The following is a 54,523-nucleotide window of genomic DNA, read 5'->3' on the forward strand; positions in this document are numbered from 1 at the left end:
AACTCCGAATGGTCACCACTGGTGTATCGGTTGTCCGAAAGGGCACGTACCGAGCAGCCACGTGACACGGGGTAAGAGCTGAACGCATCTAAGCTCGAAACCCACCTGAAAAAGAGGTACCACTGAGGTCACCCGTAGAAGACGGGTTCGATAGACTCGGGATGTACGCGCCAAGGCAACGAGGCGTTCAGTCCGCGAGCACTAACAGACCAATGCCACACACTCATCGCACTGTACCCACGAACGGGTCCAGGCGTTACCTGGATTGCACGTACATTACGGTTTCATGCCACCGATATCGGTATACCACCACGGTTCGACTCCGTGGGTCGGCGTTACGGCGGCCATAGCAGTGGGGTTCCACCCGTACCCATCCCGAACACGGTCGTTAAGCCCACTAGCGTTCCGGCGAGTACTGGAGTACGCGAGTCTCTGGGAAATCCGGTTCGCCGCCACCCATTCATACTACCAGCCCGTCCGGCCCTGCCGGATGGGCTTTTTTCATATCGACCGCGAGCGACGGCCACACCGCACGCGGGCGGCATTGCATCATCATTTTAGTACCCGAGAGCGACGCCGTCTTTCCGTGGTTCGGTCGCTCCCGAGAGCGTCCCCCGGTCGTTCCTGACGATCTGCGCGCCGCCGAACAGCGACGGTTCGAGGATCGACACGTCGTGGCCTTTCCGCGCGAGTTTGGTCGGGACGGTGTCAGTCATCCGTTCCTCGACGGCGAGACTGCCGACCTCGCGGTACCGAAACCGTGGTCGGTCGAGCGCCGCCTGAAGCGGGAGGTCGTAGTCGACGAGGTTTGAGATGATTTGCACGTGCCCCTGCGGTTGCATGAACCCGCCCATGACGCCGAAGGCGGCCCAATCGTCTTCGTCGAACTTCGCGACGGCGGGAACGAGCGTGTGGAACGGTCGCTTCCCGGGTTCGAGGTGATTGGGATGATCGGGATCGAGCGAGAACGACGCGCCGCGATTCTGCAGCGCGATACCGGTGTCTCCCGCGACGAGTCCGCTGCCGAACCCGGCGAACCGGGAGTTGATGAAGGCGACGAGGTTCCCGTCGTCGTCGGCCACAGTGAGCAGTACGGTGTCGGCGTCCTCGGCGTTGGCGTTCGGTACGCCGACGTCGATGTCCGAAAGCGCCGTCTCGCCGACCGCGGTCGCGCGTTCCGCGGCGTACGCCTTGCTGTGTAGGGGCGGAACAATCTCGTACTCCGGGTCGGTAATGTAGCGGTGACCGTCGTGGAAGGCGAGTTTCAGCGCCTCGGTGAAGTAGTGAACGCGGTCCGGGGAGTCGATTGGATGGTCGCCTGCACCGAGTTCCTCGGCGATGTTGAGCGCTTCGAGGGCGATGAGGCCCTGGTTGTTCGGGGGGAGTTCGTACACCTGAGTCCCGCAGTACGTCGTGCTGATGGGGTCGACGAACTCCGGTTCGAACGTGGCGAGGTCCTCCCGCGTGAGGAGGCCGCCGCGTGTCCGGACTTCCTCGACGATAGCGTCGGCGATGTCTCCCTCGTACACCGCATCGGCACCGCGGTCGGCGATGCGCTCCATCGAACGCCCGAGTTGCGGTAGTCGGACGGTGTCTCCCACGGTCGGCGCGTCGCCGTCGAAGAGATAGGCCTCGCGCGCGTTCGCGTGATCAAAAACGTCCTCGGCGGCCGCCCAGTGATGGGCGATCACTACCGTCACCGGATAGCCGTCGAGGGCGTACCGGATCGCCGGACGGAGCGCCTCGGTGAGGGAGATAGTGCCGAGTTCGTCCAGCGTCGCCTCCCACCCGCGGGCGGTTCCGGGGACCGTCACCGTGTGCGGACCGCGTTCCGGCATCGCCGCATCAGCCGGTTCGACGGATTCGGTTTCGGCGACCGCCGACCGAACGGCTTCGATAGTGGCATCGCCGGGCGCGCCGCCGCAGCTGCGCATCGCCCCGACATCGTCGTCCGCCGTGCGGTACAGAGCGAACACGTCGCCGCCGAGGCCAGTGCTCGTGGGTTCGACGACGTTGAAGACGGCTGCGGTCGCCACCGCGGCATCGAAGGCGTTGCCGCCGTCCCGGAGCGTCGCGACACCCGCTTGGGCGGCGAGCGGCTGGCTGGTCGCGACGACGCCGTTGGGCGCGTAGACCGTCGACCGACGGGAGTCGAATCGATCGAGATCCGGTGTGTCCATAGGTATCGTACCTCGCGAACGGTGAAAGGAGCGGCGACGGTCTTAATTGCGCTCGTCCCCCAACGCACTGACATGGCGGAGGGCGACAGGCCGCGGCTGCCGGGCGTCCCCGAGGAGGACGGCAACCGGATCGTCCTCCACGTCGACATGGACTGTTTTTACGCGTCCTGCGAGCGACTGCGCGAGCCCGAACTCCGCGGCGAACCCGTCGTCGTCGGGATGGGGTACGAACCCGGAGACGACGTGGGGGCCGTCGCCACGGCGAGCTACGAGGCCCGAGAGTACGGTGTCGAGAGTGCCCAGGCGATCACGACCGCGCTGGAGCGGCTACCTCGCAGATCCGCCGCCTCCGAGGACTCCGACCTCGACGATGCGGGCTACTACCGCACCGTCGATATGAACTTTTACGAGTCGGTGAGCGCGGACGTAAAGGAGATCCTCCACGAGTGCGCAGATGTCGTCCGTGAGGTCAGTATCGACGAAGCGTACCTGGACGTTACCGACCGCACGGCCTGGGACGTAGCCGACGGCTTCGCACGCCACGTCAAAAACCGCATCGAGCGGGAGGTCGGCGTCGTCGCGAGCGTTGGCGTCGCGCCGAACATGAGCACGGCGAAGGTGGCGAGCGACCGCGACAAGCCGGACGGACTGGTCGTCGTTCATCCGGACGAACTGCGGGAATTTCTGGCACCGCTCGACGTCGAGGAGATCCACGGCGTCGGTCCGGTAACCGCCAGAGAACTGCGAGACATGGACGTACACACTGCGGGCGATATTGCCGAGACGGACCCGCGGACGCTCGAAGCGGCATTCGACAGTCGCGGGCGCGAGCTGTACGACCGCGCCCGCGGCGAGGACGACCGGGAGGTGACGCCGACGGGCGATCCGAAGAGTCTCTCGCGGGAGTCTGCGTTCGCGGAGGCGGTCACCGACGCTGACCGGAAGCGCCAGCAGGTCCGGACCCTCGCCAGCGCCGTGGCGGACCGCGCTCGGCGCAACGGTGCGATGTACCGCACTATCGGGATCAAAGCGGTCACGCCGCCGTACAACGTAAACACCAGGGCGCGGTCGCTGCCCGGTCCCGTCGACGAACCGGAACTCGTCGAGAGGGTGGCACTCGATCTCCTCGGTGAGTTCTCCGATGCACCGGTCCGGAAAGTCGGGGTCCGCGTCTCGAACCTGAGTTTCGCCGCAGGCGACCAGACCAGCCTAGACGGATGGGACGGCGCGAGCGAGCACGCGGCGACGACAGACGGTGTCGCTGGGGACGATACTTCCGAGGCCAGCGGGAGCGACGCCGGCGACGAACCGTCCGGACAGGCGTCACTAACTGATTTTTGACCGACTTTCGGAGAGAATATTTGCAGGGGAAATATAAGATGGGGGTACGTTTCCGACACTGAACACTCTCTATGACGTACGATTTCTATGATCTCCTCGGTGTCCCCGAAGACGCCTCCCAGGAGGACATCAAAGAGGCGTTCCGCAGCAGGGTCCAGGAGGTGCATCCGGACCTGAACGACGACCCCCGCGCCCCCGCCCAATTTACCGCCCTCAAGAAGGGGTACGATACCCTCAACGACCCGGTCGAACGAAAGGCGTACGACCGGTTGGGGCACAAAAATTACGTGGCGAAGCGTCTGGAGGGGTTACCGGACCCGGATCAGTGGAACCCGACGGACTCGGGCAGCGGCGGAACTGAGGTCGCGGCGTCCGGACCGTCGAGTACGGCGTCGGCTGGGGCAGGAAAGTCGACCGGCAGCGCTGGAACCGGCCGCACGACGACCGCGAGGGCCGGGGGGACCGATACTGCGTCCGGAACGAACCCCGGAGCGGCGAGCGGTTCGTCGACGACCGGAACGACCGGTGCCTCCACCGGAACGTCGAACGACGCGTCGACGAGTACACGCACGCGCACGAACACCCGGACGAACACGGGGTCGGCGACGGGAACGACGGGCGCATCGACTCGCACCGGCCGCTCGGCGGCGTCGGAGACGAAAACAGGGTCGGCGACCGGTACAGCGGGCGGAACCGGCGGCGCGACCTCGGCAGACGGGCCCGGCCTGGTCGAGCGCCTCCGCTCTTTCAACTACGGGTGGCCGCTCGTGTTTCTGACGGCGTTCGTGTACGTCGCCGGCATCGGCCTGTACGCTCGCGAACACGTCGACGCACTACGGGAGTTCGCCGCGCAGGTGGGCGCGAGCGGAACGGACGTTTCCGCACTCCGCAGTGCACTGCTCACAGGAGAGTACGGATTTACGTCGGTGTCAGGGTTCGTGCGGTCGAGCGCGCTCGTTGAGGGGCGACCGGGGGCAGGAATCCTGATCGCCGCCGGGGCCGTGCTCATGCCGCTCGTCATCTTCGTCGTCGTCCGCACGACGCGGAAAGCGTTCGCCTGGCAGCCGACGTACCTCTACGTCGTCGCCGTCCTGGCACCGGCCGTCGGCCTCGTAGCGAACCTCGCCGGCGTCGACTCCCCGGTTCTGACGGTCGTCGCGTTCGGCGTCCTGCCGCTCTGTGCGGTCGTCGCGCTGCCGTTCAACGCCTTCGTCACGCCGCGGCTGAAGCGTCTGTTCTGACCGAACTGTTTCGCCTCGCCCTGTGGACGACGCACGCTCCGAGCATTAGCACCATTCCATACTCTATCGGCGTCGAGAGGGTAAGCACCGGCCGAACGACCGCGAACAGCGTCGGCCGAACCATCTCGGGAAGCAGTCGCACCACGTTCTCCGCGTTATTGAGAGTAAAGGAGAAGTTGGCGAGGACGGCTCCGGCGACGAACAGCTTCCGGGCCGGCCCCGTTTCCATGAGATAGAGGAGTGCGACAAGCGGGAAGATCAGATAGACGTAGTAGATAAAATACGACGGGAGCGCGAGCAGCGTCGCCGTAACCGTCCCGTGAACGGCGACGAGGCGGTCGGTTCGGTCGTTCAGGCTCGTGTAGAGATAGAGGACGACGGGCGCGAGCAGGAGAAACGGGACGACGACCAGAACAGTCGGGTCGATATCGGGGAAGGCGACGGAGAGCGGCCGACGGAGCGTGATGTACGCCGCGTTCGGGTCGAGACCGCCGACGAAGGTGTCGGCTCGATTTCGCGGAAGCAGCGCTTCGTCGAAGTAGGTCCGCGTCGTCTCGACGCCGAAGAGGGGGATACCGAGGGCAAGTAGTCCGACGCCGGTCGAAAGCGCCGCGCCGACGGCGCGCCAGGACCGCCGCCGGAGGAACCAGACCCCGAACAGCGCGGGAAACACCTTGATGAACGCGGCGAGTGCGAAGGCGACGCCGGAGACGAGTTCTCGGTCGGCGTCGAGCGCGACGAACCCCACGACAGTTAGCGCCGCTAACTGGACGTTGACGTTCCCGTAGAACACGGATGGCACGGAGTGAATCGAGAGAACGAGAAAGCCGGCGACGAGGCCGTAGTCGAGGCGGGACAGCGACTGTCCGGCGCGCTCGACGTACCGGCATAACAGGACCGCTCCGCCGACGCCCGTCGCCACGGCGATGGCGGTGTGGACGGCGAATCCAGGGACCCAGCTACCCGACAGCGCGAACGGGTAAAACGCCAGGATAGACACCGGCGGGTAGAGGTATTTGTACGCGGGCCACCCCGGCGGAGTCACGTCGTAGAAAGGGTCGCCGGCCATGCTGGCCTCCGCAGCGTAGTAGTACACCTTGTAGTTGAGCGCGAGCCAGTCCGCGCGGCCCTGGCGCATGAGATAGACCGTTCGGACGCCGAAGAGGATCCCAGTCGCGAGAACGACCCAGGCACCGAGTGGGCGACCGCGAACCCGTTTCATACCCAACACTTCGCGGGAGACTATACGTCTTTTGTGGATCCCGCCGGAACGCGCGGTTCGCGTCGCCAGTTCCGAGGCCGAGATATGCTGGCCTGCGGGGGCCGCGGTGGGTGTGGGACGTAGTTACACTGCGACGCGGGGGAGTCTCACCGGACCCGGTACGATTCATCGCCCGGGAGGAACCGACCGAGGTCGCTTTCCTGCCGGTAGTCCGAACTGAGAACGTCTGCAAGGCGAGCGGCGAGGCGGTCGCGGTCGGTGTCGGTCCAGGCCGCAGGGTCCCGCACCGGAACGACGAGATAGCCGCGGCCGTGGACCTCAGTCGCGTGGAGCGTCAGGGGGTCGACGTCTATCTTGTGAGCCTGCGCGGTGTACTGTTCTAGCACGTGGCGGGTCGCACGCTCACCGACGGGGAGGAGGACGTGGGCGTTGATCGCTCGAAACTCCGCGTCGAAAAACCGTTCCAGGCGGCCGTACGACTCCTCGTCGGGTGTGTCGCCCTCGGGAACACAGCACGCGTGGAGGTAACTGCAAAAGAGGTTCTCGACGGACGGTTCGTCGCTGTACGCCGCATCGAGAAACCCGGCCTCGTGGAACACGGACTGGAGGCGACGAGCGCCGTCGGTTTCAGTGAAAGGCACTCCGGTCGACCGACCGCCGTGAACGCCGGGGTGGTCGCCGATGACGTGGAAATCGGCGTTGGCGTCGCCGTACCCGTGGACGGCTTCGGGACCGCCGGCCGAACAGGGCGCGTCACAGGGTGGCGACATGCCGAACGGGTTACGGGTTCGGTCAGTAACGTTCTGCACGCGACCCGGTAGGACGGAAGCGAGTAAAACGTCCGCGGTTTGGGTGAACGTCGTCAGCGGTGACGACTCGTAACCGTCGGGCCGCCACCGTGACGACCGGACGACTGTCGACTCACGATTCGACGACGACTGCGCCTTTCATCCCCTGACTCTGGTGCGGTTCACAGTAGTAGAGATAGGTACCTGATTCCTCGAACGTGTGCGAGAAGGTAGCCCCCTCTTCGTCTGTGAGTTCGCTCTCGAACTCCCTGTCTTCGTGAACAACGTTGTGGACGCTCCCTTCGCCGGTCCACTCCCAGACGACTTCCGTGCCAGGACTGACCTGCACAGCCGCCGGTTCGAACGCGAAGTTGCCGCCGTTGCCCTCCGCGCCGACCAGAACCGTCAGCTCACCGCTGCCCGTCTCGTCGACGACGCCGTCGTAGTTGTCGGTGTCCGAGAGGTACTCGTCGACTTCGGCATCGACGCTGCCGTCGCCATCGCCGTCGCTCTCGTTCCCGTCTTCGGTGTCTTCCATTCCTTCGTCCGTGTTACCCCCGTCGGTTTCTTCTCCGTTACTGTCCCCGTCGTCCCCACTGGGACCTCCGCACCCCGCTAAGAGCGCCGCAGTCGCCGTTGCGCTCGAAACGCGGAGGAACGTTCGCCGGTCGAGCAGTCTCTCAGATCCCATAGTATATCGTTGGGGCTCAGGCGACAAAAATGACGGTACCCACTCGTGAGGTGACAGATGAATTTCCGTCCCCGTCGTCGTATCCGGTCCTCTCTGCCGCGCCTGAACTGCCGTCCGTGTCGCTGCCGTTGCAGGCCGACTACCGCGGAACTACTCACCAGTTGGGGGAACCCACAGAGTGACGTGTGGTCTGTCATCGGCAAGGGTAGCGGTGCGACAGGGAAAGACCAAGCTACTACTACGACGCCGAAACCCGTGAAAACGGCGACCTGAACTGGTTAAAAGCCGTGGTATCGTTATACTCCCGGATGACCTGATTCAGTTAGTTCCCGAGACTATCTCCGAGACAGGCCGTCGCTGACGGACGTGCGTCAGTCCGAACTGGGCCGTCGGACGGGCCCGACCGAGCAGTCGGTTCGTTGCGAACGCTGCCTTCGGGCGTCGTAACTGTGGGGTAGCGTCGTTGTCGAAGAAGATCGGGGGTTACACTGAGGCTTCGTATCCGGCCATCTCTACTTTGGTGACGAGCATCTCGGGATCAGCGTCGCCCTCGATACTGGCGATGTCTTCGTATCGGTCGGCCGTAGCTTCCTCGACGCCGTCGGCCATTTCGAGCGCCTTTTCGACGACTTCTTCGCAACCCTGGCAAGTCATGCCTTCGATGGTCAGTTCTGTCACCATACCAGAAATAGCGCGTCGTCGCCTTAGAATAGTTACGGTATCAGGGTCGAACGAACCGGAACGAAAGAGGACACTGGGGACGCTGACGCTGTAAACGACCGTTTTATCCGGCGCGAACGCCGACCGGAGCGGATTCAATGCCGACTGTATTCAGCACGCAATAAGACAAATCAGCTTCAATTCAACCTGCAACCGAGTGGGCCCCAGGAAGCGGCGAAACGGTGTGCAGGCGCTGGTAGAAACGTTTCAGGCGGACTCCTTCAGCCGCTCGTACCGGTTCTGAAAGTTGCTTCGGCAGGAAGAACAGCAGAAGTGATGTAGTTGACCGTCGATCCGGACCGATTCGCCCTCGTTGTCGACCGTGTTTCCGCATTCGTCACAGTCCGGTGCGAACTCCGCGCCGTCGATATGTGGACTCCATTGAGAGTCAGCGAGTAGACGGACGTCGTAGTCGATAACCTTCTCCATTTCTATCGCGTCTGCGAGCATCGCTTGGACTTCGTCTTGCCGGACAGTCGCTTGGACGACGACGGACGCGTCAGCGGTGGAAAAGACGTGTTCGACCTGTTCGGCTTCCGCAAGACTGTGCTTGATCCCTCTCACGGCACCCGGCTTGAGGTCGATATCGATGAGAACCGAGACGCCGTCGTTCAGTTTTGACTGGTCGATATCGAGCGTGAACCGTTCGATGACGCCGAGTTCTTCGAGCCGTTCGACGCGGTCGGAGACAGTGGGCGGTGAGACGTCGACCTGTTTTGCGATATCGCTGTACGGACGGCGAGCGTCCGCGACGAGAAGTCGCAAGATACCGAGATCCGTTTCGTCGAGTTCTCGCATACGTTGGAGTTGGGCGGACCTCCCTAAACACTTTTCGACATCCGGCGGTTAATTTAATAAATGTGTGAATTGGATCCATGTTTTCGGTGAACCCAGATCGACAGCACTGTAACGGAAATTCACGGGAACAGTTCGCTCCTAGCGAGACGAAATTGTCAACGCCCCATCGTGTGGAACTCCTCGTTCGGCCGCATGTCGGCGAGTTGTGCCATCCTGTTCGAGAGGTTGAAAAACGCCGCGACGCTTCCGACGTCCCAGATAGCGCGGTCGCTGAATCCGGCCTCGCGCATGCGTACGAAATCGGATTCGTCGACGGCGGCCTGGTTCTCGGTGAGTTTCACCGCCAGATCGAGCATTGTCCGGTGGCGGTCACCGATGTCGGCGTTGCGGTAGTTCGATACGAGTTGGTCGGCCAGAAGCGGGGCTTCGGCGTAGATCCGGACCAGCGCACCGTGGGCGACGTTGCAGTAGTAACAGTCGTTGACGCCGCTGACGGCGACGATTATCATCTCTATCTCCTCGCGAGTTAACTCGCTGTTGTCGATCAGGGCGTCGTAATACTGGAAGAACGCCCGGAAGTGCGAGGGCCGATACGCGTACGCGAGAAACACGTTCGGCGTGAACCCGCTTCGCTCCGTCTCCTCCTCGATCCGCTCTCGAAGGTCGTCCGGCAGGTCGTCGACGTCCGGGACTGGGAACCGCGTCATTGCCTCGATGTCGTCCGCCATACCGGAGTCCTCACCGGTAGCGATTATCATGGTTTCGCTCCCGGCGCATCGACAGGTTTGGTATCGTTCGCGAAAAACGATCGAGCGTGTATCAACTCGGCCACTACGGGATCGCGTTGCTGGTGTATGCGCCGGTCGGTGCCGCGCTCGTCGTTCGCGGCAACGCTCTCGCCGCGTATCTCGGCGGAGCGATCATGGTCGGTACGGCGATGCTCCCCGACTGCGACCACCGACTCCCCCTGATACAGCACCGCGGACCGACGCATTCGTTCGTTTTCGCTCTGTTGATCGGGGTAGTATTCGGTTTCGTCGGGTCGGCGCTCGACCCACTGTTCGGTGCGACGGCCGGCCTGGACCTCCGAGCGTTCGGGTTCACGATCGGGACTCTCACCGTCCTGACGCACATGCTCGGTGACGTGCTCACGCCGATGGGGATCCGCCCGTTCTGGCCGCTCTCGCGGCGGCGGTACTCGTTCGACGTGACGCCGGCGAAAAACCCCGTCGCGAACTACGTCCTGTTCGCCCTCGGCGTCTTCACTAGCATCGTGACCCTGATAGGCCTCGGGAAAGCGGCCTGAACGGCCGTGGAGGTTAAGTAGGACGCTTTGCTATCTCCTCACATGGAATCGTTCGTAACCGTGATCCTCTACGTGGGGGTGGTCATGCTCGTCCCGTTGCTGGTCGTGATTCCGCTGCTTCTGCTCGAGTATCTGCGGTCAGACGACACCTCGGAACGACGCCTCGCTGGCCGTTCCACGGACACGGCCCCGCCGGGTCACGTCGGTGATTCGGCCGCGACGACCGGTCGCCAGTCGTCGACTGATGCCGAGACCGTGTCCTGCAGGTCGTGCGGCACGGTCAACGAGTCGATGTACACGTTCTGTTGGGACTGTGCCGATCCGCTCGCCGGTCGGTGATGAACGCCGAGATCGCGTTTCGCCTCCTACTGACCGCGTTCCTGAGTATTCTGCCGACACTACTGTTTCTGGGCCTGTGGCGCGGGTTATCGAAACTCCGCGACGACGCTTTGCTCGACCGCATCGAGACTGTTCACGGCGTTGACCCGCGACCGAACCTCCGAGCGGTGATACCCGGCATCTCGTCAACTGACGGCCCCCACGGTCGCTGTAACCACTGCGGGTCCGTCACCGAACCGTCAGCCAGCGTCTGCAGGCAGTGTAGTTAGCTGACTTCGGCTAGCGGAACTCGTCGGACGTACGCCGCATCGGACGACGAAAGACGGAATCCAGTCCGGACGCCGGATCCGGTTGCAGAGTGTTTGGCTCAAATATCCCGCCAGACCGTCCGTACTATCTCTAATCCGGTGCAACCGGGCGTTTCTTCTCCTTTTGACAACACTTTTTCATTAGCAAAGATTTAAAGGAAAATATATCGTTATGAACATTAAACGATCATGACGGAAGCACATGGGGGGACGCCGTCGGGGAAGGAACGAGGGATCGCGAGGGATAGTGACGACCCCGCCGACGAAAACACGGGACGGCGGAACGGATCACAGGGGCCTACGTTAGAGGACAGAGTTCGTGACACGACGGCAGAGACGCTGTTCAACGAACTCAAGGCGGAAACTGAGGAGGACGACCTCGCAGCGTACGAGGATGCGTCAGCCGACTCGATACTCGACGACGCGGACGGCCACGACCACGGGGAGTACGACGACGGCGGAGAAGCGGTCACGGCGGGATCAGAGATCGAAAGTTTGCTGATCCCCGAGCGGGCCGACGGCGACGAGTTCCGGTGGGTCGAGACGGGAACCGCGGACCCAACCTCCGAAACCGAAGAGTTGACTGACGACAGTGAGGACGACCCGTTTGCCGATACCGGAGACCTGTTCGCGGAGACCGAAGTCATCGTAGACGAAACGGATGCCGGTACTGATGTCGATAATAGCAAAAGCGGGGACGCTGACGGCAACGGTTCGGAGGGTTCCATCGAAGAGGACACGATAGACGCCGGTTCAGACGGTCCGGCCAACGCTGCCGAGGAGAGTTCGGCGGAGAAAAGCGACGGTGAGTCGACTACGTCTGAAGGCGGTATTCTCGCTCGCATTCTCTCGTTTTTCGGCTTCCGGTAATTTACCGATCCCCGTCAACGGCCCATATTCGAAACCTATCGGCTGTAGAAGTGGGAGATTTAACACGAGATTGAGGAGATATAACTATAACCGCAACATGGCTGGAATCCACCCCGATCCCGGTTGAAAGCCGGACGACGACGAATCTGACGACCCGACTACCCACCAAGCGGAGGCCACCGACGAGGAGCTATCGGCCGCCATCGCCGAGGTGGGGCTAAAAGACACCGGACATGCTCCGTCTTACGGCCCGGGAAACCAACCGGGTCGGACCTTCGACCTCGAACCCGAGGACTCGAACCGGAGAGACGAACCGACGAACGGTGACTTTAGTCAGGTTCTCGAACTGGACGGGGTGGCTGACGACTCTCTCTCATGCGATACCTGATGATGTCGGTACCGATGCCGCCACGTCCCCTGGCGGCCTGCGAGCGTTACTGGCTCGGCTTCTGTGATCGAAAGGTGCACTTCCTCCGCGGCCGTACGACCGCTATGTTTGATTACGAAACCGTCTGTCTCGGGCTCGTCCCGCCGGTTTCGCTGGTCCTCGCCGCCGTTTCCATCCGTCTCCCGTTCCCGGTTTCTCATGTCGGGATCGCGCTCCTCATACTCGCCGGTCCTGCCGGCGGCTACGTGGCCGGAACGATGGTCGGCGGTGCCCGCCTCAGTCGCGTCGTTCACGGTCTGCTAAGCGGCAGTCTCAGTGGCCTGCTCCTCGGGTCGACACTCACCTACACGATATACGAGAGCGCCGCTCCGCGGCACACGGTCTACTGGTGGATCCATCACGCGGTCGCCACCAACACGCCGCCGGATATCGTCGTCGCGTACGGGTATTACGTGCTGGCGGGTATCGGCGTCGCGTCGACACTCTGGTTCGCGCTCGGGGCGGCCGTCGCTGCAGCAGCGAGTGGCAACCGGGTTGTCGCGGTCGAAGCCTGACGTACCCCCGATATCCGAATGATCGAGAGAGCCGACCCCCGAACCGGTGGACCCGATAGGATTGACGCGAAAGTCGGATCACTCCACGCGATCTAACACGATACGCTCCTCGAACCCTCCGCGTTCCTCGGCTTTCTCGGCCCGGATAGCTTCCAGTCGCTCCGCCGAGACGCCTTTCAGGTCGCAGAGGGCGTACACGACTTCCAGTACGTCGGCCAACTCTTCGATGCGGCCGTCTTCGTAGAACTCGGCGATTTCCTCGTCGAGTTTTTCCCGGAGTCGGCGTTCGTACTCTGTGCCCTCCGCCGCGTGGATGACCGGCGTCTCGCCGTCCGCCTCGATTATCTCCGGGATCCGGTCCCGGACCAGTTTATCGTATTCGTGAGCCATGGTCGTCGCTCGGCGGCGGACGGATTGAAGCTGTCGACAAAAACGGGAGCGGCGAACCGCCGCTTACAGCAGGTCTTCGATGTGGTCGGCGACTTCCTCGGGCGTGTCGCCGACGGGGACGCCCGCGTCGTTGAGGGCGTTGATCTTGGACTCGGCGGTACCGGTGCCGCTACCGGAGACGATAGCGCCGGCGTGGCCCATGCGCTTGCCCGGCGGGGCCGTGCGGCCGGCGATGAATCCGGCGACGGGCGTGTCCATGTGTTCGGCGATGTACTTCGCGGCCTGCTCCTCGTCCTCGCCGCCTATCTCCCCGCACATGGCGACTGCTTCGGTGTCCTCGTCGGCCTCGAACAGTTCGAGGGCGTCGACGAAGTCCGTGCCGATGATGGGGTCGCCGCCGATGCCGATGGCGGTCGTCTGGCCCAGACCGCGGTCGGTCAGGTTGTCGACGACCTGGTAGGTCAGCGTCCCGGAGCGGGAGACGAGACCGACGTTGCCCGAAGAGAAGATGTTGCCGGGCAGGATGCCGAGTTTCGCCTCGCCCGGCGTGATGATGCCGGGGCAGTTCGGCCCGATCAGACGGGTGTCGACTTCGCCGAGGCGCTTGTTCACCTTGGCCATGTCCTGCGTCGGAATGCCCTCCGTGATCGCGACCGCGAGGTCGATCGGCGCGTCGAGCGCCTCGAACACAGCGTCGCCGGCGAACGCCGGCGGGACGAAGATGACCGACGCGTCGGCGTCCTCCTCGCGCGCGGCCCCTTCGACGGTGTCGTAGACGGGGACGCCGTCGACTTCCTGGCCTCCCTTCCCGGGGACGGCACCGGCCACGACGTTGGTCCCGTACTCGATCATCTGTTCGGCGTGGAACTTGCCCTCGCCGCCGGTGATACCCTGCACGATAACGCGGGTGTCATCATCTACAAGAACGCTCATGCTTCCACCTCCTCTGCGTACTCGACCGCACGCTGTACCGCGTCTTCGAGCGTCTGTTCGACCGTCACGAGGTCCTCGTTGAGGATCTCGAGGCCCTCCTCCCAGTTCGTGCCCGCGAGTCGGACGACGACGGGTTTGGGGATCTCGTCGAACTGCTCCAGTGCCTCGTTGATACCCCGGGCGACCTCGTCGCCGCGGGTGATACCGCCGAAGATGTTGAACACGACGCTGTCTACGTTGTCGTCGGAGAACACCATATCGAGGGCGTTCGCGATGCGTTCCGCCTTCGCGCCGCCGCCGACGTCGAGGAAGTTAGCGGGCGAACCGCCGTAGTGGTCCACGAGGTCGAGCGTCGTCATAACGAGACCGGCACCGTTTCCGATGATGCCGACGTTCCCGTCGAGGCGGACGTAATCGAAGCCGTACTCGTCCGCTTTCTGTTCGAGCGCGTCGCCGCCCGCGGACTCGTCTTCCATCTCGGCGAGTTCGGGCTGACGGAAGAGCGCGTCCTCGTCGATGTTCATGACGGCGTCGGCCGCGATGACCTGGTCGTCGGCCGTCACCATCAGCGGGTTGATCTCGGCGTCGCTACCGTCCCTGCTCTCCCATAGCTGGTAGAGCGTCCGGAGGACGCTCGCGACGTCGTTCGCGACGGCGCGGTCGACGCCGGCCTCGTAGACGGCCTTGCGGGCCTGATACGGGTGCATCCCGAACGCGGGGTCGACGTGTTCGCGGACGATAGCGTCGGGGTCCTCCTCGGCGACCTCCTCGATGTTGACGCCGCCGCGGGTCGACACCATCGCGACGGGTTTGCCCTCGCCGCGGTCCATGGTGACGCCGACGTACAGTTCGTTCGTGAAGTCGACGGCTTCCTCGACGAGCACGCGGTCCACGTGGATGCCTTTGAGGTCCATTCCGAGGATGTCCTCGGCGGCCTCGCGCGCCTCGTCATCGTTCTCGACGAGTTTGATCCCGCCGGCTTTACCCCGTCCGCCAACCTGTACCTGCGCCTTGACGGCTACCGGATACCCGATATCCTCGGCGGCAGCCAGAACCTCGTCGACGCTCTCCGCGAGTTCGGCCGCTGGCGTCGGGATTCCGGCGTCGGCGAAGACCTGCTTCGCCTGGTACTCGTGCAGTTTCATACAGTGAAACCCGTGGTGCCCCGCCGCTTAAATCCCGACGATTCGTGCCGGATACCCGTGGTATCAGTCGCTGTACACGGTGTCGGTTAGCGCTAGTGAGCCCGCTGTCTGTGTCCGCAGCGCTCGCACTCGTACAGTCCGTGTGTCACCGGTGCGCCGTCGTTGATAGCCGTCCACTCGCTTTGATCGCCGATCCAGTCGCTCACCTGTTCACAATGCTCACATTCCATTCTACCCCTCGAAGGCGCATGTTAAATACTGTCACAGGATGCAAGAACGTTTGCCCTCGAATTGTGGGTACTCCCGTCCCAGTCATCGGGGCGTGTCCGTCGTCTTCGCTGTCAGCCGATCGCTGCCGCAGGCGACTTCGGCTTGAGCCCGTACTGTGTGGCGTGATACTCCTCTGTTGCCCACTCGGAGGCGGTCAACGAGAACTTGCGTAACCACGACATCGATCCGGACGACACCACAGCGCGGATCGCGGACGCGGTCGAGGAGTGGCTATCGTGCGTCGAGTGACGGCTACCTGTCCTCCAATATCCGCGCCGCAGTCTCCCGCGCGGACGCGACGCGCTTGTCCGCCTCCGGATCGTCCGTCTCGTCGACTTCTTCGAGGAGGTCCCGAACGTGACCGACGCGCTTCTCGACGGTAGCCGGCGACAGGTCGTTCGCCGCGAGATCCGCAGCGACTGCCTCCGCTTCGCCGATCCAGCGGTTCGCGTCGCGGTCTATCGGCAACTCCGCCGTCGCGGCGAGGTGGGCGTGCAGTTCCGTAACCAGCGAGTCGCGGTCGGACTCAGTCACGTCTTAACGACGGGACGCGAGTGCCGTGGCACTTTCGCCTCTCACGATCTTTATCTAACCCTGCGTCGGACTGTCGCTTTTCCCGCTCGGCGTGGAATCCCGTTCGAGGGATACAACCATGCCAGAGTTCGGTTTCGCGCTATCGAGCGAACTGCACCGCCCGAACGAACTCGTCGAGTACGCCGCCTACGCCGAGGAGGTCGGTTTCGATTACCTGACAATCTCCGACCACTACCATCCCTGGATCAGCGAGCAGGGCGAGAGCCCGTTCGTCTGGGGAACGCTCGGCGGCGTCGCACAGGAGATAGAGTCGATACCGGTCGCGACGGGAGTCACCTGCCCGATCATGCGGATCCACCCCGCTATCGTCGCCCAAGCGGCGGCGACAGCGGCGGCGATGCTTCCCGGGGAGTTCTCCCTCGGGGTCGGGACCGGCGAGGCGCTGAACGAACACGTTCTCGGCGACCACTGGCCGGAACACGAGGTCCGACTCGAAATGATGGAGGAAGCCGTCGCGGTGATCCGGAAGCTCTGGTCCGGAGAGAACGTGAGCCACCACGGGAAACATTACGACGTCGAGAACGCGAAGGTGTTTACACTCCCGGACGAGACGCCCGACATTCCGGTGTCGGCGTACGGCGAACGGGCCGCGAACACCGCCGCCGAAATCGGCGACGGCCTCGTTTCCGTGGGTCCGCAGGAGGACGTGGCCGCGACCTACGACGACGCCGGGGGCGAGGGGCCGCGCTACGCACAGATGACGCTCTCGTACGCTGATTCCGAGGGCGAAGCGGTCGAGGCCGCTTACGAGCGGTGGCCAAACACCGCGCTCGCGGGGGAACTGAGCGGCATTCTACCGACGCCGAAGCATTTCGAACAGGCGGTTCAAATGGTCGAGAAAGAAGACATCGCAGAGGGAAGTACGGTCACGGACCCGGACCCGGACACCCACATAGAAAACGTCCAGCAGTTCGAGGAGGCGGGCTACAGCCACGTCACCCTGCATCAGGTCGCGCCCGACGTCGAGGGTGTACTGGACTTCTACGCCGAGGAGGTGATGCCGTCGTTCTGATACGGTCAAGCGCGCGGTCGTACGTCGGCAGTCACTTCAGTACGGTACCGTGTTCGTCTATCTCACCTCTGACGATCCGGGTCGAGGAGATACGTTCGCCGTCTTCTGCGGTTTCGTAGGGAACGACGACCGTCTCCAGCGGATCTAGGTCGCGGTTCTCGCGCCGGCTGTTTATCTCCGCGACCGTTTCGTCCGTCTCCGGCGAGACGACGACCGCGTCCAGCGACGGGTCCGTCGCCGCGAACCCGTATTCGTCGTCGAGTTCGCGGAGTTCGACGTCTCTACCCCACTTGTCGATCTCAGACAGTTCCGTCTTCACCTGTTCTCGACGCTCACTGAACGGGGGGACCCGCCGCTCGCGGGACTCGCGGGCCATCTCGTCGCTCGTGACGCCGACGACGACGCCCTCGTCCCCGCGTTGGAGCGCGTTCTCGAACAGGGCCCGGTGCCCGTCGTGGATCGGTCCGAACGTTCCGGCGACGACGACACGCATACCGCTAGGTCGGCCCGAGTGCGGTTAGGTCTGGGGACTATCCCCGAGCGGGCACCGAACGCGTGCGGGGGTCGAGAGGGCTGTGCCCGGAAACTGCATGCAGTGATCTCGATAGAAAGACGGCTGCACAGGAGGAATTTATGGGGGATTCCGGAACCAGAGAATCCCTCAGAGAGAGTCAAACGCGGCTTTGAGTCTCCTAAACCGGTTTTACCTTGGGGCTGTACCGTGATAATATGAACCGACGAGAGATACTCGCTCTCTGCGGCTGTAGTGTCGCCGGGATCACCGGCTGCCTCTCGCAGACGCCGCAACAAGGGGACGACAACACCGACACCTCGACGGACGGTAAGACCGACGAGCCACGCACTGATGCCGTCACCGTCGATGACATCGTCGTCCGGAAAGCCGTCACGTACGAATCGACGATGGGATCCGGCGGCGTGCTCGCCGGAGACGACCGACAGTACGTGGTCGCGTCAGTTCAGGCCGACGGCGACCTCCGTGACGCCGACTTCACCTTCGAAACCGAGGTCGAGTCGTGGCAGCCGGGACTACCGGACACTACTGGCGCTATCAACCGAACGGTCGAGGGACACGACGGCGGTCCGGTCGGGCGGAGTTTCGGCGGCGATGGCCCCTCGTATCTCGCGTTCGCGGTGCCGTCGCCGTTGTCGGCGTCGAACCCGCGGATCCGATACGAGGGTTCCGCGAACGCGGACGACGGAGAGTGGCCGATACCCGACGCCGAGCGGGAACACCTCGGAGCGGACGGACCGCGGTTCGAACTCGATTCTCTGGAGGTTCCGGAGGAACTCTCGCAGGGAGAGCAGCTTTCGGTGTCGCTGACGGCGACGAACGTCTCCGACTGCGACGGTCGGTTCCTCTCGGCAGTTTACTGGCCGACGAAACAGGTCGAGGACGACGACGAATCGCATATCGTCGACCGGGAGGTCCGGGCCGGCGACGACGTAACGGCGACACTTGAAATCGATACCAGGTACACGACGTATGAGAGCGAGCCGGTGACTCTGTCGGTCCGTGGTCACGTCTCTGCGGAACGCGAAATAGCAGTAGAGGTCGACTCGGCGTAATAGTCGACCCTCGCTGGGCGCCGCTCGTCAGTTGCGCCGACAGAAAAACTTCGTCAGGGAGCGAGCGTTCGACGCTGACCGTAGCGCATGCCGAACCGGCGGGCAAGCCGTAAACGCCGACGGCTGAGATATTCCTCTCTCCCGGGCTACCACTACTGACCAGTGCATGCCGACGCGACACTGGTGTTTCTGTTCGTCACTACATACTTAGTGTCTATATTTACGTCACCGGCGGCATAAGAAGTCAGCCAGGAAACATAACTATGACACGTACAAGAGTGATACGACTTCGTCCGACGTGGAGAGTTGACCGATGACCGGGGACCCTACCGACACACCGAACCGGCGCCGGGTTCTCCGAGCAATCGGGACGACGGCCGTTGTGGCTGGGCTCGCCGGCTGTTCTGGAGACGGCGGCGACGGTGACGACGATGAAGGCGGCGACGGCAACGGGGACGTGGACGGCAATGAAACGCCGGACGGGGACGAAACGGACGGTGCCACGTCTGAGGACGGTGACGAACCGACGACGGAGGACCCCTTCGAGACCAGGGTCGATGAGCAACTGTCTGAGTCGAAGACGTACACCTTCGACCTGCAGGCCGGTGCCAGGGTTCGAGTGAGCGTCGACAGCGCCGACGGAACCACTACACTGGTGTTCGCGAGCAGGAGTGGGAACTTCCTGTTGAACGACGGCACGGACTCGTCAGACACGTGGGTCGTGGAGATCCCCGAGAGCGGCGAGTACCGGTTCGAAATCACCCCCAACGAAGAGGCATCGGCCACGATCGCGGTGGCCGAGGGGTCGGGCGAAGGCAACTCCGAGGAAGATGGGAGCCAGTCGGGCGGCTGCGCGGGGTTGACCGAGGGCGGATACAGCCGCTACGACGAGTCCGAGTCGCCGTTCGTCGGCACGTTCGAATACCCCGGTAACGTTTCAGCCACGGCGACCGTCAACAACACCCATTCTCTGACGATCCGACGGCACGTCGGTGACCAGCAGGCGTTCGACATCCTCCCGGCGCAAGATCTGGTTGGAACCGACTCGCCGACGGACATCCAACTCGGAAACGGGCAGGGATTAGAGCAGGTCGACGAGATCGACTTCGGCGGGGAATCGGTGCCGCTGATCCGGGCCGCACCCGAGGCCGCTGGCGACGACGAGGCACGGTACTACAACAAGTATCCCTACTACATCGCGGGGTTGCCTCACGAGGGTTCCGACGGCAAGCAGTACTATCGGATGAGCGTCAGGGCTACCGTTCAGTACGCGGACAACCTGGAGGCGACTGACTGCGGAGACGTGTTCGACGAAGTGGCGAGGCGCATGATGGAATCGCTGGAACCCAACGAGGACACGACGGTCGAAGAAGAGGGCACCTGAAGCGGGGAGTTAGACGGGAACGGGGCGGCCGGTGCAACCACTGCGTTCGCTTCCCGGTCGCGCGAGTCGTCTGCCAAACCACGCGTCGCACAGTTTTCTCACGTCCGTTCGAAAAAGCACTCCTTCAGGGAGGGATCACATCTCGCGTTCGCGAACCCCGATCGACACTATCTATCTGGTTTGCTCCCGATGCAACCCTTCGCACGGGTCTGTACCCTAACTACGGCCGAGGTATCTCTCGGCCGGCGAGGTACTGGTCTTCCCACTCCGCACGGTCTTTGATCTCGCGCCGTCCGCGGTCCGTTAATTCGTATTCGTTCGTCCGCCGATCCTTCATACTCTTGTTCACCAGGTCCTTGTCAGCCATCGTATCGAGGTTCGGATACAGCCGGCCGTGATGTACATCCGTCTCGTAGTACTCCTCCATCTCTTCTTTGATGGCAAGGCCGTGCGGTTCGTCCAATCCGGTGATCGTGTACAGGAGGTCTCTTTGAAACCCGGTCAAGTCGTGCATCAGTGTTCTCCTCCGTATCGCGATAAAACGACATGACCGCACTTCATTATCTGGCTCATAAACCGTCTGTCCCGCTTTATACTGCGTATAAACGGGATATCTCCGCAGTTAGTGTGCGGTGCGATTACTCGCGGGAAAGGCGTCAACAGGCTCTGGTCGGATGCGAACCGCAGTGTCGAGATCAGTTCGTCAGGTGGTTCATCGTCGGGTACAGGCTCCGCGTTCGACCGCTGCATCTGTTCACTTCCGAAGATAGTCCCATGGACACCCGTCCAGAAGACATCTATTCCGTGCTCTTCGACTCGTTCTAATACCTCATCTCTGGGATGTGAATATTCACTCTCTAACTCGCTGGATACAACTACCTGATCTGGATTAACGGTGCTAAGGAAACTTCCCTTGCTTGTGTCGCCGTACCCATTTTTTGTAGTCTTATCTGAACCGTGATGGCCGATAGGCAGTGTCTCTGCATTTAGATCTATATTGCCATCGTTATGTTGTTTAACGAGCCAGTTTTCTCCGTGGTGGGCGCTCCTATCCTGCATATCGCCCATAAGAAGTGTCGGTTTTCCTGCGTCTGACTCAAGTTTAATGACGAGGCCGTTCTCATTTGCCTTTTCAGAAAATGTTCTGTGCAGGACTCCCACTCATTCTTCTAATTCTTTTTCAGCAGATGATTGTAACCGTTTGAACTCATCGATCACTTCTTCGTTCTCGTTTCTTTTTTGCTCGGTTAATTCGGGATCGAAGTCGAGGTTCTCGGGGCTGAAATAGGCCTCATCAGGCTCTTTAGAGTTGATCTGTGTAGAGAAGTAATCATCTATGTCGTACTCGTCAGGAACGTTTTCAATACGCTCGTTGAATCCACGAATTGCCGTGTTATTTTTATAGAGCGTGAACCTTGCAATTTCATCCTCGACATTGGTGTATTTTATATAGTACTTTTGATCACCAGTGTTACTCATATCCAGTTCACCCCCTTAGACACGATATAGCTGGCAAAGCGTTCAGTATCAATCCGATATCCGGTCATTATAATCTTCTTCAGTAGGATGGAAATATAGGTTTTCATACTCTGAGAGATCTACTACAAATTACTCGTCACTCCAGACACCTATCGGCAGCAAAACCGTGTCACGATTCGATATTGGTAGAAATTCATATGGCCCGCTGTAGACGATGTCCGCGAAGCCTGTCTTCGAGAATATTCCATGACTCCCAGAAGGTAGATCACGTATTGATAGAAAGCGGGTGCTATCGAAGTTCGTCTAGGCGTCTAAACGCAGAAGGGTATGCTCCGTCTGGGATTTGAACCACGCGAAGACGTTCCTGCTCGCTCACTTCGTTCGCTCGCGGGCTGCGACTTCTCTGATTCAAATCCCAGAGCGTGCGCGCTTTTCTTCGCTCCACTCCGCGTTGCTACGTTCCGCTTGAAAAGTGCTCCGTCTGGGATTTGAACCCAGGTCATCGGCTCGAAAGGCCGAAATGATTGGCCGGACTACACCAACGGAGCGCATCCGGGATTTTCGGTCACTGTAACTTAACGGTTCCGTTCCGGAGTCGCCAGCGGCGGGCGGTTTTGGTGGTGATTCACACGGATCACGATCCGTCCACCCAGGGCGGGTCGTGTCCGACCGCGTTGGCGAGAAGCGTCGTCCCCAGCGTAGTCACCGCGTAGTCGTGGACGCCGAAGGGATGGAGGTTCTCCTGCGTGGCGGGCGGCAGGAGCGACCCGACGAAGTGGATAGCTCCGTCACCCAGCGATCCCACGGTCGCGGTGGAGCCGTGTTCCGCCGCTACTGTTCCCCCCGCTTCCTCCACGGCATCGGCGCTGACGCCGTGTAACGGAACCTGACCCTGAACGGCGTACCCGAGCGACGGCGACGTCCAGAGCTCCTGCTGGACGTCCCGGACGCCGTCGAGGAGCGGGTGGTCGTCGTACTTCCAGCCGACGAGCGAGAGCGGGTTCGTCAGCGTGGTAACGTCGTCCGACGATATCCCGTCGACCGCCGCGATGTCGAGGCCGCCGAGAAGTCGCGTTCCGGCGTCGGTGACGAGTAGCGTTCCGCCGGCGTCGACGTAGGAGCCTAGTGCGTCGACGTAGCTCTCGTCCGCCGCGTCGTCGTGGATCACGACCAGCGAGTCGACCGCGGGATCATCGCCGTCGACCAGAGCGCCGTCCCGAACGTCGTCGGGGGTGAGCGCCGTCGTCTCGCCGCCGTCAAGCACCGACTCGTACACCTCGAAGAACTCGAACGGCGTCGCCTCGTACGGACGCTGTCGGTAGCCGAGAGCCTGCTCGGGGTCGGGCGGACTGCCGTCGGTGACGACACCGGTGGCCCGAACTCGCGTCGCGCCGCCGGGGTCCTCGTCGCCGGTCGCCAGCCTGACCGCCCACTCGCCGCCCGAGGGGTCGGAAACGACCCAGCGTTCGCCGGCGAGCGACGCCGCGCTGTCGGCGAATCGGACGACATCGCCCTCTGGACCGACGAGTCGGGCGGCCGGCGCGCTACCGCCCGTCGCCGAGATATCGACGGACACAGACCGAGCGGCCGAGGGCAGGTCGAACGCCAGCGTCTCGGCGTCGCCGGAGTCGAGGGACGCGGTTTCCCGTCGCTCGACGAGTTCGGTTTCGGCCGCTTTCGATCCGCTCGCCGTTGCCCCGTCCCTCTCGGTCGTCATCTCCCCGGCCGTTTCGTGGGGCAGATCGGCGGAACGGCGGACGAGCGACGGGGACGTGACGTATCCCGTCGTCGTATCGTTGCCCCGGACCGCTCGGTCAGGGGAGGAGACGGCGTGGCGGGCGGTGGACTCGATGACGCGCCGGTAGGCCGCGACCTGAAGGTCGACTATCTCGGGATGGTACGTGATCACTCTGTTCAGGCGATTGTCGAACGTCATCTCGAACGATATCGTCGTCGCATCGAGACCACCCATCTCAAGGGGATGTCCGGCCCAGGTCGACAGTCCGCCGGTGGTCGTGTAGTCGATGGTGTCGGCGATAGTGCCGTACTCGTAGGCCCGTTCCGGAACGGTGGAGGGACCGCGCGCTCCCGCGGCTACGTCTTCGAGCGTGTCGCGTCGCTCCTCGATGAGCGGACCGATGGACTCCGAGAGTACGTCGTCGACGCGTTCGTTCAGCGCCCGCAGGTCGGCGAGTTCCGCGGGGGACTGCTCGCCATTCATCACCAGTCCCTTCACGAACGCTTCCGACCCGTACATCCCGTGTAAGTCCACGAAGTACGACACGTCGTACGCGCGGAGCCGTTCCGCGACGGAAAGCGAGTCCGGGACCGTCTTCAGGTACTCCTCGGTCACGTCCCGGTCGACGGCGAGCCGGTCGCGGCCGGGATGGGTTCCGGCCGAAGCCGATCCGGCGTCGGTTATCCCTCCGGTACCGTCCCCGTCGTCGCGCAGATCGATCCCGTTCGGTTCGGCGGGGTGGTGTTGCGGGTCGACGTAGCCGACTGTGGGATACTGTCGGTTGGGGTCGACGCCGGTTCCGGTCTGTCGCATGAACGTGTCGAACGGATCGGCCCCGCTCTGTAAATTCGACCAGGGCGACCGCGTAACCCACCCGTCGGGGTTGGGGAAGAGAAATAGGAGCGCGACATCGTCCAGCAGGCGGCCGAGGTCGTCGTCGTCGCCGGCCAGCACGTCCTCTATCAGTCGTAGTGCGGCCTCCGCGCCGGAGCGTTCGTCGCCGTGGATCGAGCAGACGAACGCGACGGTTTCCCTGTCGGGGAACGAGTCACCGTCGCGGACGCCGTTCGTCAACTCGGCGATCCGGACGGGACGCGCTCGAACCTGGGCGTCGAGTTCGTCGTCGACGCCGGGGGAGCGACCGACCGTCCGGACTCGTAGTCGGTCGGAGTTGCGGTGTTCGAGCAGGTCCAGGCCGTCGACGGCCTGGTCGTAACTGATGAAATCCCGGCTGTCGCTCGCCGCGGGAAAGATCCCGTCGGGATACTCGCCGAGGACCCAGAACGGGTTCGACCCGCGGACGTACCGCATCGACTTCACACCGTCGACGGTCCGGACTTCGTCGATATCGCCCGGAGAGAGGTCGGCGTGTGCCGCGACCGGGCCGTCCGTGAGCGTTCGAAACGCCGCGTCGACTTCGGTGACGGTTGCCAGCGCGGACACGTCGTCGAGTTCGATCAGCGTCGGAATCGTCGTGTTCTCGCCCGCGACCTCGTACGCGTACGCGAGACTGTTCGATATCGTCGGTTCGTCTGCCGCTACCGCCGATTCGTCCGCGGCCGTCTCACTCGCCGCGGTGGAGGGGACCAGCGAGAGAGCGGCGCTCGTCGCCGTCGCACCGAGGAACGCCCGTCGATCCAGACTGTCGAACGGTGGTCGGGGAGGGTCTCTGTCCATACGATAGAGTGGTTCCGACGCCGCGGATGATAGTTTTTCTCCCTCTCGATAGAAACGTAGCTACGCCTTCCGCAAACACTTACCCCTCGTCGCACGACTGACGAAACATGAAACGGGTTCGATTCCGCGACCCTGCCGGGGCAGTTCGAACTGGCGAGTGGACAGCCAACGGCGTCGTTTTCGGCGGACAGACGTACGACTTCGACGAGGTAGACGTGTTACCCCCATCAGAACCGTCGAAGATAGTGTGCGTGGGCCGCAACTACGCCCGACACGCCGAAGAACGGGGCGAAGACCTGCCAGACCGCCCGCTTCTCTTTCTCAAGCCGCCGAACGCACTCGCCGGTCACGGGGACACCGTCACGCTCCCTGCCGGGAAAGACAATATCGAACACGAGGCGGAACTCGCCGTCGTGATCGGCGAACAGTGTCGCAACGTCGCCGAAGACGACGCGATGGACGTGGTCGCCGGCTACACCTGTCTGAACGACGTCTCGAACCGCGACGACCAGCGTCGGGAGCAAAACTGGGTGCGCGGAAAGGCGTTCGACGGGGCCGCGCCGGTGGGCCCCGTTCTGGCGACGCCGGACGAGGTGCCCGACGACGCCAGCGTCGAACTCCGGGTCAACGGCGAGACGCGCCAGGACTCCGCACTCGACCGGCAGATATTCTCGGTGCCCGAACTCGTCGCCGAGATCACGACGTACATGACGCTTGAACCAGGCGACGTGATCGCAACCGGGACGCCCGAAGGCGTCGGCCCGCTCACCGACGGCGACAGCGTGGCGGTCGAGATAGAGGGGGTCGGAACGCTAGAACACAGCGTCCGGCAACCGTAAGCCGCCGGGACTGTCCATTCTTCCGCCCACACTGTCGTCGCCGCGCCCGACAGCAAAACGACAAGGCATAAGTTTTAGGTTTGCCTAACTCGCCTGAAAATGGAGCTTACACGACGCGACGCCCTCGCCGCGCTCGGCTCCGGGGGTGTCGTCGCGGGGGTCGGCGTTGCGGGGCTTCACCGGTCGCTCTCGGAGTTACCCGACGACGGACGCGACCTGACGCCGGAGCGAGAGCGTGACCTATTGGTTGCAGTTGCGCGGATCGTCTACCCCTCCGAACTCGACGGCGTCAGCGAGTTCGTCGAAACGTACGTCGCGGGACGCGCCGCGGAGCGGGACGGATACAGGGAGTCCGTCCGGGCAGCGCTCGTAACGCTCGACGAGCGCGCGCGAACGTGGCGCGACGCCGAGTTCCTCTCGCTGGACGGCGCGGAGCGCGAGGCGCACCTCCGTGAACTCGGCGTCGACGCGGCGGACCCGGACCCGACCGGGACCGACGCCGAACGGATCCGTTACTTCGTCGTGAACGAACTGTTGTACGCGCTGTACACCTCCCCGACAGGGGGCGAACTCGTCGGGATCGAGAACCCGCAGGGCCATCCCGGCGGCACCGACACGTACCGACGAGGGCCGCGATGAGCGGCGACCGCACGCCCTCGGACCGCGCCGACGTCTGCGTAGTGGGAGCGGGGCCGGCCGGTGCGCTGGTCGCACACCAGTTAGGAAAACGCGGGTACGACGTTGTCGTCCTCGAAGCAGGCGAACGGTTCGACCCGGCCGACCGCGAGGAGCGCATGGAGCGGTCGATCCGGCCCGGACACGGTCCGCTCGACGTCTGGGAGATGGGCGGCGACCGCGACGCGTACTCGTCGTCCGGCGGGATTGAGTACCCGCTGAACAGCGCACGAGTGAAAGGCGTCGGCGGATCGACGCTGCACTGGCAGGGGATGGTCATGCGCCTCCACGAGATCGATTTCGAACTGGCGTCGCGGACGGGCGTCGGCGACGACTGGCCGATCGCGTACGACGACCTGCGACCGTACTACGCCGCCGCGGAGTCGGAACTGGGCGTCGCGGGCGCTGCCGACAACCCCTTCGCGCCACCGCGCGAGGAGCCGTTCCCGATGCCCGCGTTCCGTCCCTCCTACAGCGATTCGCTGTTCGCCGAGGCCTGCGACGATCTGGGGATCGCGATGCACTCCGTGCCGAACGCTCGGAACTCGGAGCCGTACGACGACCGCGGAGAGTGCGTCGGGTTCGGCACCTGCAAGCCGGTCTGTCCCTCTGGCGCGAAATACAGCGCCGACGTCCACGTCCGGAAGGCCGAAAACGAAGGCGTCCGGGTCGTCGACCGCGCCCCGGTCCAGCGTCTCGTCCACGACGCCGCCGGCGACAGCGTCGAGTCTGCCGTCTACGCCACGCCCGACGGCCGGGAACACACCCAGGAGGCCAGGGCGTTCGTCCTCGCTGCGGGCGGCGTCGAGATACCCCGACTGCTCCTGCTCTCGGCCTCCGAGCGATATCCAGACGGCCTCGCCAACTCCAGCGGCCTCGTCGGCCGGTGTTTCATGGACCACCTCTTCGCCGGGATGGGCGGGACGCTGGACGAACCGACGCGACAGAACCACGTCGGCTTCATCACCAGCGAGTCCCACCAGTTCTACGACGAGGCCGACGAGGACGTCGGTCCATTCAAACTGGAGTTTCTCAACTACGCCGGCCCCTCGCCGGTCGAGATGGCGCTCTCGGGCGACGAGTGGGGAGACGACCTCCTCGATACCCTGCGGGACGGCTACGGGGGTCACGTCGCCATGGGGGCGCTGGCCGGCCAACGACCGCGCGAACGGAACCGCGTGACGCTCGACCCGTCCGTCACCGACGACCACGGCAACCCGGTACCGGAGATCCAGTGGTCGCTTGACGACCGGACGAGAAACACCCTCCGCCGCGCCAACGAGATCCAGCGCGACGTACTCACCGAACTCGGCGTCGACATCGAGTGGTCGGTCGGCCCCGAAAACACCGGTCCCGCGTTTCACCACATGGGCACGACGCGGATGGGGACGGACCCAGCGGAGAGCGTCGTGAACCCCGAACTCCGGACCCACGACCTTGGCAATCTCTGGATCCCGTCCAGCAGCGTCTTCGTCACCAGCGGCGCGATGAACCCGACGCTCACCATCGCCGCACTGGCGCTCAAAGCGGCCGACCACGTCGACGAGGCGCTCTGAACGAGCCACCGGCGAGGCGTCGCAACTACGTCACCGACGAATCACCACGACCACGCCATATAGTACCATGCCCACCCAAGAGCTTTGACCCCGTTCGTCGTTCGTACGACTACGCCGATGCTCATCAGTCTCCGTTTCTGACCGTCGCACGACTTACGCCCGCGAGCGGCCGTTGCGGGTCCGTGTGACGGTTCCGTCTGTCATCCCCAGCGACTGCACCGACGTGGGAATCGTTCGCCACCGACGTAGAAGCCGTTCTTACTATCAGCGCCGCGGGGTTGCTGTACCGCTTTCGAAGCGACACGGACACACAAACCACAGAATGACACGACAAGCCGTACTCGCGAAACGCGTAGACGACAGACCGGCGGAGACGACGGAAATCCGGGGGCTCGCGGAAGCCGCAGGATACGACGTTGTCGGGGAGATAACGCAACGACGGGCCGAGGACGCCGGCACCTGTTTCGGCGGCGGGAAAGTAGATGAACTAGCCCGTCTGGTGGCGGAAACGAGCTCCAAGGCGGTCGTCGTCGACAACGACCTGTCTCCGAAACAGTCGACGGCACTGGTCGACGCCTGTCCGGACGGCACCCGGGTCGCGGACCGACACCGGGTCGTTCTCGACATCTTCGCCGAGCGGGCGGCGACCCGTCGCGCGAAGTTGCAGGTCGAACTGGCGTCGCTGGAGTACGAACTCCCCCGCATCGAGGAGGAGGGCGATCCCCATTTGATGACCCTCGCCGCGGAGAAGGGGACCCGCCTCAACGACGTCCGTTCCAGGATCGACCGGGTGAAGCGAGCGCTGGACGACATCGCCGACGACCACGCGAAACGGCGGTCCGAGCGCCACGACCGTGGGTTCTCACTGGTCGCCATCGCCGGCTACACGAACGCCGGCAAGTCGACGCTGTTGCACCGACTGGCCGACGACCTCTCCGTCGACGCCGTCGACCCGGCGCACGACGATCTGGACGCGACGGCGTCGGTCGAGAACCGACTGTTCGAAACGCTACAGACGACTACCCGCCGGGGGACTCTCGACGGCCGCCGGGCCTTGCTCACCGACACTGTCGGCCTCATCGACGACCTTCCGCACGACCTCGTCGAATCGTTCCACGGAACGTTATCGGAGACGTACCACGCCGACGCGGTCGTCCTCGTCGTCGACGCCAGCGCACCGATAGACGCGTTCCGCGACCGCGTCGACACCTGCCGGCGCGTCCTCGACGGGAACGTCGACGGGACGGTCGTCCCGGCGCTGAACAAGGTCGATATCGCGGACGACGACGCCCTCGATGACCGGCGGGACGCGCTCGCCGACCACTGGAGCGACCCTGTCGCCATCAGCGCCCTCGAAGGGTCGGGGATCGACGACCTAGCCTCGACGGTCGCGGCCGAACTTCCCGCGGTGCGATGTGAACTCACCGTCCCGAACTGCGACGACGCGATGAGCCTGGTCTCCTGGCTGTACGACCGCACTAGCGTCGAGACGGTCGACTACGCGAGCGACGAGGTCTCCGTCGCGTTCACCGGCCGCCCGGAAATCGTTTCGCTGGCCCGGGGGCGAGCGGATGAGCTTCGATAACGGCCGGCCTCTGCACCGTCTTGAGCAACCTTAAGACCCGTCACGCACTTGCCTCGTTTATGCAACCACGCGACCTGTCGGACCACGTCCCGTACGAGGCGGGGCGCGGAATCGAGGAAGTCGCTCGCGAACTCGGTGCGGACCCGGGCACCCTCACAAAGCTCGCATCGAACGAGAACCCGCTCGGCCCGAGTCCGGCCGCCAGCGAGGCCATTCGCGAGGCGGCCGACAGCGCCAGCACCTACCCGACGGCGGCCCACACTGACCTGACGGCGGCCGTCGCGGACGCCTGGTCCGTCGCCGACGAACAGATATGGCTCGGAAACGGCGGCGACGGAGCGCTCGACTACCTCTCTCGCGCGATGCTCAACCCAGGCGACGAGGTTCTGGTGCCGGCCCCCGGGTTCTCCTACTACGGGATGAGCGCCCGGTATCACCACGGCGAGGTGACCGAGTACGCCCTCTCCGCCGACGACGGGTTCGCGATGGACGCCGACGCCGTCCTCGACGCCTACGACGGCGAGCGGATCGTCTACGTCAACTCGCCGCACAACCCGACCGGACGGGTGATGGCCCTCGACGAGATAGCGCGCGTCGCCCGAGAGACCGGCGACGAGACGCTCGTCGTCGTCGACGAAGCGTACGGCGAGTACGCCGACGCTCCCTCCGCAGTCTCGCTGGTGGGCGGGGACGCGAGCAAACCCGCCGGCCTCTCGGACGCGACCGAGACCCGGGAGACGCGCGAGGACGTGGCCGTCGTTCGGACGTTCTCGAAGGCGTACGGCCTCGCCGGCGTTCGCCTGGGCTACGCCGTCGTTCCCGAGGCGTGGGCCGACGCGTACGCTCGCGTCAATACCCCGTTCGCCGCGAGCGAGGTCGCTTGCCGCGCCGGCCTCGCCGCGATGGACGACCGCGACCACGTAGAGCAGTCCCTCGAAACCGCAGCGTGGGCGCGCGAGTACATGCAGGAGCACATCGAGGCGCAGGTCCTCCCGAGCGCTGGGAACTTCGTCCTCGCGAACGTGGGCGACGGGACGGAGGTGTACGAACAGCTCAAACGCCGCGGCGTCATCGTCCGCGACGTGTCCAGTTACGGCCTCCCCGAGTGGGTCCGCATCACCTGCGGCGACCGGGAGCAGACTCGAACGGCCGTCGCCGAACTGAACGAGGTTCTCGGATGAGAGTCGCCGTGACCGGGACGCCCGGAACGGGCAAGACCACCGCCACGGACCGCCTCGATGCGGACCTCGACGTGGTTCACCTGAACGAGGTCGTCCGCGAGGAGGGGCTGTATGACGAGGTCGACGAGGAACGAGACAGCGTCGTCGCGGATCTGGACTCCGTCGCGGAGCGGGTAAGCGACCGCGACGAGGTCGTGTTCGACTCCCACCTCTCGCACCACCTCGACGTGGACCGCGTCGTCGTGTTGCGCTGTCATCCCGAAGCGCTCGAACGCCGCCTCCGAGAGCGCGGCGAGACAGACGCGAAAGCCGAGGAGAACGCCGAAAGCGAGGCGCTCGACGTTATTCTCGCGGAGGCCGTCGACGCCCACGGCCCCGAGAGCGTGTACGAAATAGACACGACTGACCGCGACCCGGACGCGGTGGCCCGGGATATCTCGGCCGCCATCGCGGGAGAGCGCGAACCGAGCGCGGGAACCGTCTCCTTCATCGAGTACCTATGACGCTCGACCAACTCCGTCCCTACGTGAGTCGCCTGATCGGCCCTTGGGTGAGTGCGGCCGACCGCCTCGGGCTCACTCCGAACGGCGTGAGCGCCGTTGCCGGTCTCGTCGCGGGTGCCGCCGGCGCCGCCTACTTCCTCGCCGGCACCGACCCCGTCTGGTACGTCGTGGGGTCGACGCTAGTCGTGCTGAACGGCTGGTTCGACGTGATCGACGGCGCGCTGGCCCGTGAGCAAGGCGTCGATTCGAAGGCCGGCGACCTCCTCGACCACGTCCTCGACCGGTACGCCGACATCGTGATCATCGCCGGAATCGCGGCGGGGGTGGAGCGTTACGCGCTCGGTCTCGCCGCCGTCACCGGCGTCCTCATGACATCGTACCTCGGAACGCAGGCACAAGCGGTCGGTCTCGACCGGTTGTACGCGGGTCTGGTCGGCCGCGCCGACCGGCTCGTGATCATCGCCGCCGTCGGCTTCGTCGCCTACTTCGTCGACGCGACGGCGTACGGGCTCTCTATCGCTGGCTGGTTGCTCGCCTTTCTCGCGGTCGTTGGACACCTCACCGCGGGGCAGCGTTTTTTCGAGGCCTGGGGGCGACTCTCCTGACCCAGCGCATCATTTATACCCTGCCGCGCTAAATCTGTGACCATGGTTCAGTGCGAGATGTGCGGCGCCGAGACATCGTCGCCGAAGAAGGTGAAAGTCGAAGGCGCCGAACTGGACGTCTGCGGAGACTGCGCTGACTTCGGGACCGAAGTCAAGCAACAGTCGTCGTCCGGCGAGACGTCGACGAAATACTCAACGGGTTCGTCGAACGGGTCGAGCACGTCGAGCTCTGCGTCCGGCGGCTCCAGCACGACAAGTTCGACCGCGTCGTCCGGCGGTTCCAGAAACCGCTCCGACATGTTCGACGACATGGACGAACTCGCGCAGGATTACGACGAGATCATCCGCCGTGCCCGCGAGGAAGACGGGCTCTCCCAGGCGGACCTGGCGGACGAACTCAACGAGAAGGCGAGTCTCATCCGGAAACTCGAACGCGGAGATACGCTCCCGAGCGACGACGTCCAGACCAAACTCGAACGGTTCCTCGACGTCAATCTGAGCGGCGGTGCCGGCGGCGAAGACACCGAGTGGGAAGGCGGTTCCTCGTCCGGCGAGTACACGCTCGGCGACGTCGTCAAGCGCAAGGACTGAGCGGGCCGAACCCAGTTATTCTCCGTTTCGAATGGATCGGCTGGTGACGAGAGACGACTGACCGCGGTGCTTGCCGGATATCTCGTCGCTCTCGCGTAATCTATTTGGAGCCCCGGGCCACCTCTCGTGGTATGTTCGTTCTCGTCAATCTGAAGGCGTACCCGTGTGACCCAGTCGCCGTCGCGAGCGCCGCGGCCGACGTCGACGACGACACGGACGCTAACGTCGCTATCGCACCGCAGGCAGCCCACCTCTCCGCCGTCGCCGAGACGGGAGTCGAGACATGGGCACAGCACGTCAGTCCCGTCGAACACGGCAGTCACACCGGGAGCGCGCTCGCGGAGGCAGCGGCCGACGCCGGCGCGACCGGAACGCTGCTCAATCACTCGGAGAACCGCCTGAAACTCGCTGACATCGACGGCTCGCTCGACGCCGCGGAGCGGGCGGACTTCGACACCGTGGTCTGTGCGAACAACGCGGAACAGGTGGCCGCCGCGGCCGCCCTCGGTCCGGACGCCGTCGCGGTCGAACCCCCGGAACTCATCGGCACCGGAACGCCCGTCAGCAAGGCCGACCCCGATATCGTTCGGGACGCCGTCGACGCGGCCGCTGCCGTCGACGAGAGCGTCGACGTCTACTGCGGGGCGGGCATCAGCACCGGCGAGGATCTCGTCGCCGCGCGCGAACTCGGTGCGGACGGCGTCTTGCTTGCGAGCGGCGTCGCGAAGGCCGACGACCCCGCAGCGGCGCTCGCCGATCTGGTCGACCCGCTCTGATCGACCCCCTATTCCTAACACGTCCCGGCCGCAACTCGGCGTATGTCCGATTCCGCCGAGCGTCCGTTCGAAGAGCGACTCGAAGACAAACTGATGGGCGTGGGCGCGTACCTCGCGGATTTCGCAGAAACGTCAGACGGCGTCGAGATCGAGTACGAGACCGTCAGCCCCGGAGACGGCGTACCCCATCGGCAAGTTGGGCAGGTCCTCCAGACGCTGTGGGACGTGCGCGGCGAGGACGCCGACCCCGTCACCGTCAGGGCGACCGTCACCGACGACGAGGGCAACCGGCGGGGCCGGTGGCGCGCCGAGGCGGAGTGGGTCGCGGCGCTCGGCGACGACATGACACAGACGGAGTTCTCCCAGCGAGTGCTCGACACTATCGAGGAACCGTAGCGTCGCGGTGAGCGTCCCAGCGTTCTCCTTTCGCAGGACCATCCCGATGTCGTCTTCCAGTTTCTCCTCGACCGAGCTATTCAAGTCGGCGTCGTCGTCGGTATCGACCGCGGCCCGGACAGTCGCGTCGTGGACCGACAGAAGCGCCTCGAACTCCGCGTCTGTCACGTTGTGTGTCCCCGAACTGACGCCAGATACGTCGGGCGACGTAGTAGGCCTCGCTGTCAGCGAACAGGAGGGTCCTCCCGAAGCGTCTTCCGGCACTCGTACACGAGTTCGTCCACACCGGGAACGTTGCTCATTCCCGACTGGTGGCGCTCGATCACCGTTCGCAATCGGTCCGGCGACCCCCGGCGTCCGCTGCGGCGCTGGCGACTATGTCGTTCTCGAAAACCCCTTGGCAGTCGCTCATGGTCTCCCGTAGGTTCGGGACGAACTCGTATCTACTGTTCGCCCTCTCCCCTCGGTTGTGATGGTCTCTACGTTATCGTCGCGGACTCGGAGTCGGTTTCGAGATACTGCTCTTCCCACTCGCGGCGCGCCTCTATCTCGCGTTTCCCGCGTTGGGTCAGCGCGTAGTAGTTGGTGCGCCTGTCGAGTTCCCCTTTCTCGACGAGCCCCTTGTCGACGAGGGTGTCGAGGTTCGGATACAATCGACCGTGGTGGATCTCCGTCTCGTAGTACTTCTCTAGTTCTTCCTTGATCGCGAGGCCGTGTGGGTCGTCGAGACCGGCGATTACCGTGAGCAAGTCTCGCTGGAACCCTGTTAGATCGTGCATCGTTCCCCCCATCACACTGTAACATCAGAGTCGGCATAAACGTATGGGGGTCCCCCCGTACCTGCTATCTCATGGAAACGACGCTCACCAGACTGCGGACAGGATCGTAAACGGCGCTCGCCGGATCGCTTCACGGCGGTGGCTAATCGCGTCGTGCGGTCGAGGTATGATACCTGAAAACAATTAAGACCCGACCGGGAGAGGGAGGTGACATGGGTGACGAGAGTGTGTTCGTCTCGCACGCGCCGGGGGATTCGGAGACGGTCGAACGGCTGTTCAGGTCGGTCCGGAACTTCCCGTTCGGCGTCCACGTCGCCGCGAACGAACTCGGCGGCGTGGTGAGCAGAGAGGGTCTCAAAAGTCGGATCGACGACAGCGACATCGTCGTCGCCGTGATGACGGAGTCTGCCGCCACTGACCCCTGGGTGAACCAGGAGGTCGGATACGCCGTCGCGCGGGGCGTGCCGGTCCTGCCGGTGTACGAACGGCACGACGACCTCGGCGGATATCTCGCCGACGTGGACGGAGTCGAACTCGACGACGACGAGATGGACGAGACGGTGTTTCGACTGGTGAGTAACCTCCGCGGGGAGCTGACTCCCCTCGGTGCCCTCGATACACCGAAGTGGTACGTCCGGTTCGACTGCACGGTCGAGGAGTGCGGTAATCCGGTGACGCTGCCGATAACCGACCAGCAGCGGGAACTGTGGCGGCTCCACGACCACGGACGGACGATCCACGCCGACTGCGGAGAGTGCAGCGGGCGGTATCACTTCGATCCGGCTACGTTGGGATTTCTCAAACGAGAAGGCCCGTAGCGCCGGCGTTCAGTCGGTGAGCCGGTCGTAAGCCCGTTTGACGGATTTGAACTCCGCCCGACTGCCGTCCTCGCGGTCCGGATGGGCCGCCTTGACACGTTCCAGGTACGCCTGCCGGATCGCCTCCTCGTCGGCGTTCCCGGTGATTTCGAGCATCGCGTACGCCTCCGAGCGCCGCATTCGGACAGACCTGACCACGCCGTCGGCGAGTCCCTCGTCCTTGCAGTCCGGGCAGAACAGCTGCGTGCGTCCGTCGACGGTTTCGACCCGGTAGAGCTCCACGGTGAACGACTCCCGGCACTGGTCACAGCTGTTCCGGCTGACAGCCGTTTCGTCGTTCGCCCCCGACGAGTTCCCGTTCGTCGCGTCGGATCCGCCGGTCGAGGAACTCCCGGTGCGACTGGTTCGGTCGCCGCCCCGTCCGGGAACGTGGCGCTCACAGTCCGCACAGCAGAGTACTGACGTGCCGTCGGACAGCGTCACATCGGACAGCGCGGAGAGCCGGTGCTCGGTTCCACACCCGTCGCAGGCCCGGCGTCGCTGGTCGAGTTCGGACTGCTTTTCGGCCGCCTCCTCGGCGTACTCCCGACACTCCGGACAACAGACTGCAGTGTGACCGTCGGGCATAGTGACGGAGTACAGGTCGTCGAGCGGGAGGGTTCGACCGCATCCGTCACAGCCCCGTCTGTCGGTCACGGCCATCGTGTAGGGTTGGTATCTCCTCGTATATATGTTTTGTACGTGTTTGTATCCGATTGACTGAACGTCGTGTCTTCGAACAGGTGTCGCATCAGCGTCACCCCGGTGCGACGCTGACGCCACCGCTAGTTTCCGCCTTGGTTAATAATTCACTGTCGCTACTTTATCAGTATATGCGAAATAGAGCCGGATCTATAGCAGTAGAGTTAATAACTACTCGGTTCGTAGCCCGACGTGATGAGTCACAGCGGATCTTCGCAGGCGTCCGACGCGTCAGGTGACGAGGGAACCCTGACGCTCTCGGTGCCCGAGATGGACTGTCCCTCCTGCGCGTCGAAGGTGGAGGGAAGCGTCAGCGGCGTCGAGGGCGTCACTGACATCGACACCGTTCCCACGGCGGGAAAGGTGCGTGTCGACTACGGCGGACCGGCTGACCCAGCGGCGGTCGTCGCCGCCGTCGAGAGCGCCGGCTACGATGTGGCCTCCGGCGGCCCCGAGGGCACCGACGACGACCCCGGCTCGGTGTGGCGAAGCACGCGGGCGACGAAGACGGGGCTCGCCGGCGCCTTCCTCCTGCTCGCGCTCGCCGTACAGTGGGCGGTTCCGGGGACGAACGCCGCGCTGTTCACGGCGCTGGGCCAGGAGTGGGTCCTCGCGGACGCCTTTTTCGTCGGCGCTATCGTGGCCGGCGGGCAGGTCATCGTCCGGAACGGCTACTACTCCGCACGGAACCTGAGTCTCGACATCGACTTCCTGATGACCGCGGCCATCCTCGGCGCGACGGGACTGACACTGTTCGTCGCCGGGGAGAACCTGTTCGTCGAGGCGGCGACGCTGGCCGTGCTGTTCAACCTCGCTGAACTGCTGGAACGCTACTCCGTGACGCGGGCGCGCCGGTCGCTGGAGGAACTGTTCTCGCTCGCGCCGGAGACGGCAGTCGTCCGCCGGAACGGGGAACTCGACGAGGTCCCGGTCGATGCCGTCTCGGTGGGCGAGGAGGTTGTCGTCGAACCCGGCGAGAAGGTGCCGCTCGACGGCACCGTCACTGAGGGCGAGAGCGCCATCAACGAGGCACCGATCACCGGCGAGAGCGTTCCCGTGGACAAGCGTCCGGGCGACGAGGTGTTCGCCGGAACGATCAACCAACAGGGGTACCTCGAACTGCGGGTCGACGCCGAGTCGAGCGACAGCACGCTCGCCCGGATCATCGACCTCGTCGAGGGGGCACAGGAGAACCGGACCGAACGCGAGCAGTTCGTCGACCGGTTCGCCGGCTACTACACGCCGGTCGTCACCGCCGCGGCGGTGCTGACCGCAGCCATCCCGCCGCTGCTCTGGGGCGCGTACTGGGTCGACTGGGTGGTCCGCGGGATCGCCTTGCTCGTCATCGCTTGCCCCTGCGCGTTCGTCATCTCGACGCCCGTCTCCGTGGTCTCCGGCATCACCAGCGCCGCGCGCAATGGCGTCCTCATCAAGGGCGGCGACCACCTCGAGACGACGGGCGAGGTCGACGCCGTTGCGTTCGACAAGACGGGGACGCTCACGACGGGCGAACTCGCCGTCACGGACGTGGTCCCCCTCGGCGACAACGACGCCGAGGACGTTCTCGCCTGCGCTCGCGGCGTCGAGCGCCGGAGCGAACACCCCATCAGTGATGCCATCGTGGACCACGCGGACGAAGCGTCAGTCGACGAGTGCGAGGTGACTGATTTCGAGGCGATCACCGGCAAAGGGGTCCGCGCCGATCTCGACGGGACGACACACTACGCCGGCAAACCCGCGTTCTTCGAGGACCTCGGGTTCGACCTGGACCACGTCCATTTCGCAACTGACGGGGGACAGGTGGTAGGCAAACCCCGGAGTCAGTGTGAGCGCCAGGGCTGCCTCGACCTCGTGGACGAGACGATCCCAGAACTTCAGGCTGAGGGGAAGACGGTGATCCTCGTCGGCACCGGGGACGCGCTCGAAGGCGTCATCGCCGTGGCCGACAGCGTACGCGAGGACGCGAAGCGGGCGGTCGAACGCCTCCGCGAGGTCGACGTCGAACCGGTGATGCTCACCGGCGACAACGAGGGCACCGCACGCGCCATCGCCGACGCGGTCGGCATCGACCGCTACGAGGCGGAACTGCTCCCCGAGGAGAAAGTCGAGGCCGTCGAGCGTCTCCGCGGGGAGTACGACACGGTTGCGATGGTCGGCGACGGCATCAACGACGCCCCCGCGCTCGCAGCGGCCGACGTCGGCATCGCGATGGGTGCGGCGGGCACCGACACAGCCATCGAGACGGCGGACATCGCGCTGATGGCCGACGACCTCTCGAAACTCCCCTATCTGATCGACCTCTCTCGAACCGCCAACGGCGTCATCCGGCAGAACATCTGGGCGAGTCTCGCCGTGAAGGCGATACTCGCCGTCGGCATCCCGCTCGGCTACGTCTCGCTGGTGCTTGCAGTGCTCGCCGGCGATGTCGGCATGACGACCGCCGTCACCGGGAACGCGATGCGTCTGGCGCGGCTCAGTCCGGAAGAGTAGACCACGGGTGGGACCCCGGCCACCGCCCCTGCAATCGAGTGCGGACTACAGCCATCCTTCCCGTCGGAAGTAGCTGACCATCACGAGCGCGGTCACAAGCATTCCGAGCATTACGGCCGGATACCCCCAATCCCAGCCGAGTTCCGGCATGTTGTACGGCCCGCCGTCGAAGTTCATGCCGTAGACGCCGGCGATGAACGTCAGCGGGAGGACGATCGTGGCGACGACGGTGAGTTTCTTCATCACCTCGTTCGTCGACATCGAGAGGGAGTTCAGGTAGATGTCACGCGCGCCGCCGGTCAGGTCGCGGTACGTCTCGACGAGGTCGACCAGTTGCACGAGGTGGTCGTACGCGTCGCGGTAGTACTTCTCGGTCTCCTCGCTCACCTGGTCTGGGTCGCCGCGAGCGAGGACGCCGACGGCGTCTCGGACGGGCCAGACGAGGCGGCGGAGCGAGAGAAGTTCCCGTCGGAGGCTGTGAATTCGCTCCAGGGTCCCGACGTCGGGGGCATCGATGACTTCGTCCTCGACGAGTTCGATGTCGTCCTCTATCTCGTCTAGCAGGCCGAAGTAGTCGTCGACGATACCGTCGATGATCCGGTAGGCCGTGAAATCGGCTCCGCGCGCGACGACGCGAGTGTCGCCCCGGTCGACCGCGTTTCGCGCCCGCTCGACGGCCTCGACCCGGTCCAGCGATATCGTCACGACCCATCCGTCGCCGAAGAAGATGCCGACGGGGTCCTCCCGGAGTTCCTCCTCGAAGGTCGTCTCCCCGCGAGAGAGTTCCGCCTCCTTGATCAGGACGAACGCGTGGTCGTCGAACACGTCGACCTTGGGACGGACGCCGTTCTGGATGTCCTCGGTTTCGAGATGGTGTATGTCGAAGGCGTCCCGTATCGTACCGAGTTCGGCGTCGTCCGGGTCGACGACGCGGATCCACGTCGTCCCGTCGGCGTCGCGAGCTTCCGCGATGTCGTCGTACTGTCTCGCTCCGGCGTTGTCGTACACGATAGCGTCGACGGTCACACGGCGTCACCTCCGGCCCGCCCGACGACCAGTAGCGTCAGACCGACCATCACCGCGGCGACGGAGAACGCTCGTCCGGGGTACTGCGTCGCGATACCCGCGACGTAGCCGACAACCCCGCCGACAGTTAGTGCGGTACCCACTGCTAGGTTCCGATTCATGGCAAAGCCATCTCTCGGCCGGTACAAACCGTTATCGGGCGGTCGGTGGTCGCCTCGACGCGGATCACTCGTGGGGGAGAATGTCCCCGAGTGCGGCTCCAAGCGCCATGACGACCGCCGTCACGGTCGTCTGGCACGTCGCCACCCACGGTCCCGCCCAGTCGACGCGCCCCCACGCGGTCATCAGGAGCGCAGCCGTCCCGCCCGAGATGACGACGATGCCGACGAGCCGAACCGGAACGACGCCGAACAGCAGGTCGCTCTCGACCTCCTCGAAGCCGACGGCGTGGAGGATGCCGATGACGATGACGAGCCCCAGCGTCAGCGTCAGCAGGAAATACGGCGGATGGGCCGCGATGAAGCGTCCCACGTCGAGCGTCCCGTCCTCGACGAGCATGGGTACGCCGAAGATCAGGCTCCCGACGAGGGCCTCGCCGGCGTCCCGGATGTCGAAGTCGGACCGCAGGCGGCCGAACAGTCGGGGATCGCCCGCACGCCGGAGCGTCCGCATCGTCTCCCGGACCTGTTCGCGCTCCTCCGGCGAGTCCACTATCTCCTCCAGTTCTTCGAGTTCGTCGAGCGCGTCGTCGAAGTCCGGCCGATCCGCGTCCGAACCGTCCGATCCCTCGCCCGTTCGAGACATACGTGAAGGGAAACAACCGGACTACAATAAAAGCCGGCGACGCGTTCAGGCGGTTTTCCAGACGAGACTGGTTCGAACGGCTCGTACGACAAGACCGGTTCGAACGGCTCGTACGACAAGACCGGTTCGAACGGCTCGTACAACAAAACCGGTTCGAACGGCTGGCGCGACAATACCGAGTAGTTGCTGGAGGTCGTAGCCCGCTACATGAGCGATATCCGTCCGTTCCATCGGTTCGCGCGCTGGTACGACCTCGCGATGCCGACGGTCGACGAGACGCCGCTCCGAGAGGCGCTCGGCCTCGCCGAACGACCCGTCCGGCACGGCGTCGATCTCGCGGGCGGCACCGGCCGTGCAGCGAGCGGTCTCCAGCACGTCGAGTGGACCGTCGTCGACGCCGCCCGCGGAATGCTAACCCGCGCCCGTCAGCGCGGACTGGACACCGTACAGGCCGACGCGGCGCGGCTTCCGTTCCGGGCTGAATCAGTCGACGCCGTCGTGATCGTCGACGCGTTGCACCACGTCGCCGAGCAGGACGAACTCGTCCGAGAGGCGTCCCGGGTCCTCCGTCCCGGCGGCGTGTTCGTCGTCGCGGATTTCGACCCCGACACGGTTCGGGGGCGGGTGCTGACCGCGGCCGAACACCTGATCGGCTTCGAGTCGACGTTTCGTACGCCGACCTCGCTCGCGGCCGACGTACGACGTGCGGGGTTCTCGACGCTGATCCCGGAGGGCGGGTTCGCGTACGTCGTCGCGGGCGTGAAACCGTCGGAACGATAATCGTTCGGATCGCAGGACCGAACATGGACTCGCTCGAATCCCGCGAACGGACGGGTCTCGCGCCGGCGTCGCTACCGCTTTTCGGCGGCGACCTGGTAACGATCGCGTCGTTTCTGATCGCCGGCGAACTGAGCCACGGCATCGATCCCGTCTCGCAACCACTGGTAGTGGTTGAGACTATCGTCCCGTTTGTCATCGGGTGGTTCGTCGCCGCCCCGCTGTTGCGCGTCTACGACCGGTCGGCGCTGTCGACGCCGCTTGCAGCGGCGCGACTTGCCGCCGGGACCTGGCTCGCTGCCGCCAACATCGGCCTCTTGCTCCGCGGGTCGCCGTACTTCGAGGGCGGCACGACGTGGCCGTTCCCGCTCGTAATCATCGGAATCGGTATTGTCTCACTGGTGACGTGGCGGGTCATCGCTGCCCGCGTTCTATCGACGGGATAGCACGGCCCCGGTCACAGACGCGACGACGGCGATACCCGCGAGAACGAGAAACAGGGCAAGCGGCGTCCCGTAGGTGAGAACCGCGCCCGCTATGGTGCCGCCGAACGCGCCGACCCCGAACGTTCCGAGATAGGTGAACCCGTAGGAGAGACCTCGCGTCCCGGCGGGCGTGTACTCCGCGACCGTGGCCTGGTACAGCGGCTGGACGACGAACAGCGTGAATCCGAGAGCCGCGCCGACGACGAGAAACGTCGTCAGTCCAGCGTTGGCCGCCGGAACGAATGCCGTCGCGAGCACTGCGAGCGCCGCGAACGCGACCGCGATACCGACTTCCGGCCGGATCCGGTCAGTTAGCTTCCCGCCGACGAACTGGCCCGCCATGCCGACCATCAACAGCGCGACGTAGGCGTACCGCGCCGGTTCGAGCTCTTCCCGCCCGACGGTGACCGGCGCGAACGATTCGAACTCGCCCAGCACCTCGGGGAGAAACGTGAGAACGCCGCGGTAGTAGAGTCCGGACATGATCACGACGAGGAAGATGCCGACGAACGCGCCGGAAAAGAGCGCGCGAGAGTCCGTGAGGAACTCGTCCAGCGAGGAGACGGCGCTTGCCCGCCCGTCGCCGTCAGCCGACCGATCCGGGCCGGCGTCGGTCACCGCTTCCGGGTCGCCGTCCGCGGCGACCTCCGCCGTCTCGTCGACGTTCGCCCGAAGCGCGTACAGTCCGCCGACAGTCGCCGGAACGGCGAGCAGTGCGGCGACAGTGCGCCATTCGAAGGGGATGAGCAACAGCGTCGTCGCCAGCGGCCCGAACGCGATGCCCGCGTTGCCCGCGATCCCGTGGTAGGCGAAGGCGTTCCCGCGCTCCTCGACGCCCTTGCTGATGAGCGAGAGCCCCGACGGGTGGTAGACGCTCGCCGCGACACCCCACAGCAACAGCGCGAGGGTCACGAACGGGATAGAGGGCGCAACCGAGAGGACGAGAAAGGACCCGCTCATCCCGAGCAGGCAGGCCGCGATCACCCGCTGAGACCCGACGATGTCGGCGAGCATTCCGCCGGGGAGCGCGCCGATCCCGAACAGCGCGTAACCCGCTGTGACGACGAGGCCCATCGTCGCCTCCGTCGTCGAGAACTCCAGCAACCAGACGGAGACGAGAATGGGGATCGAAAGTTCGTACGTGTGGACCAGCGAGTGGCCGACCATCACGAGTCCCGTGATCGACTTGTCGTTGGCGTTCACTCTCAGGGATAGTACGACAGTCTCGGGTTTGAACCCGTCGAAAGGGTGGGATGACAGAACGGCCCGTCGCAGGTCCGGCACGCGCTCGGCGATCCGTTTCGGAGACGAAGTCGGATCGACTGTGCGTGCGAGCTATCGTATGATATATGGTCACTAATACCCATTTGTAGCCCCAAATAATGCCAGATCGTCGAACGAGCGTACGGTTTGCTGTTTATCTGTCACAGATGGACGTCGGAGTCCCAGACCGAAAACCGCCCGACTGAGTCCCGGTTCAGCTGTCCGATGCAATCAATAACTTATGGAAATCAGATCCAGTCAATACTGGAACAATATAGGTGAAATACCTGGTGCCTATGGGGAACACTTATATGCATATGCCTCATAGTATGTGATAGACATTATGACTAACTACTACGACATCGTACTCGGCCTCATTCCCGTCGCACTGCTCGGTCTCACTGCTCTTCTCACTACTGCGGGTCTCGGTCTCACTACAGCGGTTCCGCTTGCGGCCAGCGTCTCCGTCGCGCTCATCGGTCACGCGATGTTCGTGAACGGGCCCGTCGACAGCACGGAAACGCCCCAGCAGTCCTCCCGGTCGCAGGTCGCCCCCGTCAACGCCGACTGATCTCTGATACGTCTCTCTACCGCTGATTTCGGGTTCTTCTCCGTTCAATTCTCTACTCTCTTTTCGACTCCGCCGCCGCTATCCGTTTCTACCAACCCTTTTTACGCCGGTCACCGATCGTTTCAGCATGACGACCGCACGGTTCCTGACGAGCGATGATGTTTCGGGCCTGGCGTCGCCGCGAGAGTACGTCGAGACCGTTCGGGACGGGTACCGCCAACGGGGTGAGGGCGCCCCCGCCGAACCACGGACGAAACTACCCAACGCCGACCCGCCGGGGATGTTGACCGGCTACTCGGCGGTCCTTCCCGACACCGGTGCGATGGGCGGATACATGTACGCCGCTGGCTTCGGGGCCGAAGACGCCTGGTTCGTGACGCCGCTTTTCGACGCCGAGAGCGGCGAACCGCTCGCACTTCTGGACGGCGCGAGCATGAACCCCTTCAAAACCGGGGCGGCGGGCGCAGTGGGAGTCGACGCGCTCGCCAGACCCGACGCGACCTCGGTCGCCCTGATCGGGGCCGGTTCGCAGGCGCGCGGCCAGTTACGGGCGACCGTGACAGTCCGTGACGTCGAGACTGTCGACGTGTACTCGCCGACGAAAGAGAGCCGAGAGTCGTTCGCCGCCGAGATGAACGAGCGACTCGACGCCGCCGTCGCGGCCGTCGCCAGCAGTTCCGCGGCGGTCGAGAACGCCGATATCGTCATCACCGCGACGTCGGCGAGCGACCCGGTGTTCGACGGGGACCTGCTCGCGGACGGTGCACACGTCACGGCGATGGGCCAGTACCACCCCGAGAAGCGGGAAATCGATACGACCGCCATCGAGCGCTCGAAATACGTGCCCGACCTCCGAGCGCGGGTCATGCAGGACGCGGGGTCGTTCATCCACGCTGTGGAAGAGGGCGTCGTCACCGAGGACCACGTCCACGCCGAACTCGGCGACATCGTCGCCGGCGAGGCGCCCGGCCGGGAGACGCCCGACGAGATAACCGTATTCGACAGCGGCGGTACCGGTATCGAGACCGTCGCGTCGGCGAAACTCCTCTACGACAGGGCCGTCGAGGAAGACCTCGGCTCCGAGATCGACTTCGCGCCCGCGAGCGAGGCGCTGACTGGAGAGTGATCGGAGAGACGAAAGCCGTCTGCTTCATAGGGACTGTTGTAATTCAGTTCGGTATTTCGCCGACGCGGGGTCGGCGAATACCGGTACACAGTTACAACAATCCCTATCAGAGACCCAGCGCCTGTGTGAGCGTCAGCCCACTCGCGAGCGCGCCGGCCAGATAGCCGCCGATAGCGCCCCCGTTGAGCAGCGGAAGGCCGGCGTGGGCGCGACCTTTCAACACCATCGTCATGAGCACGACCAGACCGACCATCGTCCCGACCATCGCCGACAGCGACGCCAGGTTGAGAGCGATTCCGGGCACCTGAATGAGTCCCTCGTCGATGAAGAACGCGGCGCTGGCGACGATGATGGTGGGCATCACGGCGTCGCCGAGGCCGATAAACAGCGCGTCCCGTTCGAGCGGCCCCTCGTCGGTGACGGCGTCGCCCGCGCTCCCGTCAGGGTCTGTTGCTCGGTCGTCGGACGCTCCCCCGTCGTCGGTCGCCGTGTCGGGTTCAGAGACTTCCTCGGAACCGGTCGCGTCCGCTCCGTCCGTCGCCCCGCGTTGCGCCGCGAGGAACGAGTACGGAAGCGTCGTCGGCACGACGAACATGATGGGCACGTTCAGGTCCATCACGCCCTCCGCGAGGTCGAGCATGTGCTCGGTCCCGTAGACGCTGATCGCGTCGTACACTGCGAGAACCACGAGCAGGATAATAGCGGGCAGGAGACCGAAACTGATCCCGAAGATGCCCGCCGCCCCCGCGCCCATGACTATCCCGGTGGCGTCGATGACGTACCACTCCGGGTGGACGAGCAGGCCGACGATGACGGCCGCAGCGCCGGCGAGCGCGAGGACGTTCACCCCGACGCCGCCGACGGAGACGGAGACGAGCGGCGGGACGACGACGTTCAGGACGTACCACGTCAACAGACCGCTCGTGAACACCAGGAGTCCGCGGATGAACCAGCGAATGTCGAACTTGATGGCGGCGAGCATCACGCCCGTCGCAATGAGGATCGCGCCGAAGTAGGCGAAACTGTTCGTCGGATCGTCGGGGTTCTCGACCGCCTGGTAGCCCGCGGATTGGAACGGTTCCACGAGTGCGAGCGCCCCGAGTTGTACCAGCAGGAAGATGCCGACCGTCGCCGCAACCGCGGCGTACGCGCGATGTCGCTGTTCCATGTGATCGCCGGTTAGAGTGCCTGCGGTATGGCAGTTGCGCTCCCGAGTGTCTGGCCCGCTATCGCCCGTACAGTTTCTCCCCGAGCATCGTCGCGAGCGGTTCGTCGCCGTCGGGCGAGACTGCGACGTACGGCCGCGAAACCGGGCCGAAAACGTCGACGACGCGCCCCACGTCGTTCAGCGATTCGTCGACTGCGGTCCGCCCGATGTCGGGTGCGTCTTCGCCCGCCGCTCGGAGAATCAACAGCCCCTGTGCCGTCCGGACGACCTCGCCGAGTCGCTCCATCACTCTCGGAGGGCGGCGACGTACGCGGCGACCGCCTGGACGATGTTGTTTTTCGAGGAGTCGTCCGCGTCCTTGATCAGGACGCGCCCGCGCTCCTCGTGGCCTTCCCGGGAATAGGCCACGTCTCGCTCTATGACGGCGTCGTATCCAACCTGTCCCGCCGCTTCCGCTATCTCGTCGACCGTGGGGTCGGGCACCGCGATGTCCGTCGGCACCCGTCTGCCCTCCGTCCGCGTCTTCTCGGCGTCGAGATAGGCGGGCCAGATGACGTTTTCGACCATACGTTCCGGTTCCGCGCGCCGCCGTTAACAACCTTTCTGTCGGCCGTAACCGCGTCGACGGATTCGCCGGGCCGCGAGGTAGAGATCGGTCGGCGAGTGACGGCCGTCAGTGCTTTCACCGTCGGCCAGCGAGCGCGAGCGCGGCGACGAGCGCTGCGACCGCTGCGCCGGCGCCCATACCCGGCTGTCCGTCACTGTCCGACTCGCCGTCGCCATCACTGTCCGTTTCGCCGCCGTTCTCCACAGTGGTGGTCGTTTCGCCGGAACTGTTCGATCCGTTGATTTCGGCTTCGCCGCGGACGCTCACGTTGGCCTCCTCGTACGCCTCGGGGTGGATAGACTCAGCGATCTGACTGATCGGGACCACCACGCGCGGTCCGGGCTGGGTGAGGTAGTTGGCGTTGACCTCGATGACCTGGTCCTCTTGGACGGCGGTCGTCCCGGACAGCGCCTCGCTCTCCTGAAGGCCCATCTGGCGAGAGACCATGATCCACTCGGGGTTCTGCTCGATGATCACTTCGCCGCTCAGTTGACCATACCCCTCGACGCCGGCCGCGACGGCGATGTTCTCCCCGCCGCCGAGTTCGATAATGTGGTTGATGAACGTCCCCTCTCCGGGGGTGTAGCCGCCGCCCATCTGGTAGTAGAGGGGCGCGGCGTCCTCGCCGCTGATGGCCTCGTTGACGACCCGGATCTCGGTCTGCATCCGGTCGACCGTCTCCGCGGCACCCTCGCAGTTACCGGTCAGACGGCCGGTGCGGTTCGTCTTCTCGTAGATGTCATCGAGGGAACCCGCCTCCCGGAACTCGTACACCGTCATTCCGGCGTTGCGGACCTGTGAGATAGTCTCGTCGGGCGTGCTGTTGGGCGCCAGCACGAGGTCGGCCTCCGTGGCGACCACCGTCTCGACGTTGACCGAGACGCCGTCGTCCTGGCTGATGTCGGTCACGTTATCGCGGCCGTCGAGATACTCCGTGTACCGGCTGACCGCCATCCCTGTCACCTGCCCCTGCCCGCCTATCTCCCACATCGTCTGGGCCGCGCTCGGCTGGAGCGCAACCACTGAATCGGGGCGTTCGTCGAGCGTTATCTCGTTTCCTTTCGCGTCCTCCACCGTTACTGGGAACGAACAGTTCTCCTGAGCGATTGCATCGTTCGTTGCTGCCGCCGGCTCGGCGACGGCGGCGGTGTCGCCCGGAGCTGCCGGCTGGGCGGCACCCGCGGTGCCGACAGCGCCGACGCCCGCAACGACGACTAGCAACGCGACCAAGAGTCGAAATCCGTCTCGTACCATCGGTCTGAGACTCCGTCGTTAGACAATAAGTATTTACCTAACCCAACTCGGATTGCAACCATGCGAACTGGGGCTCGGACGATAGTCTGGTCCGCGGCGCTCACTGCCCTGCTCGGCGCGGTCGTCGTCGTGAGCGCCGCTATTGGCCCCGTGTCACTGGACTACGCCAACGTCGCGAAGGCGACGGTAAACACCCTCGCCGTCCCAGCATCGGCGGGGCTGTCGGTGTCGTCCGTCTCGCTACCGCTGCTGCCGGTGTCCGTTCCCGTGCCCGGTTTCGACGTGGGGTACGTCCACCCCTTCTCGCTCGCCGTTCCCGAGACGGACCAGCGGATCGTCGGCAAACTCCGCCTGCCGCGCATCGCGCTCGCCGGGGCCGTCGGGTTCGCGCTCGCGTCCGCGGGGACCGTCATGCAGGGGTTCTTCAGGAACCCGATGGCAGACCCCTCGATCATCGGCGTCTCCTCCGGCGCTGCGGTGGGCGCGGTCGCCGCGCTCGCCTTGCCCGGCGTGGTCCCGATCGGGCCGCGCTGGGCGGCCTTCGCCGGCGCGCTTGCGACCGCGTTTCTCGTGTATGCTATCGCTACCGAGGACGGCCGAACGCCGGTCGCGACGCTTCTCCTCGCCGGCGTCGCCGTCCAGACGCTGCTCGGTGCTGTCGTCTCGTATCTCCTCGTCCTGAGCGGCGACCAGTTGCGCGAAGCGATGTACTGGCTGATGGGGAATCTACACGCCTCGACGTGGAGCGACGTGGAGTTCGCGCTTCCGGTCGCGGTCCTCGGGTTCGCGGCGCTGAGCGCGTTCGCGCAGGACCTCAACGTCCTCCTGCTCGGCGAGGAGGACGCGACGCATCTCGGCGTCGAGGTCGAGCGCACGAAGCGACTGCTTCTCGCGCTATCGAGTCTCGTCACCGCGGCGGCAGTCGCCGTCGCGGGCGTCATCGGTTTCGTCGGGCTCGTCGTCCCGCACATGATGCGGCTACTCGTCGGTCCGGACCACCGGATACTGCTCCCGACGAGCGCGCTCGCCGGTGCCTCGTTTCTGGTCACCGCCGACACGCTCGCGCGGTCGGGACCGGCCGAAGTACCGGTCGGCATCGTCACCGCGGCGATCGGTGCCCCGTTTTTCCTCTTCTTGCTCCGCCGCCGGGAGGTGAGCGCGCTGTGATAGATATCGAGAGCGTACGCGTCTCGCTCGGCGGCGCGGAGGTCCTTTCGGGCGTCTCCGCGTCCGTCGAGCGGGGGTCGTTCGTGGGACTCGTCGGTCCGAACGGGGCCGGCAAGACGACGCTCCTGCGGACCGTAAGCGCAGCCCTGACTCCGGACAGCGGCAGCGTGCTGGTAGACGGCGACGACGTTCACGTGCTCTCGTCGAAAGCGGCCAGCCGGCGGGTCGCCGTCGTACCGCAGGAGACCCACCTGTCCTTCTCGTTCGACGTCGAAACCGTCGTCGAGATGGGTCGCCATCCGTACCGGTCGCGGTTCGGTCGGGAGACGGACGCGGACCGCGACGCGGTCGCAAAAGCCATGGAGCGGACCGCAGTCGCTCGCTTCGCGGACCGCTCTATCGAGGGCATCAGCGGCGGGGAGCGACAGCGCGTGCTCCTTGCGCGGGCGCTCGCCCAGGACGCGCCGGTTCTCCTCCTCGACGAACCCACTGCCAGCCTCGACGTGAACCATCAGGTCGAGACGCTGGAACTCGTTACGGATCTGGTCGCCGACGGCAAGACGGCCGTCGCCGCTATCCACGACCTCGACCTCGCGGCGCGCTACTGCGACGAACTCCTCCTGATCACCGACGGCGACCTGCTCGCCGCGGGTCCCCCTGTGCAGGTCCTCTCGGAGTCGCGGCTCGCAGACGCCTTCGACACGAACGCCGTCGTCTCGCGGGACGGGACCACCGGAAGCGTCTCCGTCACGGCGCTCGCAGACCGTCCGGACGCGGACGGGACCGTCCACGTGGTCGGCGGCGGCGAGACCGGTGCCAGAGTGCTGGACGCGCTCAGGTCGGCCGGGTTCGACCGCACGGCCGGGCCGCTCCCCGAGGGCGACGCCGCCGCCGAGACCGCACGCGTACAGGGTGTCGACCTCCTCACGTCGTCGCCGTTCGACCCCATCGACGGCGCGATGATAGACGCCCTCGCCGACCGCATCGCCGCCGCGGACGTGACGGTGCTTGCCGACCCCGTCGTGACGCCCGGCAACCGAGACGTGCTGTCGGTCGTCCGCGACGCGCGGACGCTCGTCGTCGTCGAGACGCGACCGTTCGAGGAGCGCAACCACGCCGGAGAGGGCGCGCGGGAGGCGTACGAATCGCTCCGCCGCGGCGCGACGGTCGTCGCCGAGGACGACGTGACCGCGGCGGTCAGAGAACTCCGCCGGACGGTCACCGCGGAGAGCGCGTAGCCGGTCTCTGTCACTCGCTCGAAAACGAGAACGCCACGACGCGCCCGTCCCCGTAGATCACGTACGGGTCCGGCACGCCGTCTCCGTCACCGTCGGCGAGCGTCGGGTGCGTGAATATCGCCACGTCGCGTTCGTAGGAGTCGAGTACCTCGCCAGAGTCGGGGTCGACGACCGAAACGACGCCGTCGTTCGTGACGGCGACCAGTTCGGGGTCGCCGTCGCCGTCGATGTCGCCCATGCTCGGGGGCGGCGTCATCTGGACGTCGGCGGTGGTCAGCGTCGTCGACCACTCGGTTTCGCCGTCGGTCGCCCGCAAACTCCGGAGGTCGCCGTCGCGAGCGACCGCGTATATCTCGCGGCTTCCGTCGCCGTCTCCGTCGCCGGTCGCGTGTACCGCGGCGTACTCGCCGAGGTCTCGCTCCCAGACGACGCTCCCGTCGGTGCCGTCGACGAGGGAGACCGTCCCTTCCGTCGACGCCACGACGATTTCAGTGCCGGTTCGGTCCGGAACGTCGACTGTCGTCATCCATGTGACTGAGCCCTCGACCGCATCGGTCTCGTTCCAGCGAACCCGACCGTCCGACTCGTACAGTTGCACCGTGCCGCTCCGGAGTCCGACGACGAGTTCGCTCTCGCCGTCACCATCGAAGTCGGCGACCGACGGTTGCGCCCAGGTGTACGAGTCGAGGCGGTCGGTCCAGCGCTCCGTCCCGTTCGGTTCGAGGACGAACACCGTCCCGCGGACGTCTACCACGACGGTTTCGCTGCTCCCGTCGCCGGTGAGGTCGTCGACGACCGGCTTCGTGTACCCGTACGAGGTCAGGTCGTGGCGGAACTCTACCTCGCCGGTGTCCGGGTCGTGCGCGGTGACTGTCTGCTCCGTGGTCGCGGCGAGAACCTCGACCGTGCCGTCGTCGTCGTAATCGGCGAGGGTCGGGTCGGCGACGGAGTGGATCGTGCAGTTAGCGGGCCGGATCTGAGACTTCCACTCTCGACTGCCGTTCTCGTCGAGCGCGACGAGGCTGCACTGGTCCGTCCCGCTGGTGCCGCTGATCGGAGCGTACACCATCGCCGAACCGTTCACGGTACCGACAGCGGTGGCGTGGTGGTTCCCTTCGATGCTCCGCGCGGTGTCGCTAACCCACCGCTCGGTCAGTGTCCCGTCGGGCGTCCCGCCGCTGACACCGAACAGGGCGACACCGCCGAGTACGAGGACGACGAGCAGCAGCGCCGCGAACGTCCGGAGTCGCATACGCGGCGGTTCGAACCGCTCGTGGTAAAGCTTACACATGCGAGAGCGGGTTTCGACGGTTGAACCAGCAGTTACTTCCGCCCGTCATCGGCAGATTTCCGTATGCGGTGGCACGTCCGGATCTCGTCGGCGGTGATGAGCGCGGTGTTGTTCTCCGGTGTCGCGAGCGCGCACGGCGTCGGCGGCACCCGGTTCGACGCGCCGCTTCCGCTTTCGCTCCTGTTCGTCGGCGCGGGAGCGACTGTCGGTCTGACCGCGGTGTGGCTCGGTGCAACGGGCACCCGACTCGACGGCGTCCGCGCCCGACGACTCGCGTCGCTCTCCCCGAAAACGGCGACCGTCCTCCGTGGCGTCGCCCGCGTCGCGTTTCTGGTCGCGTTCGTCTGGGTCCTCTACGCGGGGCTGTTCGGAAAGCAGGTCCGAGCGGAGAACTTCGCCACGGTGTTCGTCTGGCCCGTCTGGATACGCGGCGTGGGGCTGGTCGCGGTCCTGTTCGGGAGCCCCTGGCGCGTGCTGTCTCCGTGGCTGACCGTCTACGACGGCCTCGCGTGGCTCGAAGGGACCGACGTTTCGCTCGTCGGTGCGTATCCGTCACGGCTCGGCGAGTGGCCCGCTCTCTTCGGATTCGTCGCCGGGATCGGGATCGTTGAGAACCTCACTGTGATCCCGCGCTCGCCCCGACTCACCGCCACTGTCGTCGCCGCCTACGCGCTCGTGATGGTGGCCGGCGGTCTCTGTTTCGGCCGCGAGTGGTTCCGCCGGGCGGATGCGCTCGACGTTCTCTATGGACTGTTCGGCCGGGTCGCCCCGGTCGCCGCGACCCGCAACGCGGACGGCGGGATCCAGTTCGAACTCCGGGCCCCGTGGCACGGGACCATCGACGGCGTTTCGGATCTCTCGGTCACGGCGTTCGTCGTCGCGACCGTCTACACCGTCAGTTTCGACGGGTTCACGAGCACGTCCGAGTATCAGACGATCCTCTTCGACGTACGGGAAGCCCTCGGCGTCGGCCCGGTCGTTTCGGTGGGGCTGTACGCGGTCGGGTTCGTCGGGTTTCTCGTCGCGTTCGCACTCGTCGCCGCAACGACTGACCGACTGGTAGGCAACAGCGAGTCGTGGCGGACGACGGCCTGCGCGTTCGCGCCCACGGTGTTACCGATCGCCGTCGTGTACGAACTCGCGCACAACTACCCGTACGTTCTCCGCAACGCGGGCCAGTTGGCCGCGGTACTCGGGCCGTATCTCGGGTCGGCCACAGACGCGATCGAGCCGCTGTGGTGGCTTTCGCTCCCGGCGTTTTGGTGGTCACAGATCCTCCTGATAGTCGGCGGCCACGTCGTCGCCGTCGTCGCCTCCCACGAGGTCGCGCGACGCCGATACGCGACGCGGTCGCTCGCTCGCCGCGCACACTTCCCGCTTACCGCGTTGATGATCGGTTACACGGTGCTTTCGCTCTGGATCGTTTCCCGACCCGTCGTAGCGGGCTAACCGCGGGACTCCGTCGTCGGGCCCGGCCGGGCGGGATCGGTTCCGAGGGTCACGAAACGGTGAACTCGATGGGGTCCATCTCCACGAACGCCGTCTCGTACCCCTCGTGCCGGGACACCTGCGGGGGCGTGTCAACCGTGATAGTCACCGCGTCGTCGCTCTCTATCCCGTCGAGAAGCGCCCCGTAGTGGTATCCGATATCGGGATGGACCGCCTTCGAGAGCGCGCCGTCGAATCGGGGTTCGCCGCCCCGTTCGACCGTGCCGGAAAGCGACATCATCGGAAGCGGCACGCGGTTGAACGGCGTTCGCGGCGAAACGGCGAGGTAGGTGCCCGAACCGTCTATGAACGACGGATCTCGAACGGCCGTCACCTGAAAGACGGCGTCGCCGCTCGTCGCCTCGGTGAGGTGGTCGCCGGGCATGGCGTCCGGTTCGGGAGCGACGGAAACCGGGGCCATCTCCATTTCCATCAGGTCGACTGCGCCCCGTTCGCCCTGCTGGTTCTCGAAGGTTTCGAACCTGAGTCCGTCCCGTTCGTCGACGCTGTACTCGAACTCGACGGTCCCCGACGCGCTCTCCTCAAACCGTCCCTCGAACGGGCCGGGCTTGGAAACGTTCATACTCCCGATGTCGAGCGTCACGTCGTACGTTCCCTCGCCGTCGAGCGCGAAGTTATCGCCGTAGTGAAAGCCCATGTTCTGCGATATCATCGGCCAGGGCGGCTTCTCGGTCACTATCTCCCCGTCCTGTTCGACCGTCATCGAGAGGCCAGACCCGACTGGCAACACCGTCCCAGTCTCGTCGTCCCACACCGATGCCATCAGGTGGATATCGTCCTTGTCCCTGATCGAAACCTTCTCAGTCGTCGTCCCAGTGACCGTCCAGAACCGGTGCGGGAACGAGTACATCAGCCCGATAGTGTAGTCGCCCGCGGCGGTCATACCGATCATCTCCATGCCCTCGACGTGGGTTGGGAAGTACACCGCGTCCGGCCGGTCCTCGACGACATCGGGGACGCTTCGGACCGACTCCGTCTCGAAAAGGGAGTTACAGCCGGCGATAGCAACCGCACCGGCGAGAGACGTACTGGCGAGAAACTCGCGTCGTTGCATAGGGAAACGCTAGTTACAAGGGCCGAAAAGTCGTTCTGGTACAGTTGACGAAAGCCATCGGGGCAGGTTCGGTTTACCTACTCCGGCTTCGGCGACGGGAACGCTCGCAGCGAGCGCGGCGGGATCAGGAAGTTCCCGCGGCGCTTGACGGACATGTACCGGAGGATCCCGTTGTTCGTCCGCTGGCCGACCGCGGAGTTCTCGGCCAGGTCGGTGCCGTTCATCGCTTCGCGCGTGTCGACGAAATCACTGATCGACCGCTGAAGCGAAACGAAGTGTAGTCCCGCCTCGCCGCCGTTCGTGGAGTCGAAATCCCGTCGGAGGATGATCGGGTCGTCGTCCTCCCGCGCGCGCGCCGCTTTCTGCGAGTGGCCGACCATTCCCTTTGTGCGGGCGTGTTCCTCGACGTTCTCGACGCAGTCGCCGGTTATCTGCGTGTCCTCTCCGAGGTTCTCGCCGGTCCCCTCGACCTTGTCCTCCTCGGCGTGGACCGGACAGAACATCTTGGCGACGCGCTGGTCGCGGCTGTCCTGTTCGTACCACTGCTGGAGGTTCAGCCGGATCCGGGACAGTTGCTTCGTGGTGCCGCCTGCGAACGGTCCGTCCTGAATCGTAACCCGGTCTTCGCTGGCCTGGTTCTCCTCGAAACCGGACTTGAATCCCATGTACAGCGGCGCGTCTTCCGGAACCGGG

The 54,523-nt window shown here is 64.8% G+C and carries 59 protein-coding genes, 1 tRNA gene and 2 rRNA genes (1 of these 62 cut by a window edge); 31 read left to right on the forward strand and 31 right to left on the reverse strand.

Going from position 1 to position 54,523, the window contains the following annotated elements; genetic code table 11:
• Window positions 1-225, forward strand: a 23S ribosomal RNA gene (locus EYW42_RS19810); the annotation flags it as partial.
• Between the two features lie 111 nt (window positions 226-336).
• Window positions 337-458: ribosomal RNA gene (rrf, locus tag EYW42_RS10700) — 5S ribosomal RNA — on the forward strand.
• 99 nt (window positions 459-557) lie between these two features.
• On the opposite strand, the gene EYW42_RS10705 is transcribed toward rrf, so the two are convergent.
• Window positions 558-2,180: a gamma-glutamyltransferase family protein gene (locus tag EYW42_RS10705; RefSeq protein WP_135535278.1), complete on the reverse strand. Its 1,623-nt coding sequence runs from the start codon at window positions 2,178-2,180 to the stop codon at window positions 558-560.
• A 72-nt stretch (window positions 2,181-2,252) separates the two neighbouring features.
• Between EYW42_RS10705 and dinB the strand changes: the two genes are divergently transcribed.
• Window positions 2,253-3,521, forward strand: a complete 1,269-nt coding sequence (dinB, locus tag EYW42_RS10710) for a DNA polymerase IV (protein ID WP_135535279.1) — start codon at window positions 2,253-2,255, stop codon at window positions 3,519-3,521.
• A 71-nt stretch (window positions 3,522-3,592) separates the two neighbouring features.
• The gene (locus EYW42_RS10715; RefSeq protein ID WP_135535280.1) at window positions 3,593-4,762 is read left to right on the forward strand and encodes a J domain-containing protein; all 1,170 of its coding nucleotides are present in this window, start codon (window positions 3,593-3,595) and stop codon (window positions 4,760-4,762) included.
• Here EYW42_RS10715 and EYW42_RS10720 read toward each other — a convergent pair.
• The 6 genes from EYW42_RS10720 to EYW42_RS10745 all read right to left on the reverse strand — a co-directional run bounded on the left by EYW42_RS10720 (window position 4,734) and on the right by EYW42_RS10745 (window position 9,709).
• The gene (locus tag EYW42_RS10720; RefSeq protein WP_135535281.1) at window positions 4,734-5,984 is read right to left on the reverse strand and encodes a glycosyltransferase family 87 protein; all 1,251 of its coding nucleotides are present in this window, start codon (window positions 5,982-5,984) and stop codon (window positions 4,734-4,736) included. The two genes, EYW42_RS10715 and EYW42_RS10720, sit on opposite strands and share 29 nt — an antisense overlap.
• 146 nt (window positions 5,985-6,130) lie before the next feature.
• A complete protein-coding gene (locus EYW42_RS10725; RefSeq protein WP_135535282.1) occupies window positions 6,131-6,793 on the reverse strand; it encodes a uracil-DNA glycosylase family protein in 663 nt (220 codons plus the stop codon).
• A 112-nt stretch (window positions 6,794-6,905) separates the two neighbouring features.
• Window positions 6,906-7,463: a halocyanin domain-containing protein gene (locus EYW42_RS10730; RefSeq protein WP_135535283.1), complete on the reverse strand. Its 558-nt coding sequence runs from the start codon at window positions 7,461-7,463 to the stop codon at window positions 6,906-6,908.
• 483 nt (window positions 7,464-7,946) lie between these two features.
• On the reverse strand, window positions 7,947-8,144 hold the full coding sequence (locus tag EYW42_RS10735; protein ID WP_135535284.1) for a heavy-metal-associated domain-containing protein: 198 nt from the start codon (window positions 8,142-8,144) through the stop codon (window positions 7,947-7,949).
• 246 nt (window positions 8,145-8,390) lie between these two features.
• Window positions 8,391-8,981, reverse strand: coding sequence for an AsnC family transcriptional regulator (locus EYW42_RS10740; RefSeq protein WP_135535285.1), 591 nt, complete (start codon window positions 8,979-8,981; stop codon window positions 8,391-8,393).
• Window positions 8,982-9,136: 155 nt separating this feature from the next.
• Entirely contained in the window at window positions 9,137-9,709 is a 573-nt protein-coding gene (locus EYW42_RS10745) for a peroxidase-related enzyme (RefSeq protein WP_135535286.1), read from the reverse strand.
• 86 nt (window positions 9,710-9,795) lie between these two features.
• Here EYW42_RS10745 and EYW42_RS10750 point away from each other — a divergent pair, with 86 nt between their 5' ends.
• The 5 genes from EYW42_RS10750 (at window position 9,796) to EYW42_RS10770 (ending at window position 12,746) form a co-directional block, all read left to right on the forward strand.
• Window positions 9,796-10,287 (forward strand): metal-dependent hydrolase, encoded by a 492-nt coding sequence (locus tag EYW42_RS10750; RefSeq protein WP_135535287.1) that lies wholly within the window; start codon window positions 9,796-9,798, stop codon window positions 10,285-10,287.
• 42 nt (window positions 10,288-10,329) lie between these two features.
• A complete protein-coding gene (locus tag EYW42_RS10755; protein ID WP_135535288.1) occupies window positions 10,330-10,626 on the forward strand; it encodes a DUF7577 domain-containing protein in 297 nt (98 codons plus the stop codon).
• Window positions 10,626-10,895: a hypothetical protein gene (locus EYW42_RS19815; RefSeq protein WP_202613877.1), complete on the forward strand. Its 270-nt coding sequence runs from the start codon at window positions 10,626-10,628 to the stop codon at window positions 10,893-10,895. The genes EYW42_RS10755 and EYW42_RS19815 overlap by 1 nt, the downstream gene beginning before the upstream one ends.
• A gap of 228 nt (window positions 10,896-11,123) precedes the next feature.
• Window positions 11,124-11,804, forward strand: a complete 681-nt coding sequence (locus tag EYW42_RS10765) for a hypothetical protein (protein ID WP_135535289.1) — start codon at window positions 11,124-11,126, stop codon at window positions 11,802-11,804.
• 492 nt (window positions 11,805-12,296) lie between these two features.
• Window positions 12,297-12,746, forward strand: coding sequence for a hypothetical protein (locus EYW42_RS10770; protein ID WP_135535290.1), 450 nt, complete (start codon window positions 12,297-12,299; stop codon window positions 12,744-12,746).
• 78 nt (window positions 12,747-12,824) lie between these two features.
• Here the strand turns inward: EYW42_RS10770 and EYW42_RS10775 are convergent, their stop codons facing one another.
• From EYW42_RS10775 to EYW42_RS10790, 5 genes are all read right to left on the reverse strand, one after another.
• Window positions 12,825-13,136: a nucleoside triphosphate pyrophosphohydrolase gene (locus tag EYW42_RS10775; RefSeq protein WP_135535291.1), complete on the reverse strand. Its 312-nt coding sequence runs from the start codon at window positions 13,134-13,136 to the stop codon at window positions 12,825-12,827.
• 63 nt (window positions 13,137-13,199) lie between these two features.
• On the reverse strand, window positions 13,200-14,069 hold the full coding sequence (gene sucD, locus EYW42_RS10780) for a succinate--CoA ligase subunit alpha (RefSeq protein ID WP_135535292.1): 870 nt from the start codon (window positions 14,067-14,069) through the stop codon (window positions 13,200-13,202).
• Window positions 14,066-15,214, reverse strand: a complete 1,149-nt coding sequence (gene sucC / locus EYW42_RS10785) for an ADP-forming succinate--CoA ligase subunit beta (RefSeq protein WP_135535293.1) — start codon at window positions 15,212-15,214, stop codon at window positions 14,066-14,068. Before sucC ends, sucD begins: the two co-directional genes overlap by 4 nt.
• 92 nt (window positions 15,215-15,306) lie before the next feature.
• Window positions 15,307-15,444, reverse strand: a complete 138-nt coding sequence (locus EYW42_RS19485) for a hypothetical protein (RefSeq protein WP_161972939.1) — start codon at window positions 15,442-15,444, stop codon at window positions 15,307-15,309.
• Between the two features lie 292 nt (window positions 15,445-15,736).
• On the reverse strand, window positions 15,737-16,018 hold the full coding sequence (locus tag EYW42_RS10790; RefSeq protein WP_135535294.1) for a hypothetical protein: 282 nt from the start codon (window positions 16,016-16,018) through the stop codon (window positions 15,737-15,739).
• A 118-nt stretch (window positions 16,019-16,136) separates the two neighbouring features.
• Here EYW42_RS10790 and EYW42_RS10795 point away from each other — a divergent pair, with 118 nt between their 5' ends.
• Complete coding sequence (locus EYW42_RS10795; protein WP_135535295.1) at window positions 16,137-17,090, forward strand: TIGR03557 family F420-dependent LLM class oxidoreductase; 954 nt, start codon at window positions 16,137-16,139, stop codon at window positions 17,088-17,090.
• A gap of 31 nt (window positions 17,091-17,121) precedes the next feature.
• Here EYW42_RS10795 and EYW42_RS10800 read toward each other — a convergent pair whose 3' ends face one another.
• A complete protein-coding gene (locus tag EYW42_RS10800; protein ID WP_135535296.1) occupies window positions 17,122-17,583 on the reverse strand; it encodes a phosphopantetheine adenylyltransferase in 462 nt (153 codons plus the stop codon).
• 236 nt (window positions 17,584-17,819) lie between these two features.
• Between EYW42_RS10800 and EYW42_RS10805 the strand changes: the two genes are divergently transcribed.
• On the forward strand, window positions 17,820-18,677 hold the full coding sequence (locus EYW42_RS10805; RefSeq protein ID WP_135535297.1) for a hypothetical protein: 858 nt from the start codon (window positions 17,820-17,822) through the stop codon (window positions 18,675-18,677).
• Between the two features lie 382 nt (window positions 18,678-19,059).
• Window positions 19,060-20,061, forward strand: coding sequence for a hypothetical protein (locus EYW42_RS10810; RefSeq protein WP_161972940.1), 1,002 nt, complete (start codon window positions 19,060-19,062; stop codon window positions 20,059-20,061).
• 220 nt (window positions 20,062-20,281) lie between these two features.
• On the opposite strand, the gene EYW42_RS10815 is transcribed toward EYW42_RS10810, so the two are convergent.
• From EYW42_RS10815 to EYW42_RS10835, 5 genes are all read right to left on the reverse strand, one after another.
• On the reverse strand, window positions 20,282-20,575 hold the full coding sequence (locus tag EYW42_RS10815; RefSeq protein WP_135535299.1) for a PadR family transcriptional regulator: 294 nt from the start codon (window positions 20,573-20,575) through the stop codon (window positions 20,282-20,284).
• On the reverse strand, window positions 20,575-21,222 hold the full coding sequence (locus EYW42_RS19820) for a hypothetical protein (protein ID WP_202613878.1): 648 nt from the start codon (window positions 21,220-21,222) through the stop codon (window positions 20,575-20,577). Before EYW42_RS19820 ends, EYW42_RS10815 begins: the two co-directional genes overlap by 1 nt.
• On the reverse strand, window positions 21,223-21,540 hold the full coding sequence (locus EYW42_RS10825) for a hypothetical protein (protein ID WP_135535300.1): 318 nt from the start codon (window positions 21,538-21,540) through the stop codon (window positions 21,223-21,225). It abuts the gene before it with no gap.
• Window positions 21,541-22,013: 473 nt separating this feature from the next.
• Window positions 22,014-22,088 (reverse strand) — tRNA-Glu (locus EYW42_RS10830).
• 86 nt (window positions 22,089-22,174) lie between these two features.
• The gene (locus EYW42_RS10835; RefSeq protein WP_135535301.1) at window positions 22,175-24,955 is read right to left on the reverse strand and encodes a M14 family zinc carboxypeptidase; all 2,781 of its coding nucleotides are present in this window, start codon (window positions 24,953-24,955) and stop codon (window positions 22,175-22,177) included.
• A gap of 107 nt (window positions 24,956-25,062) precedes the next feature.
• Between EYW42_RS10835 and EYW42_RS10840 the strand changes: the two genes are divergently transcribed.
• The 10 genes from EYW42_RS10840 (at window position 25,063) to EYW42_RS10885 (ending at window position 33,662) form a co-directional block, all read left to right on the forward strand.
• Window positions 25,063-25,794: a fumarylacetoacetate hydrolase family protein gene (locus EYW42_RS10840; protein ID WP_135535302.1), complete on the forward strand. Its 732-nt coding sequence runs from the start codon at window positions 25,063-25,065 to the stop codon at window positions 25,792-25,794.
• A gap of 99 nt (window positions 25,795-25,893) precedes the next feature.
• The gene (locus tag EYW42_RS10845; RefSeq protein WP_135535303.1) at window positions 25,894-26,433 is read left to right on the forward strand and encodes a gluconate 2-dehydrogenase subunit 3 family protein; all 540 of its coding nucleotides are present in this window, start codon (window positions 25,894-25,896) and stop codon (window positions 26,431-26,433) included.
• A complete protein-coding gene (locus tag EYW42_RS10850; RefSeq protein ID WP_135535304.1) occupies window positions 26,430-28,025 on the forward strand; it encodes a GMC family oxidoreductase in 1,596 nt (531 codons plus the stop codon). The genes EYW42_RS10845 and EYW42_RS10850 overlap by 4 nt, the downstream gene beginning before the upstream one ends.
• Window positions 28,026-28,347: 322 nt before the next feature.
• The gene (gene hflX / locus EYW42_RS10855; protein WP_135535305.1) at window positions 28,348-29,610 is read left to right on the forward strand and encodes a GTPase HflX; all 1,263 of its coding nucleotides are present in this window, start codon (window positions 28,348-28,350) and stop codon (window positions 29,608-29,610) included.
• A gap of 59 nt (window positions 29,611-29,669) precedes the next feature.
• Window positions 29,670-30,791 carry a histidinol-phosphate transaminase gene (gene hisC, locus EYW42_RS10860; protein WP_135535306.1) on the forward strand — a complete coding sequence of 374 codons (1,122 nt, stop codon included), beginning with the start codon at window positions 29,670-29,672 and terminating at the stop codon, window positions 30,789-30,791.
• A complete protein-coding gene (locus EYW42_RS10865) occupies window positions 30,788-31,294 on the forward strand; it encodes an adenylate kinase family protein (protein ID WP_135535307.1) in 507 nt (168 codons plus the stop codon). The genes hisC and EYW42_RS10865 overlap by 4 nt, the downstream gene beginning before the upstream one ends.
• The gene (locus tag EYW42_RS10870) at window positions 31,291-31,899 is read left to right on the forward strand and encodes a CDP-alcohol phosphatidyltransferase family protein (RefSeq protein ID WP_135535308.1); all 609 of its coding nucleotides are present in this window, start codon (window positions 31,291-31,293) and stop codon (window positions 31,897-31,899) included. Before EYW42_RS10865 ends, EYW42_RS10870 begins: the two co-directional genes overlap by 4 nt.
• A 42-nt stretch (window positions 31,900-31,941) precedes the next feature.
• On the forward strand, window positions 31,942-32,490 hold the full coding sequence (locus EYW42_RS10875) for a multiprotein bridging factor aMBF1 (protein WP_135535309.1): 549 nt from the start codon (window positions 31,942-31,944) through the stop codon (window positions 32,488-32,490).
• 131 nt (window positions 32,491-32,621) lie between these two features.
• Window positions 32,622-33,266 carry a triose-phosphate isomerase gene (gene tpiA, locus EYW42_RS10880; protein WP_135535310.1) on the forward strand — a complete coding sequence of 215 codons (645 nt, stop codon included), beginning with the start codon at window positions 32,622-32,624 and terminating at the stop codon, window positions 33,264-33,266.
• Between the two features lie 42 nt (window positions 33,267-33,308).
• The gene (locus EYW42_RS10885; RefSeq protein ID WP_135535311.1) at window positions 33,309-33,662 is read left to right on the forward strand and encodes a hypothetical protein; all 354 of its coding nucleotides are present in this window, start codon (window positions 33,309-33,311) and stop codon (window positions 33,660-33,662) included.
• Between the two features lie 479 nt (window positions 33,663-34,141).
• On the opposite strand, the gene EYW42_RS10890 is transcribed toward EYW42_RS10885, so the two are convergent.
• On the reverse strand, window positions 34,142-34,441 hold the full coding sequence (locus EYW42_RS10890; protein WP_135535312.1) for a PadR family transcriptional regulator: 300 nt from the start codon (window positions 34,439-34,441) through the stop codon (window positions 34,142-34,144).
• Window positions 34,442-34,653: 212 nt separating this feature from the next.
• Here EYW42_RS10890 and EYW42_RS10895 point away from each other — a divergent pair, with 212 nt between their 5' ends.
• Window positions 34,654-35,259, forward strand: coding sequence for a toll/interleukin-1 receptor domain-containing protein (locus tag EYW42_RS10895; RefSeq protein ID WP_135535313.1), 606 nt, complete (start codon window positions 34,654-34,656; stop codon window positions 35,257-35,259).
• A 9-nt stretch (window positions 35,260-35,268) separates the two neighbouring features.
• Here the strand turns inward: EYW42_RS10895 and EYW42_RS10900 are convergent, their stop codons facing one another.
• The gene (locus EYW42_RS10900) at window positions 35,269-35,961 is read right to left on the reverse strand and encodes a J domain-containing protein (RefSeq protein WP_135535314.1); all 693 of its coding nucleotides are present in this window, start codon (window positions 35,959-35,961) and stop codon (window positions 35,269-35,271) included.
• 234 nt (window positions 35,962-36,195) lie between these two features.
• On the opposite strand from EYW42_RS10900, the gene EYW42_RS10905 reads away from it, so the two are divergent.
• Window positions 36,196-38,490 carry a heavy metal translocating P-type ATPase gene (locus EYW42_RS10905; RefSeq protein WP_135535316.1) on the forward strand — a complete coding sequence of 765 codons (2,295 nt, stop codon included), beginning with the start codon at window positions 36,196-36,198 and terminating at the stop codon, window positions 38,488-38,490.
• 45 nt (window positions 38,491-38,535) lie between these two features.
• On the opposite strand, the gene corA is transcribed toward EYW42_RS10905, so the two are convergent.
• The 3 genes from corA to EYW42_RS10915 all read right to left on the reverse strand — a co-directional run bounded on the left by corA (window position 38,536) and on the right by EYW42_RS10915 (window position 40,320).
• On the reverse strand, window positions 38,536-39,516 hold the full coding sequence (gene corA, locus EYW42_RS10910) for a magnesium/cobalt transporter CorA (RefSeq protein WP_135535317.1): 981 nt from the start codon (window positions 39,514-39,516) through the stop codon (window positions 38,536-38,538).
• Window positions 39,513-39,677, reverse strand: coding sequence for a hypothetical protein (locus tag EYW42_RS19825; protein ID WP_168192951.1), 165 nt, complete (start codon window positions 39,675-39,677; stop codon window positions 39,513-39,515). Before EYW42_RS19825 ends, corA begins: the two co-directional genes overlap by 4 nt.
• A gap of 64 nt (window positions 39,678-39,741) precedes the next feature.
• Window positions 39,742-40,320 carry a DUF2391 family protein gene (locus EYW42_RS10915; RefSeq protein ID WP_135535318.1) on the reverse strand — a complete coding sequence of 193 codons (579 nt, stop codon included), beginning with the start codon at window positions 40,318-40,320 and terminating at the stop codon, window positions 39,742-39,744.
• Between the two features lie 207 nt (window positions 40,321-40,527).
• On the opposite strand from EYW42_RS10915, the gene EYW42_RS10920 reads away from it, so the two are divergent.
• Together EYW42_RS10920 and EYW42_RS10925 are read left to right on the forward strand one after the other, a co-directional pair.
• On the forward strand, window positions 40,528-41,100 hold the full coding sequence (locus tag EYW42_RS10920) for a class I SAM-dependent methyltransferase (protein WP_135535319.1): 573 nt from the start codon (window positions 40,528-40,530) through the stop codon (window positions 41,098-41,100).
• 23 nt (window positions 41,101-41,123) lie between these two features.
• Window positions 41,124-41,543 (forward strand): DUF3054 domain-containing protein, encoded by a 420-nt coding sequence (locus EYW42_RS10925; RefSeq protein ID WP_135535320.1) that lies wholly within the window; start codon window positions 41,124-41,126, stop codon window positions 41,541-41,543.
• Here EYW42_RS10925 and EYW42_RS10930 read toward each other — a convergent pair.
• Complete coding sequence (locus EYW42_RS10930; RefSeq protein WP_135535321.1) at window positions 41,529-42,785, reverse strand: MFS transporter; 1,257 nt, start codon at window positions 42,783-42,785, stop codon at window positions 41,529-41,531. The two genes, EYW42_RS10925 and EYW42_RS10930, sit on opposite strands and share 15 nt — an antisense overlap.
• Window positions 42,786-43,188: 403 nt before the next feature.
• On the opposite strand from EYW42_RS10930, the gene EYW42_RS10935 reads away from it, so the two are divergent.
• Both EYW42_RS10935 and EYW42_RS10940 read left to right on the forward strand, forming a co-directional pair.
• Window positions 43,189-43,416: a hypothetical protein gene (locus tag EYW42_RS10935; RefSeq protein ID WP_135535323.1), complete on the forward strand. Its 228-nt coding sequence runs from the start codon at window positions 43,189-43,191 to the stop codon at window positions 43,414-43,416.
• Window positions 43,417-43,543: 127 nt separating this feature from the next.
• The gene (locus EYW42_RS10940; RefSeq protein ID WP_135535325.1) at window positions 43,544-44,542 is read left to right on the forward strand and encodes an ornithine cyclodeaminase family protein; all 999 of its coding nucleotides are present in this window, start codon (window positions 43,544-43,546) and stop codon (window positions 44,540-44,542) included.
• A gap of 106 nt (window positions 44,543-44,648) precedes the next feature.
• On the opposite strand, the gene EYW42_RS10945 is transcribed toward EYW42_RS10940, so the two are convergent.
• The 4 genes from EYW42_RS10945 to EYW42_RS10960 all read right to left on the reverse strand — a co-directional run bounded on the left by EYW42_RS10945 (window position 44,649) and on the right by EYW42_RS10960 (window position 47,571).
• On the reverse strand, window positions 44,649-45,710 hold the full coding sequence (locus EYW42_RS10945; RefSeq protein WP_135535326.1) for a presenilin family intramembrane aspartyl protease PSH: 1,062 nt from the start codon (window positions 45,708-45,710) through the stop codon (window positions 44,649-44,651).
• 58 nt (window positions 45,711-45,768) lie between these two features.
• Window positions 45,769-45,996 (reverse strand): H/ACA ribonucleoprotein complex subunit GAR1, encoded by a 228-nt coding sequence (locus tag EYW42_RS10950; protein ID WP_135535328.1) that lies wholly within the window; start codon window positions 45,994-45,996, stop codon window positions 45,769-45,771.
• The gene (gene srp19 / locus EYW42_RS10955) at window positions 45,996-46,277 is read right to left on the reverse strand and encodes a signal recognition particle subunit SRP19 (RefSeq protein WP_135535329.1); all 282 of its coding nucleotides are present in this window, start codon (window positions 46,275-46,277) and stop codon (window positions 45,996-45,998) included. The genes EYW42_RS10950 and srp19 overlap by 1 nt, the downstream gene beginning before the upstream one ends.
• Window positions 46,278-46,392: 115 nt before the next feature.
• The gene (locus EYW42_RS10960) at window positions 46,393-47,571 is read right to left on the reverse strand and encodes a PGF-CTERM-anchored ABC transporter substrate-binding protein (RefSeq protein ID WP_135535330.1); all 1,179 of its coding nucleotides are present in this window, start codon (window positions 47,569-47,571) and stop codon (window positions 46,393-46,395) included.
• 60 nt (window positions 47,572-47,631) lie between these two features.
• Here EYW42_RS10960 and btuC point away from each other — a divergent pair, with 60 nt between their 5' ends.
• Together btuC and EYW42_RS10970 are read left to right on the forward strand one after the other, a co-directional pair.
• Window positions 47,632-48,738: a vitamin B12 ABC transporter permease BtuC gene (btuC, locus tag EYW42_RS10965; RefSeq protein ID WP_135535332.1), complete on the forward strand. Its 1,107-nt coding sequence runs from the start codon at window positions 47,632-47,634 to the stop codon at window positions 48,736-48,738.
• Window positions 48,735-49,976: an ATP-binding cassette domain-containing protein gene (locus tag EYW42_RS10970; protein ID WP_135535333.1), complete on the forward strand. Its 1,242-nt coding sequence runs from the start codon at window positions 48,735-48,737 to the stop codon at window positions 49,974-49,976. The genes btuC and EYW42_RS10970 overlap by 4 nt, the downstream gene beginning before the upstream one ends.
• Before the next feature lie 10 nt (window positions 49,977-49,986).
• Here EYW42_RS10970 and EYW42_RS10975 read toward each other — a convergent pair whose 3' ends face one another.
• Window positions 49,987-51,228, reverse strand: coding sequence for an outer membrane protein assembly factor BamB family protein (locus tag EYW42_RS10975; protein WP_135535334.1), 1,242 nt, complete (start codon window positions 51,226-51,228; stop codon window positions 49,987-49,989).
• Window positions 51,229-51,330: 102 nt separating this feature from the next.
• On the opposite strand from EYW42_RS10975, the gene EYW42_RS10980 reads away from it, so the two are divergent.
• Window positions 51,331-52,716, forward strand: a complete 1,386-nt coding sequence (locus EYW42_RS10980) for a hypothetical protein (protein ID WP_135535335.1) — start codon at window positions 51,331-51,333, stop codon at window positions 52,714-52,716.
• 49 nt (window positions 52,717-52,765) lie between these two features.
• Here the strand turns inward: EYW42_RS10980 and EYW42_RS10985 are convergent, their stop codons facing one another.
• A complete protein-coding gene (locus EYW42_RS10985; protein ID WP_135535337.1) occupies window positions 52,766-53,830 on the reverse strand; it encodes an iron transporter in 1,065 nt (354 codons plus the stop codon).
• A 77-nt stretch (window positions 53,831-53,907) separates the two neighbouring features.
• Window positions 53,908-54,523: the 3' portion of a DUF7405 family protein gene (locus EYW42_RS10990; protein ID WP_135535339.1), read on the reverse strand. The gene runs 686 nt beyond the window's last position; the window shows 616 of its 1,302 coding nt (coding positions 687-1,302); its start codon lies beyond the right edge, outside the window; the stop codon is at window positions 53,908-53,910.

The organism is Halostella pelagica, assembly GCF_004762015.1.
Lineage (GTDB): Archaea > Halobacteriota > Halobacteria > Halobacteriales > Natronoarchaeaceae > Halostella > Halostella pelagica.

What these genes read in the sequence shown, in the direction of transcription:
- EYW42_RS10705 (WP_135535278.1), bottom strand. Translation starts at nt 2,180, where the DNA reads ATGGACACACCGGATCTCGATCGATTCGACTCCCGTCGGTCGACGGTC.
- dinB (WP_135535279.1), top strand. Translation starts at nt 2,253, where the DNA reads ATGGCGGAGGGCGACAGGCCGCGGCTGCCGGGCGTCCCCGAGGAGGAC.
- EYW42_RS10715 (WP_135535280.1), top strand. Translation starts at nt 3,593, where the DNA reads ATGACGTACGATTTCTATGATCTCCTCGGTGTCCCCGAAGACGCCTCC.
- EYW42_RS10720 (WP_135535281.1), bottom strand. Translation starts at nt 5,984, where the DNA reads ATGAAACGGGTTCGCGGTCGCCCACTCGGTGCCTGGGTCGTTCTCGCG.
- EYW42_RS10730 (WP_135535283.1), bottom strand. Translation starts at nt 7,463, where the DNA reads ATGGGATCTGAGAGACTGCTCGACCGGCGAACGTTCCTCCGCGTTTCG.
- EYW42_RS10735 (WP_135535284.1), bottom strand. Translation starts at nt 8,144, where the DNA reads ATGGTGACAGAACTGACCATCGAAGGCATGACTTGCCAGGGTTGCGAA.
- EYW42_RS10740 (WP_135535285.1), bottom strand. Translation starts at nt 8,981, where the DNA reads ATGCGAGAACTCGACGAAACGGATCTCGGTATCTTGCGACTTCTCGTC.
- EYW42_RS10745 (WP_135535286.1), bottom strand. Translation starts at nt 9,709, where the DNA reads ATGGCGGACGACATCGAGGCAATGACGCGGTTCCCAGTCCCGGACGTC.
- EYW42_RS10755 (WP_135535288.1), top strand. Translation starts at nt 10,330, where the DNA reads ATGGAATCGTTCGTAACCGTGATCCTCTACGTGGGGGTGGTCATGCTC.
- EYW42_RS19815 (WP_202613877.1), top strand. Translation starts at nt 10,626, where the DNA reads ATGAACGCCGAGATCGCGTTTCGCCTCCTACTGACCGCGTTCCTGAGT.
- EYW42_RS10765 (WP_135535289.1), top strand. Translation starts at nt 11,124, where the DNA reads ATGACGGAAGCACATGGGGGGACGCCGTCGGGGAAGGAACGAGGGATC.
- EYW42_RS10770 (WP_135535290.1), top strand. Translation starts at nt 12,297, where the DNA reads ATGTTTGATTACGAAACCGTCTGTCTCGGGCTCGTCCCGCCGGTTTCG.
- EYW42_RS10775 (WP_135535291.1), bottom strand. Translation starts at nt 13,136, where the DNA reads ATGGCTCACGAATACGATAAACTGGTCCGGGACCGGATCCCGGAGATA.
- sucD (WP_135535292.1), bottom strand. Translation starts at nt 14,069, where the DNA reads ATGAGCGTTCTTGTAGATGATGACACCCGCGTTATCGTGCAGGGTATC.
- sucC (WP_135535293.1), bottom strand. Translation starts at nt 15,214, where the DNA reads ATGAAACTGCACGAGTACCAGGCGAAGCAGGTCTTCGCCGACGCCGGA.
- EYW42_RS19485 (WP_161972939.1), bottom strand. Translation starts at nt 15,444, where the DNA reads ATGGAATGTGAGCATTGTGAACAGGTGAGCGACTGGATCGGCGATCAA.
- EYW42_RS10795 (WP_135535295.1), top strand. Translation starts at nt 16,137, where the DNA reads ATGCCAGAGTTCGGTTTCGCGCTATCGAGCGAACTGCACCGCCCGAAC.
- EYW42_RS10800 (WP_135535296.1), bottom strand. Translation starts at nt 17,583, where the DNA reads ATGCGTGTCGTCGTCGCCGGAACGTTCGGACCGATCCACGACGGGCAC.
- EYW42_RS10805 (WP_135535297.1), top strand. Translation starts at nt 17,820, where the DNA reads ATGAACCGACGAGAGATACTCGCTCTCTGCGGCTGTAGTGTCGCCGGG.
- EYW42_RS10815 (WP_135535299.1), bottom strand. Translation starts at nt 20,575, where the DNA reads ATGCACGACTTGACCGGGTTTCAAAGAGACCTCCTGTACACGATCACC.
- EYW42_RS10825 (WP_135535300.1), bottom strand. Translation starts at nt 21,540, where the DNA reads ATGAGTAACACTGGTGATCAAAAGTACTATATAAAATACACCAATGTC.
- EYW42_RS10835 (WP_135535301.1), bottom strand. Translation starts at nt 24,955, where the DNA reads ATGGACAGAGACCCTCCCCGACCACCGTTCGACAGTCTGGATCGACGG.
- EYW42_RS10840 (WP_135535302.1), top strand. Translation starts at nt 25,063, where the DNA reads ATGAAACGGGTTCGATTCCGCGACCCTGCCGGGGCAGTTCGAACTGGC.
- EYW42_RS10845 (WP_135535303.1), top strand. Translation starts at nt 25,894, where the DNA reads ATGGAGCTTACACGACGCGACGCCCTCGCCGCGCTCGGCTCCGGGGGT.
- EYW42_RS10850 (WP_135535304.1), top strand. Translation starts at nt 26,430, where the DNA reads ATGAGCGGCGACCGCACGCCCTCGGACCGCGCCGACGTCTGCGTAGTG.
- hflX (WP_135535305.1), top strand. Translation starts at nt 28,348, where the DNA reads ATGACACGACAAGCCGTACTCGCGAAACGCGTAGACGACAGACCGGCG.
- hisC (WP_135535306.1), top strand. Translation starts at nt 29,670, where the DNA reads ATGCAACCACGCGACCTGTCGGACCACGTCCCGTACGAGGCGGGGCGC.
- EYW42_RS10865 (WP_135535307.1), top strand. Translation starts at nt 30,788, where the DNA reads ATGAGAGTCGCCGTGACCGGGACGCCCGGAACGGGCAAGACCACCGCC.
- EYW42_RS10870 (WP_135535308.1), top strand. Translation starts at nt 31,291, where the DNA reads ATGACGCTCGACCAACTCCGTCCCTACGTGAGTCGCCTGATCGGCCCT.
- EYW42_RS10875 (WP_135535309.1), top strand. Translation starts at nt 31,942, where the DNA reads ATGGTTCAGTGCGAGATGTGCGGCGCCGAGACATCGTCGCCGAAGAAG.
- tpiA (WP_135535310.1), top strand. Translation starts at nt 32,622, where the DNA reads ATGTTCGTTCTCGTCAATCTGAAGGCGTACCCGTGTGACCCAGTCGCC.
- EYW42_RS10885 (WP_135535311.1), top strand. Translation starts at nt 33,309, where the DNA reads ATGTCCGATTCCGCCGAGCGTCCGTTCGAAGAGCGACTCGAAGACAAA.
- EYW42_RS10890 (WP_135535312.1), bottom strand. Translation starts at nt 34,441, where the DNA reads ATGCACGATCTAACAGGGTTCCAGCGAGACTTGCTCACGGTAATCGCC.
- EYW42_RS10895 (WP_135535313.1), top strand. Translation starts at nt 34,654, where the DNA reads ATGGGTGACGAGAGTGTGTTCGTCTCGCACGCGCCGGGGGATTCGGAG.
- EYW42_RS10900 (WP_135535314.1), bottom strand. Translation starts at nt 35,961, where the DNA reads ATGGCCGTGACCGACAGACGGGGCTGTGACGGATGCGGTCGAACCCTC.
- EYW42_RS10905 (WP_135535316.1), top strand. Translation starts at nt 36,196, where the DNA reads ATGAGTCACAGCGGATCTTCGCAGGCGTCCGACGCGTCAGGTGACGAG.
- EYW42_RS19825 (WP_168192951.1), bottom strand. Translation starts at nt 39,677, where the DNA reads ATGAATCGGAACCTAGCAGTGGGTACCGCACTAACTGTCGGCGGGGTT.
- EYW42_RS10915 (WP_135535318.1), bottom strand. Translation starts at nt 40,320, where the DNA reads ATGTCTCGAACGGGCGAGGGATCGGACGGTTCGGACGCGGATCGGCCG.
- EYW42_RS10920 (WP_135535319.1), top strand. Translation starts at nt 40,528, where the DNA reads ATGAGCGATATCCGTCCGTTCCATCGGTTCGCGCGCTGGTACGACCTC.
- EYW42_RS10925 (WP_135535320.1), top strand. Translation starts at nt 41,124, where the DNA reads ATGGACTCGCTCGAATCCCGCGAACGGACGGGTCTCGCGCCGGCGTCG.
- EYW42_RS10935 (WP_135535323.1), top strand. Translation starts at nt 43,189, where the DNA reads ATGACTAACTACTACGACATCGTACTCGGCCTCATTCCCGTCGCACTG.
- EYW42_RS10940 (WP_135535325.1), top strand. Translation starts at nt 43,544, where the DNA reads ATGACGACCGCACGGTTCCTGACGAGCGATGATGTTTCGGGCCTGGCG.
- EYW42_RS10945 (WP_135535326.1), bottom strand. Translation starts at nt 45,710, where the DNA reads ATGGAACAGCGACATCGCGCGTACGCCGCGGTTGCGGCGACGGTCGGC.
- EYW42_RS10950 (WP_135535328.1), bottom strand. Translation starts at nt 45,996, where the DNA reads ATGGAGCGACTCGGCGAGGTCGTCCGGACGGCACAGGGGCTGTTGATT.
- srp19 (WP_135535329.1), bottom strand. Translation starts at nt 46,277, where the DNA reads ATGGTCGAAAACGTCATCTGGCCCGCCTATCTCGACGCCGAGAAGACG.
- EYW42_RS10960 (WP_135535330.1), bottom strand. Translation starts at nt 47,571, where the DNA reads ATGGTACGAGACGGATTTCGACTCTTGGTCGCGTTGCTAGTCGTCGTT.
- btuC (WP_135535332.1), top strand. Translation starts at nt 47,632, where the DNA reads ATGCGAACTGGGGCTCGGACGATAGTCTGGTCCGCGGCGCTCACTGCC.
- EYW42_RS10975 (WP_135535334.1), bottom strand. Translation starts at nt 51,228, where the DNA reads ATGCGACTCCGGACGTTCGCGGCGCTGCTGCTCGTCGTCCTCGTACTC.
- EYW42_RS10980 (WP_135535335.1), top strand. Translation starts at nt 51,331, where the DNA reads ATGCGGTGGCACGTCCGGATCTCGTCGGCGGTGATGAGCGCGGTGTTG.
- EYW42_RS10985 (WP_135535337.1), bottom strand. Translation starts at nt 53,830, where the DNA reads ATGCAACGACGCGAGTTTCTCGCCAGTACGTCTCTCGCCGGTGCGGTT.